This is a genomic window from Streptococcus mitis ATCC 6249 (genome assembly GCF_000146585.1).
In the GTDB taxonomy this organism is placed as follows: domain Bacteria; phylum Bacillota; class Bacilli; order Lactobacillales; family Streptococcaceae; genus Streptococcus; species Streptococcus mitis_AZ.
The window spans coordinates 1,661,457-1,717,533 of record NZ_GL397179.1 but is presented as its reverse complement, the minus strand read 5'-3'; the positions used below and the strand labels follow the sequence as shown (position 1 = coordinate 1,717,533).

Here is a 56,077-nt window from a genome sequence, read left to right as displayed (position 1 = left end):
GGAACGCCAGGCAAAGAGCTTCCGCAAGAAGTAAAATCCTTGCTTCCAGCAGACCAAACAGACTTGAAAGACGGTAGTCAAGCGACTCCGACACAACCAAGTCAAACAGAAGTGAAGACGGCAGAAGGTACATGGAGCTTCAAGTCTTATGACAAGGCATCAGAAACCATCAATGGAGCGGATGCTCACTTCGTCGGTACTTGGGAATTCACCCCAGCTCCAACTTACAAGGCAACACACGAGTTTGTTAGTGGAACGCCAGGTAAAGAGCTTCCAAAAGAAGTAAAAGACTTGCTTCCAGCAGACCAAACAGACTTGAAAGACGGTAGTCAAGCGACTCCGACACAACCAAGTCAAACAGAAGTGAAGACGGCAGAAGGTACATGGAGCTTCAAGTCTTATGACAAGGCATCAGAAACCATCAATGGATCGGATGCTCACTTCGTCGGTACTTGGGAATTCACCCCAGCCCCAACTTACAAGGCGACTCACGAGTTTGTCAGCGGAACTCCAGGAAAAGAGCTTCCACAAGAAGTGAAAACCTTGCTTCCAGCAGACCAAACAGACTTGAAAGACGGTAGTCAAGCGACTCCGACACAACCAAGCCAAACAGAAGTGAAGACGGCAGAAGGTACCTGGAGCTTCAAGTCCTACGACAAGACTTCAGAAACTATCAATGGAGCGGATGCCCACTTCGTCGGTACTTGGGAATTCACCCCAGCTCCAACAGTGACTCATAAAGCAGTTCACGAGTTTGTCAGCGGAACTCCAGGAAAAGAACTTCCGCAAGAAGTGAAAACCTTGCTTCCGTCAGACCAAACAGACTTGAAAGACGGTAGTCAAGCGACTCCAACTCAACCAAGTCAAACAGAAGTGAAGACGTCAGAAGGCACATGGAGCTTCAAGTCATATGATAAGACATCGGAAACAATTAATGGATCAGATGTTAAGTTTGTAGGCACATGGGAATTCACCCCAGCGCCAACAGTGACTCATAAAGCAGTTCACGAGTTTGTCAGCGGAACTCCAGGAAAAGAACTTCCAAAAGAAGTAAAAGACTTGCTTCCAGCAGACCAAACAGACTTGAAAGACGGTAGCCACGTAACGCCAACGCAACCAAGTCAAACGGAAGTGAAGACGTCAGAAGGCACTTGGAGCTTCAAGTCATATGATAAGACATCGGAAACAATTAATGGATCAGATGTTAAGTTTGTAGGAACCTGGAAATTTACAGCAAGCCCGGTTCCAACAGTGACTCATAAAGCAGTTCACGAGTTTGTCAGCGGAACGCCAGGCAAAGAACTTCCACAAGAAGTGAAAACCTTGCTTCCAGAAGACCAAACAGACTTGAAGGACGGCAGCCACGTAACGCCAACGCAACCAAGTCAAACGGAAGTGAAGACGTCAGAAGGTACCTGGAGCTTCAAGTCCTACGACAAGACATCGGAAACAATTAATGGATCAGATGTTAAGTTTGTAGGCACATGGGAATTCACCCCAGCGCCAACAGTGACTCATAAAGCAGTTCACGAGTTTGTCAGCGGAACCCCTGGTAAAGAACTTCCACAAGAAGTGAAATCCATGCTTCCGGCAGACCAAACAAACTTGAAAGATGGCAGTCAAGCGACTCCGACTCAACCAAGTCAAACAGAAGTGAAGACAACAGAAGGTACCTGGAGCTTTAAGTCCTACGATAAGACTTCTGAAACAATTAATGGATCAGATGTTAAGTTTGTAGGCACATGGGAATTCACCCCAGCGCCAACTTACAAGGCAACACATGAGTTTGTCAGTGGAACCCCTGGTAAAGAACTTCCGCAAGAAGTGAAAGCCTTGCTTCCGGCAGACCAAACAAACTTGAAAGATGGTAGTCAAGCGACTCCGACTCAACCAAGTCAAACAGAAGTGAAGACTGCAGAAGGCACCTGGAGTTTTAAGTCCTATGACAAAGCATCAGAAACCATCAATGGAGCGGATGCCCACTTCGTCGGTACTTGGGAATTTACCCCGGCACCAATTAACAATTCTGGAAATAATAGCCAACCAGAAGAAGGAAGTAGTCAAACTAAGACCTTGTTACCAAACACAGGCTCTGCAGTATCTGGTCTTCTTTCAATCATCGGTCTTGTCTTTGCAAGCCTAGCAGCTTTTGTCCTTCGCAAGAAAGACTAAGTTACTCTTAGTAAATGAGAGATTAACTGCTTAATTCCGTAGTATAAGAAGAGAGAACGAGAAATCGTCCTCTCTTTTTCTTGCGTTTTATATCGAGGTGTGATATAGTTTATATAACGAAGCGCGATGTATCGAACTAAATAGGAGGTGTGGTTAAATGGAATTAACAGATAAGATTAGGCGTGTTTACCTTCCCATGACTGAAACAGGATTTTATATCTTGTTCTGTCTACAAAAGGAACGTCATGGTTATAGTATTACACAAAAGGTCAAGGAGATGACAGATTCGCAAGTTTCGATTAGTCCTGGAACTATGTATGGGACCTTGTCAAAGATGGAAAAGGATGGCTTGATTTTCTTTGTCCGAGAAGAGGAAAAACGTAAAATTTATCAGATAACAGATTTGGGACGCAAAGTCTTAGATATTGAATTGAAACGTATTGAGCGGCTCTACAGAAACAGTCGGGAGGAAGGATGATGGGAAAGAAGGTTATTTATAGAATTGCTACCATTGCGGATTATGATAGAGAGGCTTTATATCTTAGAAAAATGCATGCTGAGGGGTGGAAGCTCAAGGAAGTAACCTACTCTATCTTGTTGTTTGCAGTTAAGTATACCTTTGAAAAGTGCCAACCGGAGCAGGTGTCTTATCAGTTAGACTTTTATCCAATGAAAAAATCAGAGAGAGCCTCCTATTTGCAACTGTTTAAAGACTGTGGATGGGAGCATATTACAGACTTTAATGGTTTTTCCTACTTTAGAAAAGCACATTTTGAAATTGAATCGGATGCCGAGTTTGAAATTTATAATGACGCGGCCGGGAAGTTAGCTGTGGTCAAACGGATTTTAACGAGGCGGATGCTTCCTATTTTGCTTCTCTTTTTAGCTTTACTACCGGTTTTCCCAAAGTTTGTCAGTGGAGCTAGTTCTTTCAGTTGGGAAGTATTTTTGATTTTCATAATAGATTGTGTTTTATTAATTATTTTTGCGATTCAGATTTCTTATATTTTTTGGAGATTGTTTCAAAAGTGGAAGGAATTATCTGATAAATGAAACAATGCCTGTTTTCTAATTTGGAGGTGAGACAATGAATAGTGAAGTACAATTTCGGATTTTTACAATAGTTGATTTGGACAAGGAAGAAGAATATTTACATGAGATGCACTTAAAAGGTTGGAGATATAGAACTAATCGTTTTGGTTTTTTCTATTTTGAACAATGCCAACCAGATGATGTCATCTATCATATCTATGATTCTAGATTTCTTAAAAAGTATAAGCATGAATTACAAGATTTTAGAAATAGCGGTTGGGAATTGATAGAAACAGGTTTTTGTTCAATTCTTCGTAAACCAGCTTCTGATATACTTTCAGAGGAGAAAGTCTATATGAGTAAGGGTCTTAGATGGGAAGTTATGCGGTCTAGACTTCGTTCCTGTATATCCGCTTTCTCTGGTGGTCTTGTTGTTTGCATGAGTTTGTATCGAGAAAACTTGTCTCAGTCTTTCTTTATTATTTTCTTTTTATACGCTTGCTTAATCTCTTATCTAATCTATGGTTTTTTCAGACTTAAAAGGAAATACCAAGTAGAAGAAAAATAAGTTTCTAGGTCTTCAGACTGATTTTTAGCACTCTTGATAAAAGAGTGCTAATTTTTTAAGTTTTTGTCTTGACATTCTCTTCTAAGGGTGTATAATAGAATCATGAGTTAGCACTTGGGTACATAGAGTGCTAATCGATTGGACAGAGAGGAGTGATGAGATGGTTACAGAGCGTCAGCAGGATATTTTAAATCTGATTATTGACATCTTTACCAAAACGCACGAACCTGTCGGATCCAAGGCGCTACAAGAGTCTATCAATTCTAGTAGTGCTACCATTCGTAATGACATGGCAGCTCTAGAGAAGCAGGGTTTGCTTGAGAAGGCTCATACCTCAAGCGGTCGGATGCCAAGTGTCGCGGGATTTCAGTACTATGTGAAACACTCGCTTGCTTTTGACAGACTGGCTGAAAATGAGGTATACGAGATTGTCAAAGCCTTTGATCAGGAGTTCTTCAAACTGGAGGATATTCTGCAAGAGGCTGCTAATCTACTGACAGACCTGAGTGGCTGTACGGTAGTAGCACTGGATGTTGAGCCGAGCAGACAACGGTTGACAGCCTTTGATATCGTTGTTTTGGGACAACATACAGCCTTGGCAGTATTTACCCTAGACGAGTCCCGAACGGTTACCAGTCAATTTCTGATTCCAAGGAACTTCTTGCAGGAAGATTTAAATCGCCTCAAGACCTTGATTCAGGAACGTTTCCTCACTCATACCGTTCTGGATATTCACTACAAGATTCGGACGGAGATTCCGCAGATTATCCAGCGTTACTTCACAACAACGGACAATGTCATGGATCTCTTTGAACATATCTTTAAAGAAATGTTCAACGAAAACATTGTAGTATCTGGCAAGGTCAATCTCTTAAATTTTGCCAATCTAGCAGCCTATCAGTTCTTTGACCAACCACAGAAGGTGGCCTTGGAAATTCGTGAAGGTCTGCATGAAGATCAGATGCAAAACGTCCGTATTGCGGACAGTCAAGAGTCTTGTCTGGCAGACCTAGCAGTGATTAGCAGTAAATTCCTCATTCCTTATCGGGGTTTTGGAATTCTAGCGATTATCGGTCCGGTCAATCTGGATTACCAGCAATTGGTCAACCAAGTCAATGTGGTCAATCGTGTTTTGACCATGAAGTTGACAGATTTTTATCGCTATCTCAGTAGCAATCATTATGAAGTACATTAAGATTGAAATCATTAAAGGAGGCGAAAATGGCCCAAGATAAAAAAAACGAAGAAATGAAAGAAGAGGAAGTTGTGGAAACAACTGAAGAAACAACTCCTGAGAAGTCTGAGTTGGACTTGGCAAATGAACGTGCAGATGAGTTCGAAAACAAATACCTTCGCGCTCATGCAGAAATGCAAAATATTCAACGCCGTGCCAATGAAGAACGTCAAAACTTGCAACGTTATCGTAGCCAGGACTTGGCGAAAGCAATCTTACCATCACTTGACAACCTTGAGCGTGCACTCGCAGTTGAAGGTTTGACAGACGATGTCAAAAAAGGACTAGAGATGGTGCAAGAAAGCTTGATTCACGCTTTGAAAGAAGAAGGAATCGAAGAAATCGCAGCTGACGGTGAATTTGACCATAACTATCACATGGCCATCCAAACTCTCCCAGCAGACGATGAACACCCAGCAGACACTATAGCACAAGTCTTCCAAAAAGGCTACAAACTCCATGACCGCATCCTACGCCCAGCCATGGTAGTAGTGTATAACTAGGCTAGAGAACTTAAAAACTTGTCCGAAACGACAATAAACTATGAAGAAAGATAAAAAGCAAGCCGGAGGCTTGCAAGGAAGATATTGCCCGCCGTGGTGAAAGTTTCAGTAGCGTGTGCTACTGAAACAGGGGATTTTTGAGACAATTGGCTCAAAAATAAGTGATGAAATCCCGAAGGGAGTTGCTCACGTCCCCACCACTTAAGGGAAATATCAAAAAAAGAAGAAAAAACAACAAGGAGAAAAACACATGTCTAAAATTATCGGTATTGACTTAGGTACAACAAACTCAGCAGTTGCAGTTCTTGAAGGAACTGAAAGCAAAATCATCGCAAACCCAGAAGGAAACCGCACAACTCCATCTGTAGTATCATTCAAAAACGGAGAAATCATCGTTGGTGATGCTGCAAAACGTCAAGCAGTTACAAACCCAGATACAGTTATCTCTATCAAATCTAAGATGGGAACTTCTGAAAAAGTTTCTGCAAATGGAAAAGAATACACTCCACAAGAAATCTCAGCTATGATCCTTCAATACTTGAAAGGTTATGCTGAAGAGTACCTTGGTGAAAAAGTAACCAAAGCAGTTATCACAGTCCCAGCTTACTTCAACGACGCTCAACGTCAAGCAACTAAAGACGCTGGTAAAATCGCTGGTCTTGAAGTAGAACGTATCGTCAACGAACCAACTGCAGCAGCTCTTGCATACGGTTTGGACAAGACTGACAAAGAAGAAAAAATCTTGGTATTCGACCTTGGTGGTGGTACCTTCGACGTCTCTATCCTTGAACTCGGTGACGGTGTCTTCGATGTATTGTCAACTGCAGGGGACAACAAACTCGGTGGTGACGACTTTGACCAAAAGATTATCGACCACTTGGTAGCAGAATTCAAGAAAGAAAATGGTATCGACTTGTCAAACGATAAGATGGCAATGCAACGTTTGAAAGATGCAGCTGAAAAAGCTAAGAAAGACCTTTCTGGTGTAACTTCAACTCAAATCAGCTTGCCATTTATCACTGCTGGTGAGGCTGGACCTCTTCACTTGGAAATGACTTTGACTCGTGCGAAATTTGACGATTTGACTCGTGACCTTGTAGAACGTACAAAAGTTCCAGTTCGTCAAGCCCTTTCAGATGCAGGTTTGAGCTTGTCAGAAATCGACGAAGTTATCCTTGTTGGTGGTTCAACTCGTATCCCAGCCGTTGTAGAAGCTGTGAAAGCTGAAACTGGTAAAGAACCAAACAAATCAGTAAACCCTGATGAAGTAGTTGCCATGGGTGCTGCTATCCAAGGTGGTGTGATTACTGGTGATGTGAAAGACGTTGTCCTTCTTGACGTAACACCATTGTCACTTGGTATCGAAACAATGGGTGGAGTATTTACAAAACTTATCGATCGCAACACTACGATTCCAACATCTAAATCACAAGTCTTCTCAACTGCAGCAGACAACCAACCAGCCGTTGATATCCACGTTCTTCAAGGGGAACGCCCAATGGCAGCAGATAACAAGACTCTTGGACGTTTCCAATTGACAGATATCCCTGCTGCACCTCGTGGTATCCCACAAATCGAAGTAACATTTGACATCGATAAGAACGGTATCGTATCTGTTAAGGCCAAAGATCTTGGAACTCAAAAAGAACAAACAATTGTAATCCAATCAAACTCAGGTTTGACAGACGAAGAAATCGACCGCATGATGAAAGATGCAGAAGCAAATGCTGAAGCAGATAAGAAACGTAAAGAAGAAGTCGATCTTCGTAACGAAGTAGACCAAGCAATCTTTGCAACTGAAAAGACAATCAAAGAAACTGAAGGCAAAGGCTTCGATGCAGAACGTGATGCTGCCCAAGCTGCCCTTGATGAGCTTAAGAAAGCCCAAGAAGACAACAACTTGGACGAAATGAAAGCAAAACTTGAAGCTTTGAACGAAAAAGCTCAAGGCCTTGCTGTTAAACTCTACGAACAAGCCGCCGCAGCCCAACAAGCTCAAGCAGGAGCAGAAGGCGCACAAGCAACAGGAAACGCAGGCGATGACGTCGTAGACGGAGAGTTTACTGAAAAGTAAGATGCAAAGCTCATTAAAACCTCACAGTGAAAATAGGAAATCTGACGCAGAAACTTTAGTTTCTAGGAAGATTTGCACCTAAAGGTAGCCATATCTGTAGTTCGCTAAAGCGAAAACAGCTACGTCTCTTTTTCACCAAGAGGTTAGGGCGTGCTCAATTCGGTAAGATGTTGAGGCGTTAAGAAAACGAAAGAAAAATAGGAAGCCATCGCCTTGTGCGATGCACAAAAGATGGCTTATCTTTTTTCCGAAGTTTTTAGCCGAAACTCAGTTAAGCCTAACTCGTTAAGAATGACGAATTACTAAGGTTCATTGTCTAAATGTAATAATGATAGGAAGAAATCCAGAGGTTGCAGCCCAGCCTCTGTTTTTCGGTAAAAAGGGACTGAATCTCATTTATTTGGCTTTTGTCCCATCAATATAAAAGAAAGGAACTGAACCCGACCTAAATCGTGGTTTGATTCACAATATCAATAGAAAGGAACAAAGGTGTTCGCAACTGAACACGGGCTACGGACTGTGCCAAAAAGATAGTTTTTTCTAGGACGCACGCGTCCGTCGTTAAAACTCCTATTTTGGCTGTGTCCGTTTGACGCCCTTTGTATCTTGAATTATGAACAATACTGAATTTTATGATCGTCTGGGGGTGTCAAAAAACGCTTCGGCAGACGAGATCAAAAAGGCTTATCGTAAGCTTTCGAAAAAATATCACCCAGATATCAACAAGGAACCTGGAGCTGAGGAAAAGTACAAGGAAGTTCAAGAAGCTTATGAGACTTTAAGTGATGAACAGAAACGTGCTGCTTACGACCAATATGGTGCAGCGGGAGCCAACGGTGGCTTTGGTGGTGCAGGCGGTTTTGGTGGTTTCGACGGAGCAGGTGGTTTCGGTGGATTTGAAGATATCTTCTCAAGTTTTTTCGGCGGAGGTGGCGCTTCACGCAATCCTAACGCTCCTCGCCAAGGTGATGATCTCCAGTACCGAGTGAATTTGACCTTCGAAGAAGCCATCTTTGGTACTGAAAAAGAAGTCAAATACAATCGTGAATCAAGCTGTCGTACTTGTAACGGATCTGGAGCTAAGCCAGGAACAAGTCCAGTCACCTGTGGACGCTGTCATGGTGCTGGTGTTATTAACGTCGATACGCAGACTCCTCTTGGTATGATGCGTCGCCAAGTAACCTGTGATGTCTGTCATGGTCGCGGAAAAGAAATCAAGGATCCATGTACAACTTGTCATGGAACAGGTCATGAAAAACAAGCCCACAGTGTCCATGTGAAAATTCCAGCAGGTGTCGAAACTGGTCAACAAATTCGTCTAGCTGGTCAAGGTGAAGCTGGATTTAACGGTGGTCCTTATGGAGACTTGTATGTAGTAGTTTCTGTAGAAGCAAGCGATAAATTTGAGCGTGAAGGAACAACTATTTTCTACAAGTTAAATCTCAATATTGTCCAAGCAACTCTTGGAGATACTGTGGAAATTCCAACAGTGCATGGAGATGTTGAATTGGTCATCCCAGAAGGAACTCAGACTGGCAAGAAATTCCGCCTACGGGGCAAGGGAGCACCGAGCCTTCGTGGCGGTGCTGTTGGTGACCAATACGTAACCGTTAATGTCGTGACTCCAACAGGTTTGAACGACCGTCAAAAAGCAGCCTTGAAAGAATTCGCAGCTGCAGGTGACTTGAAAGTCAATCCAAAGAAAAAAGGCTTCTTTGACCATATTAAAGATGCCTTTGAAGGAGAATAAAGCAAAAAGAGCCGATTGGCTCTTTTTACTTATCCTCAAATTCCTGTGTTTCTTTTATCACAGCCATTCTGGTTTGAAAATCTTTTTCTAAAACTTTGAATTTATAGGTCAAATCTTTTTGGTATTCCTTGATAAGGGCTTTTTGTTGGTCGATGATTTGTAGGCTGTTTTGGATGATATCTAAATCATCCTTGATAGCTTCGACACGGTCAGTTGTATCTAGCACTTCATCCTGAATGGCTTGGCGATTTTTTACGACAAAATAACTTCCAGCTGCAGCTCCTGCAAATAGCAATAGATTGGATAGTTTCATGGCATCTCCTTAAGCGTTTTTAATGGTTTCAGCGACTTGGGCAAGTTTGTCAAAGTCAGGTTCGTGGGCGATAAAGTCAATCTTGAGGTCATCTTCTGCACCGTAGCGAGGTACGAGATGAACGTGAGTATGAAAGACTGTTTGACCAGCAACTTCCTCACAGTTGGCGATGATATTCATGCCGACAGCCTTGGTAGCCTTCATAACTTTTTGAGCCACTGTTGGCACTTGGGCAAAGAGTTGGCTGGCACTTGTGGCATCCATCTCCAAAAGATTGCGATAATGTTCTTTTGGTACGACTAGGGTGTGTCCAGGCGTTACTTGAGAGATATCAAGAAAGGCAAGAACCTGCTCATCCTCGTATACTTTTGAAGCAGGAATCTCCCCTGCGATGATCTTACAAAAAATGCAATCTGACATAAAATCTACCTCTACTGTATTGAATTTTGATATAATATAGCTACATTATACCAGATTCGGAGAAAATATGTTAGAAATTAAAAACCTGACAGGAGGCTATATTCACGTTCCTGTCTTGAAAGATGTGTCCTTTACAGTTGAAAGTGGGCAGTTGGTCGGTTTGATTGGTCTCAATGGTGCTGGGAAATCAACGACAATCAATGAGATTATTGGTCTCTTGACACCTTACAGTGGGGAAATCAAGATTAATGGTTTGACCCTGCGAGAAGATGCGACTAGCTACCGCAAGCAGATTGGATATATCCCAGAGACCCCTAGCTTGTACGAGGAATTGACGCTCAGAGAGCATATTGAGACGGTTGCCATGGCTTATGGTATCAATCAGAAAGTGGCTTTTGAGCGAGTAGAACCGCTTTTAAAAATGTTCCGTTTGGATCAGAAGTTAGATTGGTTCCCTGTTCATTTTTCAAAAGGGATGAAGCAGAAGGTCATGATTATCTGTGCCTTTGTCGTAGATCCGAGTCTTTTCATCGTTGATGAGCCTTTCCTTGGGCTCGATCCCTTGGCGATTTCAGACTTGATTCAGCTTTTGGATGTGGAAAAGCAAAAAGGCAAGTCCATCCTCATGAGTACCCACGTGCTGGACTCGGCGGAGAAGATGTGTGACGCCTTTGTTATTCTCCACAAGGGAGAGGTGCGGGCTCAGGGGAACCTCCAGCAACTCCGCGAGGCTTTTGATATGCCCGAGGCTAGCTTGAATGATATTTACTTGGCTCTGACCAAAGAGGGGGACCTATGAAAGACTTGTTTTTAAGGAGAAAGCAGGCTTTTCGTAAGGAGTGTGTCGGTTATCTGCGTTATGTTCTCAATGACCACTTTGTCTTATTCCTGCTGGTTCTCATCGGTTTTTTAGCCTACCAGTACAGTCAACTCTTGCAAGATTTTCCTGAAAATCATTGGCCCATCCTCTTGTTTTTGGGAATTGTATCTGCCTTGCTTTTGGCTTGGGGAGGAATCGCGACCTACATGGAAGGACCTGACAAACTCTTTCTCTTGGTCAGTGAAGAGGAGCTCAAGTCATACCTCAAAGGGCAGACGGTGCGTTCATTGGTTTTCTGGACAATTGTGCAAACCCTCTTTTTACTCTTGTTTGCGCCATTGTTTTTAGCCATGGGCTATGGCTTGCCAGTCTTTCTCGTCTATGTGCTTTTTTTAGGAGTTGGGAAATACCTAGTCTTTCGCCACAAAGCAAGCAAATTTTTCACTGAAACTGGACTGGACTGGGACTATGTGATTGCCCAAGAAAGCAAGCGCAAGCAAATCTTGCTTCGTTTCTTTGCTCTCTTTACTCAGGTCAAGGGCGTTTCAAATAGTGTCAAACGTCGCGCTTATCTGGATTTTATCCTAAAAGCGGTTCAAAAGGTGCCTGGGAAGATTTGGCAAAATCTCTATCTACGTTCTTACTTGCGAAATGGAGAACTCTTTGCCCTCAGTCTCCGCCTCCTCTTCCTATCCTTGTTAGCTGTGATCTTTATTGAGCAAGCTTGGATCGCGACAGCGGTAGTAGTTTTATTTAACTATCTCCTGCTCTTTCAGTTACTGGCCCTCTATCATGCCTTTGACTACCAGTACTTGACTCAGCTCTTTCCACTAGAAAAAGGGGAGAAAGAGAAGGGACTACAGGAAGTTATCCGAGGATTGACAGGTTTTGTTTTATTAGTTCAACTGATAGTTGGTTTGATTACCCTCCAAGAAAAACTAGCCCTTCTAGCCCTGCTTGGAGCTGGACTGGTTTTACAAGTCTTGTATTTGCCTTATCAGGTAAAACGTCAGATGCAGGATTAATCTTACTTATAGGACACTAAAAAAGAAGTTGAGTTCTGTCTCAGCTTCTTTTATTTTCTACAAGATAATAGTTGGTCCGTAGAGACTTAGCTTGGTTTTGACTTGGTCAAAGTGGAAACGGTCATAGGTCCGCCAAGCGGCGCGAGTAGGAGCATCTGGATTGAGAGCGCTAAGACCCAGGAGAAGACTGGAAGTCTGGTAAAATTTTTCCAGTTCAATCAAGAATCGATTATCCACTGTCTCAGTTTTAGAGAGAAAGTCAAGGATATTGTTCAGTTGCTCCTGAAAGCGAACGTCATCAGCTGTTGCCTGTTTGCATGCTTGATAGGCTTTGTTTAACTCAGTAATCAAAGTCTGAGCTGTTTTGATAGGGTCTGTATCCGTCATGAGAATTCCTCCTTTGTGATGGTTCTAAAGTTGTTTCAAGTGATTGTCTTTCTATAATCATAGCTTATCACTTTTAACTCTTTTTCTACTTTCAAATCTTTAATTGTCATTGAAATTTCCTGAATGGTAACTGCAGGATTTTATGATAAAATAATTGTAAGGTTATCATAGCTATTTTGCGAATGATTCGACACTTTAGGAATTTTTGAGAACCGTTTAGGATTTGGTGAAAAATAGTTTCTAGACTTATGCTATCCTCTTTTTAGGAGGTTTTATCCATGAACTACATTATCATCCAAAAAGAGAAAGAAATTTTCAAATTAAACATAAAGGATATCTACTATATCCAAACGCATCCAAGTAAAGCCCATACCGTGCAGATTGTTACAGAAAACGCTAGCTTTGATCTATTTCAAAATTTAAGCAATCTTGAGAAACAATATGGGGAAACCTTGACGAGATGTCATCGAAATTGTCTGGTCAACCTTGAACGAGTAAAATCCATGGATATCCAATCAAAGACCCTCTTTCTTGGAGAAGAAGGTCGATATGCTGTTCAGTATGCCAGACATCGCTATAGAGACATTCGCCAAAAATGGTTGAAACAAGGAGAGTAAGAAGATGAGAATATTTGTTTTAGAAGATGACTTTTCCCAACAAGCTAGAATTGAAACGACGATTGAGAAACTTTTGAAAAAACAGAGTATCATTCCTAGTTCTTTTGAAGTCTTTGGGAAACCAGACCAACTGCTGGCAGAGGTGCATGAGAAGGGGGCGCATCAGCTATTCTTTTTGGACATTGAGATTCGAAACGAAGAGATGAAGGGGCTAGAGGTGGCTAGAAAGATTCGGGATCGAGATCCTTATGCCCTGATTGTCTTTGTGACAACTCACTCAGAGTTTATGCCCCTGTCCTTTCGCTACCAAGTGTCAGCTTTGGACTACATTGATAAGGCTTTGTCGGCAGAGGAGTTTGAATCTCGTATCGAGACAGCTCTTCTCTATGCCGATAGTCAAGACAGCAAAAGCCTGGCGGAAGATTGTTTTTACTTTAAATCAAAATTTGCTCAATTCCAGTATCCTTTTAAAGAGATTTACTATCTCGAAACGTCTCCTAGAGCCCATCGTGTCATTCTCTATACCAAGACGGACAGGCTGGAGTTTACAGCGAGTTTAGAGGAGGTTCTCAAACAGGAACCCCGTCTCTTGCAGTGCCACCGCTCTTTTCTCATCAATCCTGCCAATGTGGTTCATTTGGATAAGAAAGAAAAACTCCTTTTCTTTCCCAATGGTGGAAGCTGTCTAATCGCGCGTTATAAGATCAGGGAAGTGTCTGAGGCTATCAATAACTTACACTGAGTGAGGTGATGGAATGGAATTAGTTTGGAAGATAGTATATGCGTTTTTGATATCTGGATTGGAATTGTTTATATTTTTTAAGGTGGATGGAATTGTTCTAACTCTGGAGAGAGTTTTTAAGGCCTTTCTTTTTAAGATACTTTTGGCAGTTGTTTTTGTAATGATTAGCTATATAGTAGGAAATGCTTACCTATCTTATTTTGTGGAACCCTTGTACGGCATAGGTTTATCTTTCTTATTGTTAAGAGGGCTTCCAAAAAAACTCCTTATCTTTTATGGTCTCTTTCCAATGATATTGGTGAATCTCTTTTATAGAGGAGTCTCCTATTTTGTGCTTCCATTTTTGGGACAAGGGCAAGTATATGATGGCTACTCATTTACTGGGTTATGTATAATAATTTTCAATTTCTTCATTTCTCTAGCTTTTTTGAAATGGTTGGGCTATGATTTCACTAAGTTGAGAAAGGAGATTCTCGATAAAGATTTTCAAAAGTCCCTTACTAAGATTAACTGGGTAATGGGAGCTTACTATCTAGTGATACAAAATCTGTCTTACTTTGAATATGAACAAGGTATCCAATCAACGACTGTTCGTCATCTGATCCTAGTGTTTTACTTGCTCTTTTTTATGGGGGTTATCAAGAAATTAGATACCTATTTGAAGGACAAACTTCATGAGAGACTGAACCAAGAGCAGGACTTGCGATACAGAGATATGGAACGTTATAGTCGGCATATAGAGGAACTTTACAAGGAAGTTCGGAGCTTTCGTCATGATTATACCAACCTCTTGACCAGTTTACGTCTGGGGATTGAAGAGGAGGATATGGAGCAGATAAAAGAGGTCTACGACTCGGTCTTAAAGGATTCTAGTCAGAAATTGCAGGACAATAAATATGACCTGGGCCGATTGGTGAATATTCGAGACCGTGCCCTCAAAAGTCTCTTAGCAGGAAAATTTATAAAAGCCAGAGAAAGGGATATTGTCTTTAATGTCGAAGTTCCTGAGGAGATTCAAGTCGAGGGGATGAGCCTGCTTGATTTTCTAACCATTGTGTCTATCCTTTGTGACAATGCTATTGAAGCTAGTGCAGAGGCCAGTCAACCTCATGTTTCAATCGCCTTTTTTAAAAATGGGGCACAGGAGACCTTTATCATTGAAAACTCTATCAAAGAAGAGGGCATAGATATTTCTGAAATCTACTCTTTTGGAGTTAGTTCTAAAGGGGAGGACCGAGGTGTTGGTCTCTATACCGTCATGAAGATTGTAGAAAGTTATCCCAATACCAGTCTCAATACCACCTGTCACCACCAAGTCTTTCGTCAGGTGCTTACTATGATACTTATAGAATGATGAAAAAATAAGACCGAGAGTGCTTGTTACTCGGTCTTATTTTTTATAGCTGTATTGGATGATGAAGTCCTTTCGTATTGTTATACTTAATTATATTAAGGGTGTATAAGATATCTTCCCACCATCCTCCACCTGTAATCTGGTTGAGTTCAGTAGTTGTTAGTTCTTGAAATGAAGTTAGGTTTTGATTCTTATCCATGTTATGATTCTCCTTTTTGATAAGATAATAAATAGTTATAGAGTGTTATCTGAAAATTAATCAGAATGGGTTAGAATTTTATCTTTGAAATAATCAAAATATGTTTTCTTTGCAGTTACACTAGTGACGCGACCTTGTAAGCCGTATTGGATGAGTTTACTATCCTCATTAGATAGTTTTACAAGAGCGGTTAATTTAAAGAGATTTCCTTGCTCTGTTCTGGTAGGGGTTTGATCAATGCTCTGAAGTTGGCCGATGATGGTAATGCCGTGATTTCCAATCTTCTCAAGCTTTAATCTTACAGTTTGTCCTTTATCTAGTAAGGGGAGATAGTCAGATGATACGTAGTAAGTGATTAGTACTTCTCTTGTATCTGTGATGACAGGAAATATTTGAGCAATTTCTGTACCAGTTGGAATTCTATTTTTACCTTCGAATTCGCTGTTCAGATGAACGATACCTTTACTTGGAGCGGTTAAGGTATTGTTTTCCAAGCGCTGTGTCGCTTGATCTAGTTGTACTTTTAATTCTGTTAATTGATTCTCCACGGTTAGTTGTTGCTGAGAAGCTGTCTGTAAAAACTGAGTGCGGAGTACTTCAATTTTAGTTGCTAAACTATTATCATAAGTTGCTACACTTCCGATACCAGCTTGCTGAATTTTGAGGCTTGCGATAGATGATTCAAGATTTGCAATACTTTGATTGATTTGAGATAAAAATGGCTCATCTGCAGTTTCTTGTGTTTGTTCTTGAGAGGCTACAAGATAACGATTCAAAATTGACTGGTGTGGATTGCCAGTCGGTAAGCGCGCTCTTTTGTTTATGATAGCATCTCTCAGCTCTTGATATTCTCCAATTTGTTGTTGCATTTTTGTAATTTCTTGTTCGATAGCTGATGAACTGCTATTGGCAAGGTTGGCTTGATTTGCAACCTCAGTGTTAGTCTTTGAGATACCTAGTTCAATATCATGAGCTTGTTTAGTAAAATTCATAAAGGTATTATAGTAGCCAAACTCATCCTCACCAGAAAAAAGATCGGTATTTTTTTCTAAGCTTTGTTTCAAAATTCCAAGTCCTTCTTTTTGCTTCTCAAGTCTTTGTAATTGAGTTTCTAAGGCAGTTTTCTGACTTTCTTCCATTGTTTCAGAGTATTTGATGAGTAAGTCACCTTTTTCAACTACTTGATTTGCCACTAAATGATTAGCTAAGATAGTATTATCACTGGTTGACTGAATGGATGCAATGACACTTGTAGGAGTGACTTCTCCTTGCGATGTAACAGTAATCTCTTTTGTAGCAACAAGGGAGAAAATCACGATGAAAGTAAACAGTAATGAAAGTGGTATGATCAATACTGTCGCATAATTATGGTAACGTCTCTGATAAAACTCGACGCTTCTAAAAAGATTAGGATTCATAACATTCTCCTTATTTGTTGAATAGATGATGGTAGAAGCCCTGCGCCTTCATTAACTCTTGATGACTACCAACTTCAATGATTTTCCCTTGGTCAAGAACAATGACACGGTTAGTCCGCTCGGCTATACTGAGACGATGGGCTACAAAGAGAATGGTTTTATCAGTTAGGGACATAAGATTATCTATAACCTTTTTCTCAGTCAAAACATCGAGAGCACTAGTAGCTTCATCTAGTATTAAAACAGGAGATTTAGTTAAAAGAGCACGAGCGAGAGCAATTCGTTGCTTCTGTCCTCCTGACAGCCCTGCTCCATCAGAAAGTTGAGTTTGATAGCCCATAGGCATTCTTTCAATATCTTGACGGATTTCAGCTAATTCGCAAGCTTTTAGAATATCTTCTTGGCTAATCATACTATTACCGCCCAAGGTTAAGTTTTCCAAGATAGAGCCATTAAAGATATAGGCTTGTTGGGGCAAGTAATTAATATGACGTCGCAAGATTTTTTTATCAATATTTTTAATATCCTGATGATTGATGGTAATCTGTCCTTTGTAAGGGTCAAAGAAGTTGACAATCATTTTGGCTAGAGTTGTTTTACCAGAACCACTAACTCCAACTAGGCTAACCTTATCACCCTCTTTAATCGTTAGATTGATATCTGTTAAGGTATCTCGCCCAAAACCATACTTATAAGAAAGGTCATCAAATTCAATATCGCCCATCAAAAAATTTGAATGAACAGGATTTTCTTGAACTTGAAATTCAGATTCGACTAAGTAGACCTCGTTCAAGCGGTTATTAGCAACCTTCGCAGATTGGAGTTTAGTTTGTAGGTTGATAATATTTTCCATAGGAGTTGTAAAGTAAGAAAGAAGTGTATTAAAGGTAATCAGCTGACCGATAGAAATCTTACTCGACATGACTAATTGAGCACCAAACCATAGGATAAAGATATTAAGAACTAACTTTGTTCCTTGCTTTAAATTAGTTTGTAAAATAGAATATTTAGTAAGTTTAAAGGATTTTTCCAAATAATCGACAAATTCACTGTCAATATTTTGGTAGCGATTTTCTTCACTTGTGAGTGACTTGATGGTTTCGATCCCGTTGATATCTTCGATAATGGCAGAACTAACCATAGAATTACTTTGCATGACATCATGGTTCATTTTTTCAAAAGGCTTCATAAAAGAAAAGATGATAAATATGTAAATAGGGATGGAAATAAGAGAAAGAAGAAAGAGGTTAGGATTTTGTGCTAGTAAGACGCTCCCTACAAGGATCAGAATGGAAACATCAAGAAGAAGAGAGAGAATGGTAGAAGCTAAGGCATCTATAATAGAGTTGGCATCTGTGAAGCGTGAAATGATTTCTCCTGTACGACGTGTCGCAAAGAAAGACATAGGAAGTTCAAAGATATGGCGAATATAGGCCAAAATTACATCAATGCTTAATCTCTGACTCAGAACAGTTAGGAGATAATCTCTGGAGAAGCTCATGGCTTGTTGGAGGATATAGGTGATAATTAGACCAATTGAGATAATTCCTAAAGTTGATTTCATCTGATTTGGAATGTACTCATCCAAGATTCCTTGGAGATAATAAGAACCACCGATATTGATAATAGTGACTAATAAGCTTGAAAGAACAATGTAAGCAATGAGAGATTTTTGTTTGAAAATCAGAGGGAGGAAGCTCAGTAGACCATTCTTTTTATCTTTATGGGGTTGATAGCTGGGTTTGGGAGCTAGAAAAATAGCTACTCCAGTCCATTCAGAGAAAAAGCGTTCTTTTGACATTTTTGTGATTTTTACAGAAGGGTCAGGATCACCAACAATCAGATAGTCTTTCTTTGTTTGATAGACAACATAGTAATGTTGGAGTTTCCCTTCTTTGTTAACGTGAACGATAAATGGATAGGGGACATCGCTCATATCAAAGAGCATTTTATCTGCTTGAACAGGCCTTGTTTCAAAGCCCATTTCATCAGCGGCTTTTACAATGCCAAGAGCAGTCGTCCCTTCTTTATTGGTCTTTGCAAGTTCTCTCAAGTGAGCTAGAGAAAAATCTGAACCATAGAATTTAGCAATCGAGGCTAAGGCAGCGACACCACAGTCTCTAGCATCTATTTGAGGAACAAATGTACGTTTATAAGAAGTCATTGGCAATTCCCTTCATATAATATGATGAGTTTATTATGCCATAATAATAAGTTCATATTTTGTGAAATCTTGAATTGTCATTGAAACTTCCTGAATGGTAAAAAATGATTAGAAATTATCTTTTTTTAAAAAATTTAGCGGTAGTTTCAAATGAAAAGCTAATTCAAGACGATTCGATGACAATTCAAGATTTGGATGAAAAATTTTAAAAAACAGTGATATACTAAACTTGTCAAGGTTGCAACAAGACAAAAATTAAAAATAAAAAAGGAGTATTTGTCATGAATCTAAAAATGATGGAACAATTTGAGATTATGGATACTGAGATGCTTGCGAGTAAAGTAGGAGGAAAAACAATATATTACGGTAATGGTTTATATTGTGATAACTCTAAAGGTTGCTGGGTAAACTGGCCTGAAGCTATAAATAAAATTCTTACTAATTCTATTGTTAATGGATTTTCAGGTGGGAATGCAGGTTGGAATTCGGGTGGACCTCTATAATGAGAGGGTTAAAGTGGTTTTCTGGTGGGGTTGAAAGACGCCGTGAAGCTATCATCATATTAGAAGAACTTATTCAAAATATAAAATGTGATTCTCAACTCCTCCCTTTGAAAGATATATTGATTTCTTACGAATGTGAATTAAAGAAAGGAAGTATATCGATTCCTTATACCCTGAGTCGAATGAACATTGAAATTTCAAATGTATTAATTGAAAATGCACTACATTTATCTGAAATTCAGTCTAATCAGATAAAAAAATTAAGAGAATTATCTAATATTAGATATGGATACTAGGATATAGTATAGGTGATATGTTAATTATAGTTTATGTATTTCTAATATTTTTATTGTGACTCTGAATTTGAGTGAAAAAAATTAAAACAGTGTTATACTAAACTTGTCATGGTTGCAACAGGACAAAAAACTTCATTAAAAAGGTGGGTGTTTTCGAAATACTTACCTTTTTAATGAAGTTTTTGCAATTCAAGATGTTTTGATGACCATTTAAGATTTAGATGAATTTGTAATTTTAAATAAGGTAAGATAAAGATAACAAATGTAAAGGAGTATTCTTATGAAGAAACAAAAGATAAAATCGCTATTACTTGTACCACTTGTATTTGCATCTATTACTACAGGTGCTGTATATGCAGAAGAACAGACTACTTCATCTATCCAGGCTAATGATAGTTCTGTTGTGGCACCAGATTTGCAATCGGCTAAGGAAAATGTGGAGCATAAACCTGCTGTTGTAACCCCAGAAGAGTATGAGAAGAATGTTGCGGACTTTAAAAAGATAGATATTGAAGCTGTTCGTCAATCTTTTACCGGGGACCAATTGGAACATACTATATATTTTGGTAGAAAAACATGCTCTCATTGTCGTCAATTTTCTCCTGAATTGAAAGAATTTAATAACCTGATTGAAAAGAAGTTAGAGTATTATGATTTGGATGGTAAAGATTTTGACGGGGAAGCGAGAGAGTTTCTATTTAAAAAAGTCGGTATTCCAGGAACACCAACAATTTTGTATTTAAGAAATGGACATCCGATATCTGGATGGGTTGGTGGCGGAGCAACTGCACAACAGGTGTATGATTATATGTACTCGAGAAACTCACCTAAACAAACGGAGACAGTGGCATCTTCTGAGGATACAGTAACTGGAAGTGCCCGGGATGATAAAACAGGAGAGGTGAAGAATTCAAAGGAAAATTTGACTAATAACAGTGATAACAGAGAGCCATTGAAGGATAATATTCCTCCTTCTGACACTATAACTGTTCAGTCTGAAGATTTGGTAATGATAGATAAGAAGAAGCGAGGGGAGTCATCTCAGACGATTTCTGAAAATACTGAGAAGTTACAAACTCCTTTATCCAAGGTTGAGGGGAATGATTCTCCCTCCAAAACCAGTCATTTGAGTAAACAATTACTACCTAATACAGGAGTGGAAGAAAGTTACCAACTGATTCGGCTAGCTGTCGCGTTTTTTATGGCTTCTATAATGATTAAAGTGAAACAAAAAATTCATAAATAAAAATAGATGGTAAACAGGTGCAATGATATTATTTGTTTGTAATAACATATGACTAGAATTTTCCTATAGACAAGAGTGAAAGGGCAAGTATGTTTTTAATGCTTGCTTTTTAAATTTTTTAACAATTCAAGACGTTTCGATGACAATTCAAGATTTGGATGAAAAAAATTAATAAACGATGATATACTAAACTTGTCAAAGTTGCAACAGGACAAAAAATTAAAAATAAAAAAAGGAGTATTTGTCATGAATACAAAAATGATGGAACAATTTGAAATTATGGATACTGAAATGCTTGCTTGTATAGAGGGTGGGGATGTATCTGGTATTTATAGAGGGTATGCTTATCAGGACAGTCCATTTGGTCCTTACCCTTCTATATTAAAAAATTCAGGTCCTTTCCCAGTAAGTGGGTACTGCCCGCGTGGTTATCGTGACCTTGGTTATATAGGAGCAGGTTTTCATTTATGTGGAATATAGGCTGAAATATAAGAAATGAGGAAGAATTTCTATGAAAAAGTATCAGCTTCTATTCAAAACAAGTGCAATTTTATCCTACCTATTTTTCGTATTTGGTCTTTCTCAGCTGACGCTTATCGTCCAAAACTATTGGCAATTTTCTTCTCAGATAGGCAATTTATTCTGGATTCAAAATATCTTGAGTTTACTTTTTATTGGAGTCATGATTGTGGTTCTTGTTAAGACAGGCCATGGTTATCTCTTCCGCATTCCAAGAAAAAAATGGCTTTGGTATTCGATTTTGACAGTATTAGTGGTAGTGTTCCAGATCTCTTTTAACGTTCAGACAGCTAAACATGTTCAGTCAACTGCGGAAGGTTGGGCTGTATTGATTGGTTATAGTGGGACTAACTTTGCAGAGCTAGGTATTTATATAGCCCTGTTCTTTCTGGTTCCACTGATGGAAGAGTTAATCTATAGAGGATTACTGCAACATGCTTTCTTTAAGCATTCGCGATTTGGTCTTGATTTGCTTCTTCCTTCTATTTTATTTGCTCTCCCTCATTTTTCAAGCCTGCCTAGTCTGTTAGATATCTTCGTCTTTGCAACAGTTGGAATCATCTTTGCTGGTTTGACCCGCTATACCAAGAGCATTTATCCATCCTATGCGGTGCATGTTATCAATAATATCGTAGCGACATTACCATTTTTGCTGACTTTTTTACACAGGATATTTAGCTAAAAATAGTAGATTAAAAATAATTATCGATTATAAGAAGTGAATAATAGAATTTAATATTATTCACTTCTTATTAGTTGATTGGGAAGATTGTGCTCTTTGAGTAATTCAAGACATTTCGATGACAATTCAAGATTTGGATGAAAAAAATTAATAAACAGTGATATACTAAACTTGTCAAAGTTGCAACAGGAAAAAAATTAAAAATAAAAAGGAGTATTCATCATGAATACAAAAATGATGTCACAGTTAGAGGTTATGGATACTGAAATGCTGGCTAGCATTGAGGGAGGAACTGATTGGGGAACAGTAGGAAAAGGAGCTGTCTATGGAGCAGGTATCGGAGTTGCTATGTGTACGGTAGGAGGACTCCTTACTGGTGGTTCCGCATGGGCTATGACTGCTGGCTGTGCTTGGGCTGGAGCTAAACTTGGTGGTGCTTTTACTGCAATTGCTGATAATATTTGGCCATAGAAGGGAGTAGAAATTATGTTTGATTACAAAATAGTAGACAATCAAGAATTAAGTAATATTTATGGAGGTGGATTGGGAGGAGATGTAGTTGTAGGAGCCTTGTCGGGTGCATTTCAGGCAGGACAATCTTGTATTGCTGGAGGCCCTCAAGCTTACTTGATTTGCGCAACAGGGGGCGCTATAGTAGGTGGCATTATAGCTTTTGGATTGAGACCCCCAAAATAGTTTAAAAAAGGAATGGGTGTTAATATGTTAAATGGGACTATGATTCAGCTTATACTCATTGCAATTTGTTGTGTGTACATTATTTTTAACACCAAGGCTGATAAAAACCCAAAGAGAGGATATCGTACAGCTTTGTACCTTTTCGTTATGGCTGGTATTATATCCTATATTATGAATTATCTGAATTGGTTAGATTTTTTCTTACTGATAACTCCGATAATGTGTCTATTTAAATTTGAAGATAAATGGAGTTAGCAACATTTGACACTTCAATAGGTTATTAACTATCCTTTGGCTCATTGTCAACTGTAGTGAGTTGAAGAAAAGCTAAGATCGAGAAAGGACTAATTTCGTCCTTTCTTTTTTGAGTACGACGGGCATGACGTTTATTTGATGTGTAAGTCCTCCGTGTGCACCCGCTACCGGTGAATTCAATAGCGATTCTCAAGCCTGACTATCGTGAGGTAGCGGGGAGAAGAAGGCATAGCGAAATCGTGGCTTAAAGAACAGTAGTAAGACACGTTTAGAGGATAAAGTGGCTTCACACTCTAAAGCACAAATAGGTATACCTAATCCATATATTTAAATCACGAGAGTGTACGAGAAAAGATGTACGACTTATCTATTGATGTGAGGTTCTGATGAGAGCTGAAAGCATGGTAACAACGAATCATGAGAAGTTAGTCAATCCTATAGTAGTCAGGAAAATTCTATATTGGAAGTGGAGCGAAAGGTGAACAATTGAAAGTAGAATTGTCTGTTTTGATTATTTGTTTGATAGGATGGTAGTATGAAAATATAAATGGTGACTATTCAGATCTATTTAATTTGTGCAGCTGGTGGGGGCGGCAGTTTCGGTTTTATGGCCACATTAGAGGATTTGATTGGTATATAGAGTTATTAATCCAGGTATTTCTTTGAGTTTATACTCTCTATGCTGTATAGGAATACATCATGTATAAACACTTATTTTTCCTAGATTCAAAAACCTTAGACTGGTTGACACCCTATATTCTAGTCTTGGCTTCTGATATCATTGCCTTTAATGTTTTTGTGTTAACCTTTGTATCTGCGGCGGTCTTTTCTTCCCTGAATCCCATGTTAGCTTTTATGGCTATATTCTTAGGAGCTGGTTATGTTATCGGATTTTGGTTACTAAAATGGTTTGTTTTGGAAAGACTAGAGCTAAAGGATGACTTGTAGGAAAGTTTGTTTGTTGAGGAGGATAGCTTTATGGCCATTTTCAATAAGTGTCATGCCTTATTTTTGGGATTTTTACTATTTGCAATCCTTGGTGCAGCGAGTTATTCCATTAATCAAGGGGATTATTTTCAACACCAGTACACATTCATTATTATAAAAAGTTTCTTGCTTTTCCTTAGTTTTGGATATGCGAGATGGTTTGATATGATTTCTCTTGGGATTTTAAGCAAGAAACAACTCTTGCTGTTCATTGGAATCTTTCTTCTCACGGTGCTGGTAAATATAGGCTATCATGCTTTTTTCTCAGTTGCTTCTGGTGCCTCGGCTCAACACCTTGAGGAAACGAGTAAAGGACTTCCGCTTTCCTTTATTGTAAGTGTTACAGTTTTGGGACCAATCCAAGAGGAACTCATGTTCAGAGGACTTCTTCAGGGGGCTATATTTGAAAATTCTTGGTTAGGGCTTGTACTGACTTCCTCTCTCTTTTCTTTCATGCATGAACCTTATGATGTGCCTTCGTTTTTCTATTATCTACTTGGGAGCTTGTTGCTGGGCTTTGCTTACAAAAAGAGCCAAAATTTGTGGGTTTCTACTCTAGTCCACATGTCTTACAACAGTTTGCCACTTTTAACTTATTTCTAAAAATCATGAAAAGGTAAGCAGACGATGATGCTTGCTTTTTTTAGCTATAATGATAGCCTGAGCCAATTGAGATGCTTTTCTTTGAGAATCAGGTGTGGAGCGGTTGACGAATAGACAAAAAACTAGTAGAATAGTAAGGAAACTTTATACGGAGGAAAGAAATGGACTTGGGTGATAATGAGCTAACGCTGACCCCGATACCAGGGAAGAGCGGCAAGGCTTATATGGGAAGCTACCCTGATGGGAAGCGCGTCTTTGTAAAAATGAACACCTCTCCAATCCTACCTGGCCTAGCCAGAGAACAAATCGCTCCTCAATTACTATGGACTCGTCGTTTAGCGGATGGTCGTGATATGTGTGCCCAAGAATGGTTGACTGGCAAAATCTTGACTCCCTACGATATGAATCGCAAACAAATCATTACAATCTTGAACCGTCTCCACCGCTCGCGTCCCTTGATGAAGCAGTTGAGTCGTTTGGGATATACCATGGAAAAACCAGTTGATTTGTTGCGTTCTTGGCAACAAGAAGTACCAGAAATCTTGCAACAGAATCACTACTTAAATAGTGTGATTGCTGAACTAGGTAAGACGGTTCCAGGCTTTAGGGAAGATCATGCAACGATTGTGCATGGAGACCTTCGCCATAGTAATTGGATTGAGACTGAGAGTGGGCTTGTTTATCTAGTGGATTGGGATTCGGTTCGTCTGACGGATCGTATGTTTGATGTGGCGCATCTGCTATGCCACTACATTCCAGATCATCAGTGGCGTCAATGGTTGAGAGACTACGGCTATAAGTACAATCAGACGGTGTTAGATAAATTGTATTGGTATGGTCAGTATTCTTACTTGAACCAGATTGCCAAATACTGTGAAAACCAAGATTTAGACAATGTAAACCGGGAGATTTATGCCTTGCGTGTCTTCCGTGACAAGTATGGAAAGAAAAGATGAGAGTTAGAAATCGTAAAGGGGCGACAGAGTTACTAGAGGCTAATCCCCAGTATGTGGTCCTCAATCCCTTAGAGGCTAAAGGGAAATGGCGAGACTTGTTTGGAAATGATCATCCGATTCATGTTGAGGTTGGAAGTGGAAAAGGAGCCTTCGTATCAGGAATGGCCAAACAAAACCCTGACATCAATTACATCGGGATTGACATCCAAAAGTCGGTATTAAGTTATGCCTTGGACAAGGTATTAGAAGTTGGAGTTCCTAATATCAAGTTGTTGTGGGTAGATGGTTCGGATTTGACGGACTACTTTGAAGACGGTGAGATTGATCGTCTCTACCTAAACTTTTCAGATCCTTGGCCTAAAAAACGTCATGAAAAACGCCGTCTGACCTACAAGAGTTTCTTGGACACCTTCAAGCGCATCTTGCCTGAGAATGGTGAAATCCATTTCAAGACAGACAATCGTGGCTTGTTTGAGTACAGCTTGGTGAGTTTTTCTCAGTATGGGATGAAACTGAACGGAGTTTGGTTGGACTTACATGCCAGTGATTTTGAAGGCAATGTCATGACAGAATATGAGCAAAAATTCTCCAACAAGGGTCAAGTAATCTACCGAGTTGAGGCAGAATTTTAAGAAATAGCTTAAAAACCAGCCGTTTGAGTGCTTATACTTTACATAAATTGACAAACGTGCTATACTGATAGTAAGAATATGAGAAAGAGAGGCGGGGAAATATCTTCGCCTCTTGCTTATGAGGAGGTGGACGCAATCGCAACAATCGTAGAATTAGTTAGAGAAGTTGTAGAACCTGTCATCCAAGCGCCTTTCGAGCTTGTGGATATCGAGTATGGAAAGATTGGCAGTGACATGATTCTCAGTATTTTTGTAGACAAACCTGAAGGAATTACCTTGAACGACACGGCAGACCTGACAGAAATTATCAGTCCTGTCCTAGACACTATCAAGCCCGATCCCTTCCCAGAACAATATTTCCTAGAAATCACCAGTCCAGGCTTGGAACGTCCCTTGAAAACCAAGGATGCCGTCGCTGGAGCTGTTGGGAAATACATCCATGTCGGGCTCTATCAAGCCATCGATAAGCAAAAGGTTTTTGAAGGAACCTTGTTGTCCTTTGAAGAGGAGGAGTTGACTGTGGAGTATATGGACAAGACGCGTAAGAAAACCGTCCAAATTCCATACAGTTTAGTATCAAAAGCACGTTTAGCAGTAAAATTATAGAAAAGAAAGGATAGCTTTTGAGGATTCAAAAGTGAAGAAAACATGAGTAAAGAAATGCTAGAGGCCTTCCGCATTTTGGAAGAAGACAAGGGAATCAAAAAAGAAGACATCATCGACGCAGTAGTAGAGTCGCTTCGTTCCGCTTATCGCAGACGTTATGGTCAATCTGATAGCGTAGCCATCGACTTTAACGAAAAAACAGGTGACTTTACAGTTTATACTGTCCGTGAAGTTGTAGATGAAGTATTTGATAGCCGTTTGGAAATCAGTTTAAAAGATGCTCTTGCCATTAATTCAGCCTATGAGCTTGGTGACAAAATCAAATTTGAAGAAGCACCAGCTGAGTTTGGTCGTGTAGCAGCCCAATCTGCTAAACAAACCATCATGGAAAAAATGCGTAAGCAAACGCGTGCCATCACTTACAATACTTATAAAGAACATGAACAAGAAATCATGTCTGGTACAGTAGAACGTTTTGACAACCGTTTCATCTATGTTAACTTAGGTAGTATCGAAGCTCAATTGTCCAAACAAGACCAAATCCCTGGAGAGGTGTTTGCTTCCCATGACCGTATTGAGGTTTACGTTTATAAAGTTGAAGACAACCCTCGTGGTGTCAACGTCTTTGTTAGCCGTAGCCATCCAGAAATGATCAAACGCTTGATGGAGCAAGAAATTCCAGAAGTTTACGATGGAACTGTTGAAATCATGAGCGTAGCCCGCGAAGCTGGTGACCGTACGAAAGTTGCCGTTCGTAGCCACAATCCAAACGTGGACGCTATCGGGACAATCGTTGGACGTGGTGGTGCCAACATCAAGAAAATCACCAGCAAATTCCACCCTGCTCGTTACGATGCCAAGAGCGATCGCATGATTCCTGTCGAAGAAAACATTGACGTTATCGAGTGGGTAGCGGATCCAGCTGAGTTTATCTACAATGCCATTGCACCTGCAGAGGTTGACCAAGTTATCTTTGATGAAAATGACAGCAAACGTGCCTTGGTCGTTGTACCTGATAACAAGCTTTCTCTTGCCATCGGTCGTCGTGGACAAAACGTTCGCTTGGCAGCTCACTTGACGGGTTACCGTATCGATATCAAGTCTGCCAGTGAGTTTGAAGCTATGGAAGAAGCAGGTCAAGTTGATTACGCAGTTGCAGATGAATTGATCGAAGAATAAAAGCTGCTAGAGGAGGGAAAGATGAAAACAAGAAAAATCCCTTTGCGCAAGTCTGTTGTATCTAACGAAGTGATTGACAAGCGTGATTTGCTCCGCATTGTCAAGAACAAAGAAGGAGAGATCTTTATCGATCCGACAGGCAAGGCCAATGGCCGTGGCGCTTATATCAAGCTAGACAATGCAGAAGCCCTAGAGGCCAAAAAGAAGAAAGTCTTTAACCGCAGCTTTAACATGGAAGTTGAAGAAAGCTTTTATGACGAGTTGATCGCTTATGTGGATCACAAAGTGAAAAGAAGAGAGTTAGGACTTGAATAAGCAAAAGATAAGCAATCTCTTGGGTCTTGCTCAACGAGCAGGCAGGATCATATCGGGTGAGGAATTAGTGGTCAAGGCCATCCAAGACCAGAAAGCCAAGCTAGTCTTTCTAGCCCATGATGCTGGTCCCAATCTAACCAAGAAGATTCAAGATAAAAGTGACTATTATCAAGTAGAAGTTATAACCGTGTTTTCAACACTGGAATTAAGCATAGCAGTCGGGAAATCGAGAAAGGTTTTGGCTGTGACAGATGCTGGATTTACAAAGAAAATGAGGTCTCTTATGGAATAGAAGAGGAGGACATGATTTGTCTAAGAAAAGATTGTACGAAATCGCAAAAGAACTTGGAAAAGAAAGTAAAGAAGTTGTAGCGCGTGCAAAAGAGTTGGGCTTGGATGTAAAAAGCCACTCATCGAGCGTGGAAGCTGCTGCTGCTGAGCAAATCGCAGCTAGCTTTAAACCTGCACCTGCTCCTAAGGCAGAAGCAAAACCTGTAGCAGCAAAAGCAAGTGTAGAAAAGAAAGTTGAAAAGTCTGCATCAGCTAAACCAGTTGTCGCTAAGGAAGAAAGCAAACCAGCTACACCTGTAGCTCCTAAGGAAGAAAAAGTAGTGGCTGCAAGACCACAAAGTCGAAACTTCAAGGCGGAGCGTGAGGCGCGTGCCAAAGAGCAGGCAGAGCGACGCAAACAAAACAAGGGCAACAACCGTGACCAACAACAAAACGGCAACCGTCAGAAAAACGACGGCCGTAATGGTGGCAAACCTGGTCAAGGAAACCGCGACAATCGCCGTTTTAACGACCAAGGGAAGAAACCACAAGGTCAAGGAAATCGTGGCAATGATCGCCGTCAGCAACAAGACTTCCAGCCAAAACCAGCTGGGCCACGTGTTGACTTTAAAGCCCGTGCAGCAGCTCTAAAAGCAGAGCAAAATGCAGAGTACGCACGCTCAAGCGAGGAGCGCTTCAAACAATCGCAAGCTGCCAAAGAAGCCTTGGCTCAAGCTAATAAACGCAAGGAACCTGAGGAAATCTTTGAGGAAGCTGCTAAGTTAGCTGAACAAACGCAGCCAGCCGTAGCAGTAGCTCCTGTAGCTAAAGAAGCGCCAGTGGATACACGTCGTAAAAAACAAGCTCGACCAGACAAAGAACGTGACGATTATGATCACGAAGAAGATGGTCCTAGAAAACAACAAAAGAATCGAAGTAGTCAGAATCAAGTGAGAAATCAAAGAAATAGTAACTGGAATAACAACAAAAAGAATAAAAAAGGCAACAAGCAAAATAACCGCAATCAGGCACCAAAACCTGTTACAGAACGTAAGTTCCACGAATTGCCAACAGAATTTGAATATACAGATGGTATGACTGTTGCGGAAATCGCAAAACGTATCAAGCGTGAGCCAGCTGAAATCGTTAAGAAACTCTTTATGATGGGTGTTATGGCCACACAAAACCAATCTTTGGATGGTGACACCATTGAACTCCTATTGGTAGATTATGGTATCGAAGCCAAACAAAAGGTTGAAGTGGACAATGCGGACATCGAACGTTTCTTCGTCGAAGATGGTTATCTCAATGAAGATGAATTGGTTGAGCGTCCACCAGTTGTGACTATCATGGGGCACGTTGACCATGGTAAAACAACCCTTCTAGATACCCTTCGTAACTCTCGTGTTGCAACAGGAGAAGCAGGTGGTATCACTCAGCATATCGGTGCCTACCAAATCGTTGAAAATGGCAAGAAGATTACCTTCCTTGATACACCAGGACACGCGGCCTTTACATCGATGCGTGCGCGTGGTGCATCTGTTACCGATATTACTATCTTGGTTGTAGCGGCCGACGATGGGGTTATGCCTCAGACTATCGAAGCCATCAACCACTCAAAAGCAGCCAACGTTCCAATCATCGTAGCTATCAACAAGATTGATAAACCAGGTGCCAACCCAGAACGCGTTATCGGTGAATTGGCAGAGCATGGGGTTATGTCAACAGCTTGGGGTGGTGATTCTGAATTTGTTGAAATCTCAGCTAAATTCAACCAAAATATCGATGAACTCTTGGAAACAGTCCTTCTTGTGGCTGAAATCCAAGAACTCAAGGCAGATCCAACAGTGCGTGCTATCGGTACGGTTATCGAAGCTCGTTTGGATAAAGGAAAAGGTGCGGTCGCAACTCTTCTTGTGCAACAAGGTACTCTGAATGTGCAAGACCCTATCGTTGTCGGAAATACCTTCGGTCGTGTCCGTGCCATGACCAATGACCTTGGTCGTCGTGTCAAGGTGGCAGGACCATCAACACCAGTTTCTATCACAGGTTTGAACGAAGCACCAATGGCGGGTGACCATTTTGCCGTTTACGAAGATGAAAAATCTGCGCGTGCAGCAGGTGAAGAACGTGCCAAACGTGCCCTTATGAAACAACGTCAAGCTACCCAACGTGTCAGCCTTGAAAACCTCTTCGATACGCTTAAAGCGGGTGAACTCAAGTCTGTTAACGTTATCATCAAGGCCGACGTACAAGGTTCTGTTGAAGCCCTTTCTGCCTCACTTCAAAAGATCGATGTAGAAGGTGTAAAAGTTACCATCGTTCACTCAGCAGTCGGTGCTATCAACGAATCTGACGTGACTCTTGCGGAAGCTTCAAATGCCTTTATCATCGGTTTCAACGTCCGCCCTACGCCACAAGCTCGTCAACAAGCAGATGCTGACGATGTCGAAATCCGTCTCCACAGCATTATCTATAAGGTTATCGAAGAGATGGAAGAAGCCATGAAAGGGATGTTGGATCCTGAATTTGAAGAAAAAATCATCGGTGAAGCTCTTATCCGTGAAACCTTTAAGGTGTCTAAAGTGGGAACTATCGGTGGATTTATGGTTATCAACGGTAAGGTTACCCGTGATTCTAAAGTTCGTGTAATCCGTGACGGTGTTGTTATCTATGACGGTGAACTCGCAAGCTTGAAACACTACAAAGACGACGTGAAAGAAGTTACGAACGGTCGTGAAGGTGGATTGATGATTGAGGGCTACAATGATATCAAGATGGATGATGTGATTGAGGCTTATATCATGGAAGAAATTAAGAGATAAGATTTTTGCTCCTTTCTTAGGTGGTGAGGGACGCAAGCAAACCAATGGTTTCATTACTTATTTTTGAGCCTAGTGTCTCAAAAATCCCCTGTGATGGGACTGATAAATCAGTTCCATCACTTTCACCACAGCGAAAGAAGCGGATGAGTTCAAATTGCACTTCGTTTCAATTTGAGCTGAAAATCAATAAATTTAAAAATAGCTAGGTCTGCTGGCCTAGCTTTTGGTTCAAAGTAGAGAAAGGAATATCATGGCAAATCATTTCCGTACGGATCGTGTGGGCATGGAAATCAAGCGTGAAGTCAATGAGATTTTGCAAAAGAAGGTCCGTGATCCGCGTGTCCAAGGTGTGACCATCACAGATGTTCAGATGCTGGGAGATTTGTCTGTTGCCAAGGTTTACTACACCATTTTGAGTAACCTTGCTTCGGATAACCAAAAAGTTCAAATCGGGCTTGAGAAAGCAACTGGTACCATCAAACGTGAACTTGGTCGCAATTTGAAATTGTACAAAATCCCAGATTTGACCTTCGTCAAAGACGAATCCATCGAATATGGAAACAAGATTGACGAGATGTTACGCAATCTGGATAAGAACTAATACTCTTCGAAAATCAAATTCAAACCATGTCAGCGTCGCCATACCGTAGGTATGGTTACTGACTTCGTCAGTTCTATCCACAACCTCAAAACACTGTTTTGAGCAACCTGCGGCTAGCTTCCTAGTTTGCTCTTTGATTTTCATTGAGTATAAGAAAGAGGGGCAACCCTCTTTTTTGTTGCCAGAGTATGATCATTGCTATTTGACGATATATCTATCTGATAAAAATCAGTTTAAAAAATTTGTAAATTTCAAATAGTATGATATGATAAAGCTTGATATAAATGAAAAACGGAGAGACATATGGCTAAACAAGATATAGCTATGCAAGTGCTGCAACAAGTGGTAAAATTACCCGTAGTCAAAGTTGATCGAGAGAAATTTTTAGTAGAAAAGTTTTCAAAGGAATTAGACCGTAAGGATATTGCAACCTTATTAGAACAAGGGCCGACTTCTTTGTTGCCTCAGGAAAGCTTGGACCGAGTGGCAAAGGCCTGTATTAAGGACAATGTCCTGTTAGCCAGTGGAACATCGGTTTTGGCAGGTTTACCTGGAGGGATTCTCATGACGATCACTATCCCGACAGACGTAGCTCAGTTTTATGGTTTTTCATTGAAATTAGCTCAAGAACTAGGGTATATTTACGGATTTGATGATCTCTGGGCATCGCGCAATGAGTTAAGCGAGGAAGCTAAAAACACGCTTTTACTGTATCTCGGTGTGATGCTGGGAGTAAATGGTGCAGGTGCCCTACTTCGATCAGGCGGTGTGACAGTAGCCAAACAAGTCATAAAAGTAGTGAACAAGAAAGCTTTGACAAAGACCCTCTGGTATCCTATTTTAGAAAAAGTTTTGAAAATTTTTGGTGTTAATCTGACAAAAGGAGGCTTAGCTAAAGGGATGGGGAAAGTGATTCCTATCTTAGGCGGAGTCATTTCTGGCGGCTTAACCTTTGCGACCATGAAGCCGATGGGAGAAAGATTGCAACAGGAATTGTCCAAGCTAGTCAACTACAATGAAGTGCAATATCAAAGAGACGTTGATACTATCCGAAAAGAGGTCGAAATCATCGAAGGAGAGTAACATGGGTCTCATAAAAATGTTAGTTAAAACTTACGGGAATTACTTTTTTACGATGCAGGGTTTAAAAGTGATGAAAACAATGAAAAAAGATGACAATCTTGTTGTTGGTCTAGGGAAGTTATTTCTTGTAGATAAGTTAATGGATACGGCTCACTGGCTCGCAAAACCAGATGATAAGGAATAACTTGAAATGAAAGAAACTAGCAGGAACTCCGCTGCTAGTTTTTTAATCTCTTCCCATATGGTATAATATAAGCAGTAAAATCATTTTAGAACATACATGGAGGTCGTCATGGACAATATCATCGATGTGTCAATTCCCGTTGCAGAAGTGGTGGACAAGCATCCAGAAGTCTTGGAAATTCTAGTAGAGCTCGGTTTTAAACCACTTGCCAATCCCTTGATGCGCAATACTGTTGGGCGCAAGGTATCGCTCAAACAGGGCTCTAAGCTTGAAGGAACTCCTATGGACAAGATTGTCCGCACACTGGAAGCGAATGGCTACGAAGTGATTGGATTAGACTAATGGCAGATGAACGGATTCATGTCCTACGGGATATTTTGTTAGAATTGCATAATGGCGCCTCTCCTGAATCAGTTCAGGAGCGCTTTGATGCGACCTTTACAGGTGTTTCAGCTATCGAGATTTCTCTCATGGAGCACGAGCTGATGAACTCAGACTCAGGTGTCACCTTTGAAGATGTCATGGAACTCTGTGATGTTCATGCTAATCTTTTTAAAAATGCTGTTAAGGGTGTCGAAGTAGAGGATACCGAGCATCCTGGCCACCCAGTTCGAATCTTCAAGGATGAAAATCTGGCTCTCCGTGCTGCCTTGATTCGCATTCGGAGATTGTTAGATACCTATGAGTCTATGGAAGACGAGGAAATGCTTGCGGAGATGCGTAAGGGTTTGGTCCGTCAAATGGGGCTTTTGGGCCAATTTGATATTCACTATCAGCGCAAGGAAGAGCTCTTTTTCCCCATCATGGAGCGCTATGGACACGATTCACCTCCTAAAGTTATGTGGGGGGTGGATGACCAGATCAGAGAACTCTTTCAGACAGCTCTAGCGACGGCTAAGGAACTACCAGAAGTGTCGATTAGTAGTGTAAAAGAAGATTTCGAAGCTTTTGCGACAGAGTTTGAAAGTATGATTTTCAAGGAGGAGTCTATCCTCCTCATGATTCTCCTTGAGTCTTTCACTCAGGATGACTGGCTTCAGATTGCGGAGGAGAGCGATGCCTACGGCTATGCCATCATTCGTCCGTCCGAGAAATGGGTGCCAGAACGTCAGAGTTTTGTTGAGGAAAAGAGTGCAGAGGAGCCCGTGCAGCTAGACACGGCTGAAGGCCAAGTGCAGCAAGTTATCGATACACCAGAAGGTCAGTTCACCATTACCTTTACCCCTAAGGAGAAGGAAGAAGTGTTGGACCGCCATAGTCAACAGGCTTTTGGCAATGGCTATCTCTCGGTCGAGCAGGCCAACCTCATCCTCAACCACCTTCCCATGGAGATTACCTTTGTCAATAAAGACGATATTTTCCAGTATTACAATGATAATGCGCCAGCTGATGAGATGATTTTCAAACGGACGCCGTCCCAAGTCGGACGCAATGTTGAACTCTGCCATCCGCCAAAATATTTGGAGAAAGTCAAAGCTATCATGCAAGGTCTTCGTGAAGGAGTCAAGGACAAGTATGAAATGTGGTTCAATTCTGAGTCGCGAGGCAAGTTTGTCCACATCACCTACGCTGCAGTACACGATGAGAACGGGGAATTTCAAGGCGTGCTAGAGTATGTTCAGGACATTCAGCCCTACCGTGAGATTGATACGGACTACTTCCGTGGATTAGAATAAGGAGAATCAATGAGTTACGAACAAGAATTTATGAAGGAATTTGAGGCCTGGGTCAATACCCAGATCATGATCAACGACATGGCGCACAAGGAAAGTCAGAAGGTTTACGAAGAAGACCAAGACGAGCGTGCCAAAGATGCCATGATTCGCTACGAAAGCCGCTTGGATGCCTACCAGTTCTTGCTGGGTAAGTTTGAAAATTTCAAGGCAGGCAAGGGATTCCATGATCTGCCAGAGGGCTTGTTTGGTGAGCGAAACTATTAAAATTCAGATACTTTCTTGATTTTTTCCCAAAATCTTGATAGAATATCTTTATTAAATCCTTGTCAGAGCAGGGATTTTTTATTGAAAGGATTTTATCATGTCAAAGAAACTCCAACGTAAAAAACAATTGCGAAATAGCCTTCGTCGCTCAGGTGCATTTTCAAGTACGGTGACCAAAGTTGTCGAAGAGACCAAGAAAGTTGTGAAACACGCAGAAAAGTCTGCCAGCGAAGCAGGAAAAGTTGTCTCTAAAAAAGTGGAACAAGCAGTAGAAGCGACTAAGGAACAAGCTCAAAAAGTAGCCAATTCTGTAGAAGATTTCGCAGCTACTTTGGGTGGTCTCTCAGTAGATCGCGCGAAGACTTTCTATGATGAAGGCATCAAGTCAGCTTCTGACTTCAAAAACTGGACTGAAAAAGAACTCCTTGCCTTGAAGGGAATCGGTCCAGCTACGATTAAGAAATTAAAAGAACACGGAATCAGCTTCAAGTAATCTTTCTTGAGCCTTGCATTTCCGTGAAAAACTTGTTACAATAAAGCCATTAGAGGTGTTTTGAATCCCACATTTTACAGAAAGTGGCGGTGCTGAGAAGTCCACAAATGTGTCAGAACTGGTTGCTGATGTTTAAAATGAAATAAAAGTGTCTTTGTATATCCTTCAAAGACAAGAGTTGCGGGCTTTGCCCGAAATTGGGTGGTACCGCGGATAACACATTCGTCCCTGTCATTTAGATGGCAGGGGCATTTTTTTATGGGAAGCGAGGGTTGAAGATGGAGCAAGCACAATTACCAGAACGATTAGAAACCGAACGGCTAGTGTTACGAGTCCGTACAGTGGATGATGCAGTGGATATCTTTGACTATGCCAGTAGGCCAGAAGTCTCTTATCCAGCAGGCTTTCCGCCCGTCAAGACCTTGGAAGATGAGATTTATTATCTAGAGCATATTCTGCCCGAGCGTAATGAAAAGAACAATCTCCCAGCGGGCTATGGAATTGTCGTCAAAGGGACGGATAAAATCGTTGGCTCTGTTGATTTCAATCATCGCCATGAAGATGATGTGCTGGAGATTGGCTATATCTTGCATCCAGACTATTGGGGCTTAGGATATGTGCCAGAAGCAGCGCGTACCTTGATTGACCTAGGCTTTCAAGAATTGGGTCTTCACAAGATTGAGATGACTTGCTTTGGCTACAATGTCCAAAGTCAACGAGTCACTGAGAAACTTGGCTTTACCTTAGAAGCTCGAATCCGAGACCGCAAAGATGCTCAGGGAAATCGCTGTGACAGTCTGATATATGGCTTGCTGAGGAGTGAGTGGGAGTGTTTAAACTGTTAGTTGAACTATTCGAGAAAATCGAACAGTTGGGATGTATTGAAGAATTTCGAAAGGGAGGTGAGAAGATTGGAAACAAGCCAGATTATTACTCTAATTAGTGGGGCTGGTCTAGGGGCTATCTTGAGTGCGATTCTAGTTTTTGCTAATAATAGTAAAAGAAATCAACTTGATTATATTACTAAAGAACGCTCTGAATGGAGAAAAAGCATAAAGTTGATAATTGTTGATTTGCTAAATGGAGAAAATAGGGAGTCTGCAGTAAATAGTCTTAGAACACAAATCAATCCATATGGCTATTGTAGAAATATTAAATATACTAATGAGTATTACATGAAAGATGGACATATTTGGGATCTTTTAAATGATTTTGATTACTCAGAAGAAAAATCGCAAAAACTCATTCAGTATCTAAGGTTACTCTTGAAATATGATTGGGAACGTTCAAAAAATGAGGTTAGAATTAATAATAATTTCTTATGGAATTTTTTAAGATGGGGATTGATAATTCTAAACTTAATAATGTTATTTTGGGCGGGAAATGTGAATAATGAAGTAAATATGTATTTATCATTATTTTCAGTTATTCTTTTATTTTTGCAACCGTCCCTAATAAAATTGCTATCTAAACTCAATTCTGATTCGCCTAAAGAAAAAACTATTTTAATACTAACCTTCTTAGTAGGGTTTGTATCGCCTTATCTTTATTCACTTTATTTAACAATCATTTTATTAAATTTTTATAATCTGATTAAAGTGAATTTGCTAGTAGACATTCTGCCAGTAATCTTAGTGTTAGTTATAATTTCTTCAGAAATTTTTTTCCTTTATCAAATTTTTGATATAGATCATAAATATATTTCTCAAATAAAAAAGATAGAAAAAAATAGGACTGATTTAGAGTTAAAATATTACGAAATTTACAATTTAAATTATAGATTGAAACAAAAATTATGGGATATAAAGTATAATATAACAAAAGAAGATGTTAATAAACTAAAAAAAGAACAGATAAAAATACGCAAGAAACTAAATAAGAAATTAAAATAGAAGCTATTTAGGAAACTAATAATTAAGGAGCACACACATGTCTAAAGAACTTTCACCTAAATACAATCCAGCCGAGGTTGAGGCTGGTCGTTACCAAAAATGGCTTGATGCCGATGTTTTCAAGCCTTCAGGAGATCAAAAAGCTAAGCCTTATTCAATCGTGATTCCACCACCAAACGTGACTGGTAAACTTCACCTTGGTCACGCTTGGGATACAACTTTACAGGATATCATCATCCGTCAAAAACGTATGCAAGGTTTTGATACGCTTTGGCTTCCAGGGATGGATCATGCTGGGATTGCCACTCAAGCTAAAGTTGAGGAGCGCTTGCGTGGTGAAGGCATTTCCCGCTATGACCTCGGTCGTGAGTCTTTCTTGACGAAAGTCTGGGAATGGAAAGACGAGTATGCCACTACCATCAAGGAACAATGGGGCAAGATGGGTCTCTCTGTAGACTACTCTCGCGAGCGTTTCACCCTTGACGAAGGCTTGTCAAAAGCTGTTCGCAAGGTTTTTGTCGAACTTTACAAGAAAGGCTGGATCTACCGTGGTGAGTTTATCATCAACTGGGACCCAGCAGCTCGCACAGCCCTTTCTGATATCGAGGTCATTCATAAGGATGTCGAAGGTGCCTTCTACCACATGAACTACATGCTGGAAGATGGCTCACGCGCCCTTGAAGTTGCGACAACTCGTCCTGAGACCATGTTTGGGGACGTTGCGGTTGCGGTCAATCCAGAAGACCCGCGCTACAAGGACTTGATTGGTAAAAATGTTATCCTTCCTATCGCTAATAAATTGATTCCAATCGTTGGAGATGAACACGCAGATCCTGAGTTTGGTACTGGTGTCGTGAAAATCACTCCTGCCCACGATCCAAACGACTTCTTGGTCGGTCAACGTCACAACTTGCCACAAGTCAACGTCATGAACGATGACGGAACTATGAACGACTTGGCCTTCGAATTTGCAGGCATGGACCGTTTTGAAGCTCGTAAGGCAGTCGTTGCTAAGTTGGAAGAAATCGGCGCCCTCGTTAAAATCGAAAAACGTGTCCACAGCGTTGGTCACTCAGAGCGTACAGGTGTGGTGGTTGAGCCACGCTTGTCTACTCAATGGTTTGTCAAGATGGACCAATTGGCTAAGAATGCCATTGCAAACCAAGACACAGAGGACAAGGTAGAATTCTACCCACCTCGTTTCAACGATACCTTCCTTCAATGGATGGAAAATGTCCATGACTGGGTAATCTCTCGTCAGCTCTGGTGGGGTCACCAAATCCCTGCTTGGTACAATGCTGAGGGTGAAATGTACGTCGGTGAGGAAGCTCCAGAAGGTGACGGTTGGACTCAGGACGAAGACGTCTTGGATACCTGGTTCAGTTCGGCCCTTTGGCCATTTTCAACCATGGGCTGGCCTGATGTCGACTCAGAAGACTTCAAACGTTACTTCCCAACTTCAACCTTGGTAACAGGTTACGATATCATCTTCTTCTGGGTGTCTCGTATGATCTTCCAATCTCTGGAATTCACTGGCCGTCAGCCATTCCAAAACGTGCTTATCCACGGTCTCATCCGTGACGAGCAAGGACGCAAGATGTCGAAATCTCTCGGTAACGGGATTGACCCAATGGATGTCATCGAGAAATACGGTGCCGATGCCCTTCGTTGGTTCCTTTCAAACGGTTCTGCACCAGGGCAAGACGTCCGCTTCTCTTATGAGAAAATGGATGCTTCTTGGAACTTCATTAACAAGATCTGGAACATCTCTCGCTACATCCTCATGAACAATGAGGGTTTGACCCTTGACCAAGCAACTGCCAATGTGGAAAAAGTTGTTAACAAGGAAGCCGGAAACGTTACTGACCGCTGGATTCTCCACAACCTCAATGAAACGATCGGCAAAGTCACTGAAAACTTTGATAAGTTTGAGTTTGGTGTAGCTGGCCACATCCTCTACAACTTCATCTGGGATGAGTTTGCGGACTGGTACGTTGAGTTGACCAAGGAAGTTCTTTATAGCGATAACGAAGAAGAGAAAGTCATCACACGTTCTGTTCTCCTTTACACTTTGGACAAGATCCTTCGTCTCCTCCACCCAATCATGCCATTTGTGACAGAAGAAATCTTTGGACAAATCTCAGAAGGTTCTATCGTTACAGCAGCATACCCAACTGTCAACCCAGCCTTTGAAGACCTTGCGGCCCACACAGGTGTCGAAAGCCTCAAAGACTTGATTCGTGCCGTTCGGAATGCGCGTGCCGAAGTAAACGTTGCACCAAGCAAGCCAATCACCATTCTTGTTAAGACAAGCGATAGCGGCTTGGAAACCTTCTTTAACAGTAATGTCAACTACATCAAACGCTTCACAAATCCAGAACACTTGGAAATCGCATCAACCATCCCTGCACCTGAGCTCGCTATGTCAAGTGTCATCACAGGAGCAGAAATCTACTTGCCACTGGCAGACCTCCTCAATGTCGAAGAAGAACTGGCTCGTCTCGACAAGGAACTAGCTAAATGGCAAAAAGAACTGGATATGGTCGGCAAGAAGCTCTCTAACGAACGCTTCGTAGCCAATGCCAAACCAGAAGTCGTCCAAAAAGAACGCGACAAACAAGCCGACTACCAAGCCAAGTACGATGCGACCGTCGCACGTATTGATGAGATGAAGAAGTTGGTGAAATAAGGTTTTAATAATTATGAAAACGTTAGCAAATGCTAACGTTTTTTGCTATAATGAAGTAAAACTTGGTTATTAGAGGGTAATGTGTATGATAGATAAATTGGTAAATATTTCTAAAAAGTCATTTCATAATTTCTCGTTTGATGAAAACTTGCGTAAATGTAATATTTTTTTTGGAACAAATGGGAGTGGTAAATCGTCATTATCAAACTGGATTTCAGAAAATCATGAGTCAGTAAAAAGATTTGATACGGATTATGTATTAGATAATGTTTATACAGTTGATTCACTATCTGGAATCAAACTATTAGTTGGTGCTAATAGAATTGGTATTGAAGAAGCAATTGAAAATATCAAGAATGCAAACCTCTATTTAGTTCAGTATAATCAGAACATAGATAAGCAGATTGAAGATTATAAAAATGAAGTATTTGAATTTATGGCTTATAATCTTTCTGAAGCTCGTGAACTTTTTAGAATGACCCGACAAATTAATCAGAAGCGAAATGCAAAGATAAATCCAATTGATGCTCTAAAAGCATGGGAAAATGATATTATTGATGCAGATTTTTCAAAAATAAGTTCTAGTGATTCAATTGAGTTGGAATTAACCAATCTAAAAAAAGAAAAAAGTGAAATTACGTTTGATACGAGTAGAAAAATAGATATTATTCTTACTGAAATTCAAAATATATTCACACAGAAAATAATTAAGCCAGATTTTCAAATTACAAAAAATTTATCTGAATGGTTGAAGGAAGGGTTACATTTACATAATGATGGTATAAACCAATGTAAGTTTTGTGGTAATCATTTTGATTATGAAAAAGTTCATGATAGCATTCAAGAAAAAATACAATCTCAATATTCTAAAGCAGTTGAAAGTTTAGAAAGAAATAAAATATTACTTGAAGGAATAAAAAATGACTTGTTTAGTCAACCTGAGCATATCATTGATGATAGGTTTGAGATTTTGAACTCAAATATATCAGAAATTATCAATAACATAGATGAAAAAATTGAAAATCCTTCTTTAGTTTTACCGTATACATTTGAAATTGAAGAAAATTATAACAAAGTAATTTGTAATATAAAGGCGGAGATAGGTAATCTTGATAAAGAGATATTTAAACAAGAGGCTCTATTAGATGAAATTGAAAATGTTGCAAAGTCTTGGGTCGCTCAAAAAATATTAGAGCGATATCCTATTGATGAAGTTAGTGAACAACTCCAAAAGTATGAGGAACAACAAAGAGCTAATGAACGATATATTGAAGAGAATAAACAGTGGATTCAGGAAGTTGAGCCAGCAGGGAATTTACAGCCATTTGCAGACTTACTCAATGATGAATTTAGAGTTATTGGGATGAATATAAAATGTCAAATTGATGGAAATCATTATTTGTTAAAGCATAGAACTGACCCTTCAATAATTATTAGTACGAAAGATTTAAGTGAAGGGGAGAGGCGTTTATTAGGTTTTTTACATTTTTATTATGATTTATATTTAGATCCTGGAAAAAGTTTAAAAAATAATGTTGAATACGTTATTTTTGATGACCCTATTACTAGCCTAGACTCAGATAATAGGTATTTTTTGACAGAGTTGATAAATAAAATAATAAAAAAATTGACATCAATGAATGCTCAGGTATTTATTTTAACTCATTCTTCAATTGATTTTCATAATTTTGGCTTTGGTTTCAATAATAACTCACTTTTAAAAGCATTAATCTATAAAGATGAGCATGGAAACAGTAATATTCGAAAAGTTGAACCTCATGAGAGTAAAAATTTTAGTGATTACTACAGAGCTAATTTCAAAACAATATATGATTTTGCTAAAACAAGTAATAGTAAACTTAGCACAGTTGACAATTGTGTGAGATTTGCAAATATGGGAAGACTGATTTTAGAATCACATGCAAGAAGTAATTATAGGTTAGAGTATGCAACCTCATCTGCAATAACTCAATTAATGAAATTTTATAATATTTCAGAAGAGAAAGAAGAGGAATTTCAAGGAATGTTAGATGTGATAAATAGCCTATCACATGGTTTATCGTTTTATGACATAGATATAAATCAGATTTCCCCTCGTGAAATTAGAGATGCTATTAGAAAACTCATATCAATTATGTTTAGTTATGACAAAAATCATGTAATTGCAATGATTGGATTAGCTGATGATAGTAAAACTTTAGCAGAGATTGAATCTTGGTAACTATTCTATATTTCTTTGGTCCTAGATTTGGAACTTTTGAACCCGGCACTAAAAAACTATCTCTACCGAAAGAGGAAAGAACTTTTAAATTACGTTTCTTATCTTCTGGTGATGTTATCAATGCCTATATAAATCAAGAAGCTGGTAAGGCGATTCAATCGACTGATAAGCAAGAAATTCTTGGGGATTGGATTTTACGTGGTGTTTTCCAGTTAAAAGAACGAGAAGTCTTAACAGGTCAACGACTCAATGAACTGGAAATCAACGGAATTCGATTGACCAAGTTTAAAAATGGGGAAATAGGCATTGAATTCATCTGGATTGACACCAAAACCCCACCTCACGATGCTATCGGCTGGGTAGCAAAGAAATAAAAAGTCCTGTCACTTTCTCCCATTTAACCTTTGACTATTCTGCAAAATTATCGTACAATAAAGAGTACATGATAAAATGAGGTCAGAGTCTGTTCGCTCTGGCGATAGTAGTAAAAATGAGGAGAAACGCTTTGGAATTAGAAGTATTTGCTGGGCAAGAAAAAAGTGAACTATCTATGATCGAGGTAGCGCGTGCTATCTTGGAACTTCGTGGTCGCGATCATGAGATGCATTTTAGCGATCTTGTAAACGAAATTCAAAACTACCTTGGAACATCAAACAGCGATATCCGCGAAGCTTTGCCTTTGTTCTACACAGAGTTGAACTTTGACGGTAGCTTCATCTCTCTTGGAGACAACAAATGGGGTCTTCGTTCATGGTATGGTGTGGACGAAATCGACGAAGAAATCATCGCTCTTGAAGAAAGTGACGACGATGAAGTAGCACCAAAAGCTAAGAAACAACGTGTCAATGCCTTCATGGATGGTGATTCAGATGCTATTGACTACAATGCCGATGATCCAGAAGACGAGGACGCATACGAAGCAGATCCAGCTCTTTCATACGATGATGAAAATCCAGATGATGAGAAGAATGAAGTGGAAGCTTACGATGCAGAAATCAACGAAATCGCTCCTGATGACTTGGGCGAAGACGTGGATCTTAACGAAGAAGACGACGAGTTCTCAGACGATGATGCTGAAACGAGTGAAGAAGAGTAAAAGACTTCACAGAGGAGATCGCCTGATCTCCTTTTTTGTTGCTTGGGCAAAGTAGTTGAGTGATACATCCGTTTGGATGTAGATCTTTAGTTGGTTTTCTGAAAGCGATCTTCTTATTTTCAGGTTTTACCGATTCGGATTGACAAATGTTCTGCTTTGAGGTATTATATTGTTCGGGCACCTCTTTTAGAGGTCGGGGCTCCCTAGTTACTAGGGAGCTATTTTTGTTTTTTCAGGAAGTTTTTCTTGAAAAGTCGTTATTCATAAGGGTCTTGTTTTCTATGTCCCCTCGTAGTTAACAAGACCTTGAGCATTTTAGAAAGAGGAATCTATGTCTACGAAATATATTTTTGTAACTGGTGGTGTGGTATCGTCTATTGGGAAAGGGATTGTCGCAGCAAGTCTAGGCCGTCTCTTGAAAAATCGTGGTTTAAAAGTAACCATTCAAAAGTTTGACCCTTATATCAACATCGATCCGGGAACCATGAGTCCTTACCAGCACGGGGAAGTCTTTGTGACTGATGATGGAGCTGAAACAGATTTGGACTTGGGTCACTATGAACGTTTCATCGATATCAACCTCAACAAATATTCCAACGTGACAACTGGTAAAATCTACAGTGAAGTTCTTCGTAAGGAACGCCGTGGCGAGTACCTTGGGGCAACTGTTCAAGTCATTCCTCATATCACAGATGCTTTGAAAGAAAAAATCAAGCGTGCTGCTCTAACGACCGACTCTGATGTCATTATCACAGAGGTTGGTGGAACCGTTGGAGATATCGAGTCCTTGCCATTTCTAGAGGCTCTTCGTCAGATGAAGGCAGATGTGGGTGCAGATAATGTCATGTACATCCATACAACCTTGCTTCCATATCTCAAGGCTGCTGGTGAGATGAAGACCAAGCCAACTCAGCATTCAGTAAAAGAATTGCGCGGTTTGGGAATCCAGCCAAATATGTTGGTCATTCGTACAGAAAAACCAGCTGGTCAAGGAATTAAAAATAAACTAGCTCAGTTCTGTGACGTGGCTCCAGAAGCTGTTATCGAGTCTTTGGATGTCGAACACCTTTACCAAATTCCATTGAACTTGCAGGCACAAGGTATGGACCAGATTGTCTGTGACCACTTGAAATTAGATGCACCAGCAGCGGATATGACAGAGTGGTCAGCTATGGTGGATAAGGTCATGAACCTCAAGAAACAGGTCAAAATTTCCCTCGTTGGTAAGTATGTGGAGTTGCAAGATGCCTACATCTCAGTGGTCGAAGCCTTGAAACACTCTGGATATGCTAACGACGCAGAAGTGAAGATCAATTGGATTAATGCCAATGATGTGACAGCAGAGAATGTAGCAGAAATCTTGTCTGATGCAGATGGAATCATCGTACCAGGTGGTTTTGGTCAACGTGGTACTGAAGGGAAAATCCAAGCCATTCGCTATGCGCGTGAAAATGATGTTCCAATGTTGGGTGTCTGCTTGGGAATGCAGTTGACTTGTATCGAGTTTGCTCGTCACGTTTTAGGGCTTGAAGGTGCTAATTCTGCAGAGCTTGCACCAGAAACAAAATACCCTATCATTGATATCATGCGTGATCAGATTGACGTTGAGGATATGGGTGGAACCCTTCGTTTGGGACTTTATCCATCTAAGTTGAAACGTGGCTCTAAGGCAGCAGCTGCATATCACAATCAAGAAGTGGTGCAACGCCGTCACCGTCACCGCTATGAGTTTAACAACGCCTTCCGTGAGCAGTTTGAGGCAGCAGGATTTGTCTTCTCAGGAGTTTCTCCAGATAATCGTTTGGTAGAAATTGTCGAAATTCCTGAAAATAAATTCTTTGTAGCTTGTCAGTATCACCCTGAACTTTCCAGCCGTCCAAACCGTCCAGAAGAACTCTACACTGCCTTTGTTACTGCAGCAGTTGAAAATAGTAACTAGTTATCTTCTAATCTCTGAGAATAATCTCAGAGGTTTTTTGCTTGCATATTTAGGATAAGATTTGCAAAAAAAATAGATAGTGATATAATTAACATAATAAATCCTAAGGAGGAACTACAATGAAAAAAATCACACTATTTGGTTTGTCTCTAGCAGGTCTAGCTTTACTGACTTTTCCTCATTCAGGGCAGGCATTTGAGCTTAAAGAAGAATGGGTTATTAAGTGTGGAGTGCAGTATCAAGATGGCAAGATTCTTCGTTTTAACAATGGTCATGAAGTGGATATTAAAGTCTTGGATTTGCCAAAAACCGAGAAAATCGAGTGGACGGTTAGTCTCAATGGTCAAGATCAGACTGTCAATTTCCTAGGTCAAGAAAAGGACAAGTCTATGATTGGTGTAGAGGGGCGTTACCTGAATTTCTATGTTCCATATGGCTATAGAGGAGATATCAAGTTAGAAGCCAAGAGTGGAAATGAAGTAAAGACCTGGTCAACGAAAGTGGTTGACGATGTACATCATGAAGGTGGAAAGAGAGGCTACTACCGTATTAACGAATCAAATGATCAATACACTTACCTTGATGCTAAATGGGACTATCAAACCAAGACTTACACTGCCACCTTACCAGAGACTGTCAATGGTCAAAAACTCTTTGCTTGGGCAGACTATGATAATGGTGAGTTGAAGCTTGAAAAACTAAGAACTATCAGTCATAAATATGATAATGGAGGATCTTTCAAAGAACTTTATCCGATTGTAAAAGCAGAAGGATGGCTAAAATCAAACCAAAACTGGTACTATCAAAAACAAGGTCAATTAGTGCAGAGCGATTGGGTTTATGATAAGGGAACTTGGTACTTTATGAATGATAAAGGAGTCATGTTCAATCAAACTTGGCTTTATCAAGGTAGCAACTGGTATGCCTTTAAATCATCAGGAGCTATGATTGCTAGTGATTGGCTTTATGATCAAGGTAAGTGGTACTATTTATCAACTTCAGGAGCTATGAAAGCAAGCACTTGGGTTTATGACAAGGGAGAATGGTATTATGTAAGTTCTTCTGGTGCCATGCTAGCGAATGATTGGGTCAAAGATAATGGCAAGTGGTATTATCTAGCTTCATCAGGTAAGATGCTTCGCAATACCTACACACCTGATGGTTACTACGTTGGCAACTCAGGCGCCTGGCAATAAGAATCAGAAGTTCACTTTCCTCACCGAGGGAGGTGATTTTCCTTGCTCCTATACGGCTTCCCTATTTGTCCTAGAGCCCTTTTTGTGTTACAATGAATGGTATGAAAGCTAAGAAATTATGGATGACTGGCTTGACTGTGGCTGGTCTAAGTGCCCTCGTTTTGGGTGCCAAAAAAGCAGCAGATAACCACAAACTGATGAAGACTCAAGAAGAGTTGACCGCTATCGTGCGCGAACTTTTCTCAGATATGGGTGAGATTGCGACTCTCTATGTTCAAGTCTACGAAAGTAGTCTAGAGCGACTTGTCGGAGGAGTCATTTTCGAGGATGGTCGTCATTACACCTTTGTCTATGAAAATGAAGATCTGGTCTATGAGGAGGAAGTCTTATGATACAACCTACAAGTTTAGAAGAATTGGCATCTTTAGTAGAAAAAGATGGCAAGAAAGTCTTCCTTTTTGTGGCAGACTGGTGTGGCGATTGTCGTTATATCTATCCTGCCTTGCCAGAGATTGAGGAGACCAATCCAGAGTTCACCTTTGTTCGAGTGGACCGGGACCAGTATCTGGATCTGGCCAAACTCTGGGATGTTTACGGGATTCCTAGCCTTGTTGTTCTAGAAAAGGACAAGGAAATCGGCCGATTTGTCAATCGTGACCGTAAAAGCAAGCAACAAATTAATGACTTTTTAGCAGGACTGAAATAGGAGAAAAAGGAAACAATGATTTTTACATATAATAAAGAGCATGTCGGCGATGTCCTTATGATCATCGTGAAAAACAGCGGAGATGCCAAGTTGGACGTGGAGCGCAAAGGCAAGGTAGCCCGTGTTTTCCTCAAAGAAAATGGAGAAACAGTAGCTTGGAATATTTTCGAAGTTTCAAGTTTGTTTGAAATTGCAGAGCGCGGTCAAGTCTTTTTATCAGATGAGCAAGTGGAACGTTTGAACCAAGAATTGCAGACGGAAGGCTTTGCAGAAGAGATTGTCAATGACAAAGAACCTAAGTTTGTCGTCGGTGAGATTGTTGAGATGGTAGCTCACCCAGATAGCGATCACCTTAACATCTGCCAAGTTGCAGTCGCAAGTGACAAGACAGTGAAAATCGTTGCAGGGGCTCCTAATGCGCGTGTTGGGTTGAAAACTATTGTCGCTCTTCCTGGAGCAATGATGCCAAAAGGCAATCTCATTTTCCCAGGCGAACTTCGTGGCGAAAAGAGTTTTGGAATGATGTGCAGCCCTCGTGAATTGCATCTGCCAAACGCTCCGCAAAAACGTGGGGTTATTGAATTATCAGAAGACCAAGTTGTTGGAACTCCATTTGACCCAGCCAAACACTGGACTGCCTAGGAAGTTGTCAGTATCTGTCTCGCTAGTATAGAAGGAAATAAGATGGCAAAAAATGTTGTGATTACAGGGGCGACCTCAGGAATCGGTGAAGCGATTGCGCGTGCTTATCTGAATCAGGGTGAGAATGTCGTCCTAACTGGGCGACGGACAGACAGACTAGAAGCCCTCAAGTCAGAGTTTGCAGAAACGTTTCCAAATCAAACAGTTTGGACCTTTTCACTAGATGTGACGGATATGACCATGGTGAAGTCTGTCTGTTCCGATATTCTAGAAACGATAGGTCAGATTGATATCTTGGTCAATAACGCTGGACTAGCTCTTGGCTTGGCTCCCTATCAAGACTATGAGGAGTTGGATATGCTGACCATGTTGGATACCAATGTCAAAGGTTTGATGGCAGTCACTAGTTCCTTCTTGCCTTCCATGGTTGCAGCAAATCAAGGTCATATCATCAATATGGGCTCCACTGCAGGAATCTACGCTTACGCTGGTGCAGCAGTTTATTCAGCCACCAAGGCTGCTGTCAAGACTTTTTCAGATGGGCTTCGGATTGATACGATTGCAACGGACATCAAGGTGACAACCATTCAACCGGGGATTGTTGAAACAGATTTTTCTACAGTACGTTTTCATGGTGACAAAGAGCGAGCTGCTACCGTCTATCAGGGAATTGAGGCCTTGCAAGCTCAGGATATTGCAGATACAGTGGTCTATGTGACCAGTCAGCCCCGTCGTGTGCAGATTACAGATATGACCATTATGGCCAATCAACAGGCGACTGGATTTATGGTTCATAAAAAGTAAAAAATTTTCCTCGAAAGTTACAAATTTCTGTAACTTTTTTTGATTTCCTGCGAATAGATAAGTAGGAGGATGAAAAATGTATAATAAAGTTATCATGATTGGGCGCTTGACGTCTACACCAGAATTGCACAAAACCAACAATGACAAGTCAGTAGCGCGTGCAACGATTGCTGTGAACCGTCGTTACAAAGACCAAAATGGGGAACGTGAAGCCGACTTTGTCAATCTGGTTCTTTGGGGGAAATTGGCTGAAACCTTGGCAAGCTACGCAACCAAAGGTAGTCTCATTTCCGTTGATGGGGAGTTGCGTACCCGTCGCTTTGAGAAAAATGGTCAGACCAACTATGTGACCGAAGTTCTCGTGACAGGATTCCAACTCTTGGAAAGTCGTGCCCAACGTGCCATGCGTGAAAATAACGCAGGTCAGGATTTGGCGGATTTGGTTTTGGAAGAGGAGGAATTGCCATTTTAAGCATAGAAAAGCCTGAGTCAATCTTAGGCTTTTTTATCTTGAGAAAGTCAGACTTTTTTCTTGACTATTTCTGACCAAGTGATACAATAGAACTATGATTTAGCACTCAGATATAAAGAGTGCTAATAATATGTATTTCATCATGGAGGAAAGCAAATGTTGAAACCATTAGGAGACCGTGTGGTCTTGAAAGTCGAAGAAAAAGAACAAACTGTTGGAGGTTTTGTCCTCGCAGGCTCAGCCCAAGAAAAAACCAAAACAGCCCAAGTTATAGCTACAGGACAAGGTGTTCGTACCTTGAATGGTGACTTGGTTGCTCCAAGCGTTAAGGCTGGAGACCGTGTCTTAGTTGAAGCACATGCAGGTCTTGATGTCAAAGATGGAGATGAAAAGTATATCATCGTTGGTGAAGCTAACATCTTGGCAATCATTGAAGAATAGAAGGAGAAAGTAAGTATGTCAAAAGAAATTAAATTTTCATCTGATGCTCGTTCAGCTATGGTTCGTGGCGTTGATATTCTAGCAGATACTGTTAAAGTAACTTTGGGACCTAAAGGTCGTAACGTTGTGTTGGAAAAATCATTCGGTTCACCGCTCATCACCAACGACGGGGTGACTATTGCCAAAGAAATCGAGTTGGAAGACCATTTTGAAAATATGGGTGCCAAGTTGGTATCAGAAGTCGCTTCAAAAACCAATGATATCGCAGGTGACGGAACGACAACTGCAACAGTCTTAACTCAAGCCATCGTACGTGAAGGAATCAAAAACGTTACTGCTGGTGCCAATCCAATCGGTATCCGTCGGGGGATTGAAGCAGCGGTTGCCGCAGCTGTAGAAGCCTTGAAAAACAATGCCATCCCTGTTGCAAATAAAGAAGCCATCGCTCAGGTTGCCGCTGTATCTTCTCGTTCTGAAAAAGTCGGTGAATACATCTCTGAAGCTATGGAAAAAGTGGGCAAGGACGGAGTCATCACTATCGAAGAGTCACGCGGTATGGAAACAGAACTTGAAGTCGTAGAAGGAATGCAGTTTGACCGCGGTTACCTTTCACAGTACATGGTGACAGATAGCGAAAAGATGGTGGCTGACCTTGAAAATCCATACATCTTGATTACCGACAAGAAGATTTCCAATATCCAAGAAATCTTGCCGCTTCTAGAAAGCATTCTCCAAAGCAATCGTCCGCTCTTGATTATTGCAGATGATGTGGATGGCGAAGCTCTTCCGACTCTTGTATTGAACAAGATTCGTGGAACCTTCAATGTCGTAGCTGTTAAAGCACCTGGCTTTGGTGACCGTCGTAAGGCTATGTTAGAAGACATCGCTATCTTGACAGGCGGAACAGTCATCACAGAAGATCTTGGTCTTGAGTTGAAAGACGCTACTATTGAGGCGCTTGGTCAAGCTGCTAGAGTGACTGTGGACAAAGATAGCACGGTTATCGTAGAAGGTGCTGGAAATCCTGAAGCTATTTCTCACCGTGTTGCAGTTATCAAGTCTCAAATTGAAACTACAACTTCTGAATTCGACCGTGAAAAACTCCAAGAACGCTTGGCTAAATTGTCAGGTGGTGTCGCAGTGATCAAGGTCGGAGCTGCAACTGAAACTGAGTTGAAAGAAATGAAACTCCGCATCGAAGATGCCCTTAACGCTACTCGTGCAGCCGTTGAAGAAGGAATCGTTGCAGGTGGTGGAACTGCTCTTGCCAATGTCATTCCAGCCGTAGCTGCCTTGGAATTGGCAGGTGATGAAGCAACAGGACGCAATATTGTTCTCCGTGCCTTGGAAGAACCTGTTCGTCAAATCGCCCACAATGCAGGATTCGAAGGGTCTATCGTTATCGATCGTTTGAAAAATGCTGAGCTTGGTACAGGATTCAACGCAGCAACTGGCGAGTGGGTTAATATGATTGAAGAGGGGATTATCGACCCAGTTAAGGTTAGCCGTTCTGCCCTTCAAAATGCAGCATCTGTAGCCAGCTTGATTTTGACTACAGAAGCAGTCGTAGCCAATAAACCAGAACCAGTATCCCCAGCTCCAGCCATGGATCCAAGCATGATGGGCGGGATGATGTAAGCTTTCTATACTAAGCAATTCATAAGAAACACAAAAGGAGGGAATGTCTATCTCTCCTTTTTATGATATTCACTTCTAAATAGATTTGAGCTCTCCTAACTTATATGATAAAATAAGACTAGAAGAAGGAGAAGAACATGATCGATGTAGAAGAAATTCTGAGCAAGATGAATCCCAATCAGAAGATTAATTATGACCGTGTCATGCAGAAAATGGTTCAGGTTTGGGAGAAGAATGAGCAACGTCCAACTATTCTCATGCATGTTTGCTGTGCTCCTTGTAGTACCTACACTCTCGAGTATCTGACCAAGTACGCTGATGTGACCATCTATTTTGCCAATTCCAATATCCATCCCAAGGTAGAATACCACAAGCGGGCCTATGTCACCAAGAAATTTGTCAGTGATTTCAATGAGCGAACAGGAAATACGGTTCAGTACCTAGAAGCTCCCTATGAACCCAATGAATACCGGAAGTTAGTCAGAGGACTGGAAGAAGAACCCGAAGGTGGCGACCGTTGCAAGGTTTGTTTTGACTACCGTTTGGACAAAACAGCACAGGTAGCTATGGACTTGGGTTTTGACTACTTTGGTTCAGCCTTGACCATCAGTCCCCATAAGAATTCTCAAACCATCAACAGCATCGGAATTGATGTGCAAAAGATTTATACCACCCACTATCTTCCAAGTGATTTCAAGAAAAATCAAGGCTACAAGCGTTCAGTGGAGATGTGCGAGGAGTATGATATCTATCGTCAATGTTATTGTGGATGCGTCTATGCAGCTCAAGCTCAGAATATTGATCTTGTTCAGGTTAAAAAGGATGCCACGGCTTTCTTGTTGGATAAGGATGTTGAAAAAGACTACTCCCACATAAAGTTTACTGTCACTAAATTAGATATATAGCAATCAACCTAGCTGAAAAGCTGGGTTTTTCAAATAAAAAACCAGGGCTTTCACCCCGGTTTGACAACTTTACCGATTCTTTAGTTCTATGTAGCGTTTGTACCAAATGTTGACATAGGCCTCTGAGAAAGGACCGCGTCCATTGTTAATCCAATCAACAAGGATTTTAACATGCTCTTTCAAAATATAGTCTAAATCATCAGAATACTTCATTTTGCGTTTATGGCGCTCATACTCTTCAACGTCCAAGAGACGCTTTTCACCATCAGTGAAGACCTTGACATCCAAATCGTAATCAATGTATTTCAGGGCTTCCTCATCTAGATAGTAAGGGCTGGCCATATTGCAATAGTAGGAAATCCCATTATCGCGAATCATAGCAATGATATTAAACCAATATTTTTTGTGAAAGTAAACAATAGCCGGTTCTCGTGTCACCCAACGACGACCGTCACTTTCGGTAACAAGTGTGTGGTCGTTGACGCCGATAATGGCGTTCTCTGTTGTTTTTAGTACCATGGTGTCCCGCCAAGTACGGTGAAGACTCCCATCATGCTTATAACTTTGAATTGTAATAAAGTCGCCTTCTTTTGGAAGTTTCATAACTAACCAACTTTCTACAATTTATAAGTTTATTGTTTACTATTATATCATAAATCGGTCTAATTTTTTTGAATTTTACACGAAAATATTAAAGATATTCTCTGAGAGCGCTAGCTATATCCGAAAAATCATAGCCTTTTCGAGCTAAAACTTGGGTTAAACGCTGTTTAAGTTCGTATCCTTCATACTTTCGAGCATACTTAGCATATTGTTTGTCTAGCTCTTTAAAAATGAGTTCTTGAGTCGTTTCTTGGTCGACTTGACTATCCAAGTCATCAAAGGCACTTTTAGCATCAGCATAGGAGAATCCCTTGTTCGTCAAGTTTTGGATAATCTTTTCCTGCAAAGCACGAGCAGGAAGCTTTCCGGTGTATTTTTTAAGCAGTTTCTCAGCTACACGTTGAGCAACTTCTGTATAGTCAAAATCCTTTAGAACACCTTCAATAGTTGATTTAGCAACTCCTTTTTGAGTTAGTTTTTGAGTTAGTAAATAGGGTCCTTTATCTCCAGAAAGTTGATTGGCATTTATGATGGAATAAGCATACTGACGGTCATTAATCCAGTTATCTTCTTTTAGATTAGCGATAACTTGACTAGCGATTGTATCTTCAATATCATACTTGTCCAGATACTCTCGCACTTCTTTTTCAGTACGGACCTTGAAGGATAGATGGTAGAGAGCAAGATTTTTACCATAAGAAAACTGGGAAAAATCCTGAATCTCGGTCAGTTCCTCTTTACTAATGACTTTATCTCGAGACAGCATGAAACGGACAATGGTATCTTCAGTGATATAAGAGGTTTGCTGATGATCTAGCTCCATCAGGTAGAGGCGTTTTTTCTTTTCAAGTTTTGTGATTTTCATGGTTTACCTTTTATCCAAATGCTTCAAAGGCAGCAACGAGTCGAAGTTTGTTTGTGTCGACCTCTTCTCTGCCGTAATAGTCAAGAAACAGTTCAGCGTATTTAGGGTTATCTAGGTTATAGTTTAGAGACCAAACTGCCCAAAAGAGATCGATATGACGATCACTAAAATCAGCCAAGCCCAGATCAATAAAGCAAGAGAAACGGCTAGCATCTTTTAGAATAAAGTTTGGTAGACAGGCATCACCGTGAATAAAGGCATCAGTCTTTAAAAGGTGTCCTTGTTCTTGGATGAGTTGGAAGGCCTCTTCGCGACTATTAATCTGAAATTGGGGTAGGAGGGCCTTGGCATAGAACTCGCCTTTTTCATAGTTTTTCAAAGCTCTGTCTTTATAGGTTTGTAAATGATTTTCTGATGGAAAATTGTGTGGGTGTAAGTTGTGAAGTTTTTTAAGTGCATGTGCCATGGTTCGGCAAATTGTTTCTGGCTGATCCAGAAAGGCAAGGGCATCTTTGCCAGGCGCTTCTTTTGTTAAAAGGTAGTCTTTATCTGTAGATAAGTAGTCGATAACTGGAGTTCCCAGTCCTTTAGTTTCAAACCACCTTGCAATGGCAGTTTCTCGCTCTAATCTTCTCTTTTGATCAATTTTCAAATAGTAACCTGAATCAAGATAGAGAACCGTTGCGCCTGAATGAGAAGAGCTGTCAGAAAGGGTTGCTCCCTCTATATAAGTTCGTAATTGCTCAGGAAAATCCAATGGGGAAAAATGAGATGTCTTTGTATTCATGGTTTTATTGTAACATATTCTTAACCATTGAGAAACTACGTGGTATAATAGACTTATGAATCTAAAAGTCAAACAAAAAATTCCATTAAAAATTAAGCGTATGGGCATCAATGGTGAGGGAATCGGTTTTTACCAGAAAACCCTCGTTTTTGTGCCAGGTGCTCTCAAGGGAGAAGATATCTATTGTCAGATTACTTCTATTAAACGTAACTTTGTGGAAGCAAAGTTACTCAAAGTTAATAAAAAGTCCAAATTCAGAGTAGTCCCAGCCTGTACCATTTATAACGAATGTGGCGGATGTCAAATTATGCATCTCCACTATGACAAACAGTTAGAGTTTAAAACAGATTTGCTCCACCAAGCCTTGAAAAAATTTGCTCCTGCAGGATATGAAAACTATGAAATCCGTCCAACTATCGGAATGTCAGAACCAAAATATTACAGAGCAAAACTGCAATTTCAAACACGAAAATTCAACAATCAGGTCAAGGCAGGCTTGTATGCACAAAACTCTCATTACCTTGTAGAGTTGAAAGACTGCTTGGTACAAGATAAGGAAACCCAAGTGATTGCGAATCGCATAGCTGAGCTTCTCACTTACCATCAAATTCCCATTACCGATGAGAGAAAAACGCTAGGTGTTCGCACCATCATGGTACGTCGGGCAAGAAAAACTGGACAAGTTCAGATCATCATCGTCACAAATCGCCAGCTTAATTTAAATCAACTAGTACAAGACCTCGTTAAGGATTTTCCAGAGGTTGTGACGGTTGCAGTCAATACAAATACAGCAAAAACAAGTGAAATCTATGGTGAAAAGACAGAAATTATCTGGGGCCAAGAGAGTATTCAAGAAGGAGTACTCGACTATGAGTTTTCTCTCTCCCCTCGAGCCTTCTATCAGCTCAATCCTGAGCAGACTGAAATTCTCTATAGTGAAGCGGTTAAGGCCCTAGATGTTAGTGAAGAAGATCATTTGATTGATGCCTATTGCGGTGTTGGTACGATTGGGTTCGCATTCGCGAAGAAGGTCAAGAGTCTCAGAGGGATGGATATTATCCCAGAAGCCATTGAAGATGCCAAGCGAAATGCTAAAAAAATGGGATTTGACAATACCCATTACGAAGCGGGAACAGCAGAAGAGATTATTCCACGCTGGTATCAAGAAGGCTACCGAGCGGATGCCCTGATAGTTGACCCTCCTCGTACAGGCTTAGATGATAAGCTATTGGATACCATCCTAACCTATGTTCCAGAAAAGATGGTCTATGTATCTTGTAATGTTTCAACCTTAGCACGAGATTTGGTTAAACTTGTGAAAGTATACGACCTCCACTACATTCAGTCAGTCGATATGTTTCCTCACACCGCACGGACAGAGGCGGTCGTGAAGTTGGTGAAACGAAAAAGCTTGTAAGTTCTTTCTAGGGGACTAAAATACTATAGAAGATAGTAATATTTAGGATAACCTCTTCAAAAAATTTATTATAAAAATCAAAAATAAATCTAACAAACCTA

61 protein-coding genes and 1 pseudogene are annotated in these 56,077 nt (G+C 40.5%); 53 read left to right on the top strand and 9 right to left on the bottom strand.

All coding sequences use genetic code 11. From position 1 onward, the window contains the following. The 8 genes from HMPREF8571_RS11370 to dnaJ all read left to right on the top strand — a co-directional run. Window positions 1-2,172, top strand: a 2,172-nt coding sequence (locus HMPREF8571_RS11370; RefSeq protein WP_000485196.1) for an SHIRT domain-containing protein, incomplete at its 5' end; no start/stop codon positions are given. Window positions 2,173-2,329: 157 nt separating this feature from the next. After that, window positions 2,330-2,650 (top strand): PadR family transcriptional regulator, encoded by a 321-nt coding sequence (locus HMPREF8571_RS10065; RefSeq protein ID WP_000423987.1) that lies wholly within the window; start codon window positions 2,330-2,332, stop codon window positions 2,648-2,650. Continuing rightward, on the top strand, window positions 2,650-3,225 hold the full coding sequence (locus HMPREF8571_RS11540) for a DUF2812 domain-containing protein (RefSeq protein ID WP_000516929.1): 576 nt from the start codon (window positions 2,650-2,652) through the stop codon (window positions 3,223-3,225). The genes HMPREF8571_RS10065 and HMPREF8571_RS11540 overlap by 1 nt, the downstream gene beginning before the upstream one ends. A gap of 34 nt (window positions 3,226-3,259) precedes the next feature. Then, window positions 3,260-3,772 (top strand): DUF2812 domain-containing protein, encoded by a 513-nt coding sequence (locus tag HMPREF8571_RS10055; RefSeq protein WP_001083803.1) that lies wholly within the window; start codon window positions 3,260-3,262, stop codon window positions 3,770-3,772. A 160-nt stretch (window positions 3,773-3,932) separates the two neighbouring features. Further along, window positions 3,933-4,967, top strand: a complete 1,035-nt coding sequence (hrcA, locus tag HMPREF8571_RS10050) for a heat-inducible transcriptional repressor HrcA (protein WP_000255747.1) — start codon at window positions 3,933-3,935, stop codon at window positions 4,965-4,967. Between the two features lie 26 nt (window positions 4,968-4,993). Then, on the top strand, window positions 4,994-5,509 hold the full coding sequence (grpE, locus tag HMPREF8571_RS10045) for a nucleotide exchange factor GrpE (protein ID WP_000046057.1): 516 nt from the start codon (window positions 4,994-4,996) through the stop codon (window positions 5,507-5,509). A 250-nt stretch (window positions 5,510-5,759) separates the two neighbouring features. After that, complete coding sequence (gene dnaK, locus HMPREF8571_RS10040) at window positions 5,760-7,583, top strand: molecular chaperone DnaK (RefSeq protein WP_000034681.1); 1,824 nt, start codon at window positions 5,760-5,762, stop codon at window positions 7,581-7,583. Window positions 7,584-8,196: 613 nt separating this feature from the next. After that, window positions 8,197-9,333 (top strand): molecular chaperone DnaJ, encoded by a 1,137-nt coding sequence (gene dnaJ / locus HMPREF8571_RS10035; protein WP_001066322.1) that lies wholly within the window; start codon window positions 8,197-8,199, stop codon window positions 9,331-9,333. 25 nt (window positions 9,334-9,358) lie between these two features. On the opposite strand, the gene HMPREF8571_RS10030 is transcribed toward dnaJ, so the two are convergent. Both HMPREF8571_RS10030 and HMPREF8571_RS10025 read right to left on the bottom strand, forming a co-directional pair. After that, the gene (locus HMPREF8571_RS10030; protein WP_000777739.1) at window positions 9,359-9,646 is read right to left on the bottom strand and encodes a hypothetical protein; all 288 of its coding nucleotides are present in this window, start codon (window positions 9,644-9,646) and stop codon (window positions 9,359-9,361) included. Window positions 9,647-9,655: 9 nt separating this feature from the next. After that, the gene (locus HMPREF8571_RS10025; RefSeq protein WP_001278325.1) at window positions 9,656-10,066 is read right to left on the bottom strand and encodes an HIT family protein; all 411 of its coding nucleotides are present in this window, start codon (window positions 10,064-10,066) and stop codon (window positions 9,656-9,658) included. 67 nt (window positions 10,067-10,133) lie between these two features. On the opposite strand from HMPREF8571_RS10025, the gene HMPREF8571_RS10020 reads away from it, so the two are divergent. Continuing rightward, the gene (locus HMPREF8571_RS10020; RefSeq protein ID WP_000889916.1) at window positions 10,134-10,865 is read left to right on the top strand and encodes an ABC transporter ATP-binding protein; all 732 of its coding nucleotides are present in this window, start codon (window positions 10,134-10,136) and stop codon (window positions 10,863-10,865) included. Continuing rightward, window positions 10,862-11,911, top strand: coding sequence for an ABC transporter permease (locus tag HMPREF8571_RS10015; RefSeq protein WP_000653802.1), 1,050 nt, complete (start codon window positions 10,862-10,864; stop codon window positions 11,909-11,911). The genes HMPREF8571_RS10020 and HMPREF8571_RS10015 overlap by 4 nt, the downstream gene beginning before the upstream one ends. A 57-nt stretch (window positions 11,912-11,968) precedes the next feature. Here HMPREF8571_RS10015 and HMPREF8571_RS10010 read toward each other — a convergent pair whose 3' ends face one another. Continuing rightward, on the bottom strand, window positions 11,969-12,298 hold the full coding sequence (locus tag HMPREF8571_RS10010) for a hypothetical protein (protein WP_000132589.1): 330 nt from the start codon (window positions 12,296-12,298) through the stop codon (window positions 11,969-11,971). 278 nt (window positions 12,299-12,576) lie between these two features. Between HMPREF8571_RS10010 and HMPREF8571_RS10005 the strand changes: the two genes are divergently transcribed. Genes HMPREF8571_RS10005 through HMPREF8571_RS09995 form a run of 3 tightly spaced genes read left to right on the top strand, consistent with a single transcriptional unit; the run spans window position 12,577 to window position 15,011 of the window. Next, on the top strand, window positions 12,577-12,915 hold the full coding sequence (locus HMPREF8571_RS10005; RefSeq protein WP_001106572.1) for a LytTR family DNA-binding domain-containing protein: 339 nt from the start codon (window positions 12,577-12,579) through the stop codon (window positions 12,913-12,915). Between the two features lie 4 nt (window positions 12,916-12,919). Continuing rightward, complete coding sequence (locus tag HMPREF8571_RS10000) at window positions 12,920-13,657, top strand: response regulator transcription factor (RefSeq protein WP_001219117.1); 738 nt, start codon at window positions 12,920-12,922, stop codon at window positions 13,655-13,657. A gap of 13 nt (window positions 13,658-13,670) precedes the next feature. Next, complete coding sequence (locus HMPREF8571_RS09995; RefSeq protein ID WP_000424626.1) at window positions 13,671-15,011, top strand: sensor histidine kinase; 1,341 nt, start codon at window positions 13,671-13,673, stop codon at window positions 15,009-15,011. Between the two features lie 43 nt (window positions 15,012-15,054). Here HMPREF8571_RS09995 and blpC read toward each other — a convergent pair whose 3' ends face one another. The 3 genes from blpC to blpA are packed head-to-tail and all read right to left on the bottom strand — an operon-like array spanning window position 15,055 to window position 18,792. Further along, a complete protein-coding gene (gene blpC / locus HMPREF8571_RS09990; protein ID WP_000360256.1) occupies window positions 15,055-15,210 on the bottom strand; it encodes a quorum-sensing system pheromone BlpC in 156 nt (51 codons plus the stop codon). A 56-nt stretch (window positions 15,211-15,266) separates the two neighbouring features. After that, a complete protein-coding gene (locus HMPREF8571_RS09985; protein WP_001069106.1) occupies window positions 15,267-16,628 on the bottom strand; it encodes a bacteriocin secretion accessory protein in 1,362 nt (453 codons plus the stop codon). A gap of 10 nt (window positions 16,629-16,638) precedes the next feature. Then, complete coding sequence (gene blpA, locus HMPREF8571_RS09980) at window positions 16,639-18,792, bottom strand: peptide cleavage/export ABC transporter BlpA (RefSeq protein WP_000205149.1); 2,154 nt, start codon at window positions 18,790-18,792, stop codon at window positions 16,639-16,641. A 281-nt stretch (window positions 18,793-19,073) separates the two neighbouring features. Here blpA and HMPREF8571_RS09975 point away from each other — a divergent pair, with 281 nt between their 5' ends. The 39 genes and pseudogenes from HMPREF8571_RS09975 to HMPREF8571_RS09780 all read left to right on the top strand — a co-directional run bounded on the left by HMPREF8571_RS09975 (window position 19,074) and on the right by HMPREF8571_RS09780 (window position 52,304). Continuing rightward, a complete protein-coding gene (locus HMPREF8571_RS09975) occupies window positions 19,074-19,295 on the top strand; it encodes a leucocin A/sakacin P family class II bacteriocin (protein ID WP_001049877.1) in 222 nt (73 codons plus the stop codon). Beyond that, window positions 19,295-19,591: a bacteriocin immunity protein gene (locus HMPREF8571_RS09970; RefSeq protein WP_001214680.1), complete on the top strand. Its 297-nt coding sequence runs from the start codon at window positions 19,295-19,297 to the stop codon at window positions 19,589-19,591. The genes HMPREF8571_RS09975 and HMPREF8571_RS09970 overlap by 1 nt, the downstream gene beginning before the upstream one ends. Window positions 19,592-19,871: 280 nt before the next feature. Beyond that, complete coding sequence (locus HMPREF8571_RS09965; protein ID WP_000744281.1) at window positions 19,872-20,837, top strand: thioredoxin domain-containing protein; 966 nt, start codon at window positions 19,872-19,874, stop codon at window positions 20,835-20,837. 246 nt (window positions 20,838-21,083) lie between these two features. Continuing rightward, window positions 21,084-21,317, top strand: coding sequence for a bacteriocin class II family protein (locus tag HMPREF8571_RS09960; protein ID WP_001093253.1), 234 nt, complete (start codon window positions 21,084-21,086; stop codon window positions 21,315-21,317). A 31-nt stretch (window positions 21,318-21,348) separates the two neighbouring features. Further along, window positions 21,349-22,038, top strand: coding sequence for a CPBP family intramembrane glutamic endopeptidase (locus HMPREF8571_RS09955; protein ID WP_000760542.1), 690 nt, complete (start codon window positions 21,349-21,351; stop codon window positions 22,036-22,038). Between the two features lie 222 nt (window positions 22,039-22,260). Then, window positions 22,261-22,509 (top strand): Blp family class II bacteriocin, encoded by a 249-nt coding sequence (locus tag HMPREF8571_RS09950; protein ID WP_001093276.1) that lies wholly within the window; start codon window positions 22,261-22,263, stop codon window positions 22,507-22,509. A gap of 15 nt (window positions 22,510-22,524) precedes the next feature. Then, the gene (locus HMPREF8571_RS09945; protein ID WP_000460866.1) at window positions 22,525-22,734 is read left to right on the top strand and encodes a hypothetical protein; all 210 of its coding nucleotides are present in this window, start codon (window positions 22,525-22,527) and stop codon (window positions 22,732-22,734) included. 954 nt (window positions 22,735-23,688) lie between these two features. Next, window positions 23,689-23,937, top strand: a complete 249-nt coding sequence (gene blpZ / locus HMPREF8571_RS09935; RefSeq protein ID WP_000276508.1) for an immunity protein BlpZ — start codon at window positions 23,689-23,691, stop codon at window positions 23,935-23,937. Between the two features lie 30 nt (window positions 23,938-23,967). Next, window positions 23,968-24,579 (top strand): CPBP family intramembrane glutamic endopeptidase, encoded by a 612-nt coding sequence (locus HMPREF8571_RS09930; protein ID WP_000974182.1) that lies wholly within the window; start codon window positions 23,968-23,970, stop codon window positions 24,577-24,579. A gap of 161 nt (window positions 24,580-24,740) precedes the next feature. After that, window positions 24,741-25,535, top strand: coding sequence for a cell cycle regulator CcrZ (ccrZ, locus tag HMPREF8571_RS09925; RefSeq protein ID WP_000363015.1), 795 nt, complete (start codon window positions 24,741-24,743; stop codon window positions 25,533-25,535). Beyond that, window positions 25,532-26,167, top strand: coding sequence for a tRNA (guanosine(46)-N7)-methyltransferase TrmB (gene trmB / locus HMPREF8571_RS09920; RefSeq protein ID WP_001266087.1), 636 nt, complete (start codon window positions 25,532-25,534; stop codon window positions 26,165-26,167). The genes ccrZ and trmB overlap by 4 nt, the downstream gene beginning before the upstream one ends. Window positions 26,168-26,293: 126 nt before the next feature. Beyond that, on the top strand, window positions 26,294-26,773 hold the full coding sequence (gene rimP / locus HMPREF8571_RS09915) for a ribosome maturation factor RimP (protein ID WP_000338694.1): 480 nt from the start codon (window positions 26,294-26,296) through the stop codon (window positions 26,771-26,773). A 42-nt stretch (window positions 26,774-26,815) separates the two neighbouring features. After that, complete coding sequence (gene nusA / locus HMPREF8571_RS09910; RefSeq protein WP_000032280.1) at window positions 26,816-27,952, top strand: transcription termination factor NusA; 1,137 nt, start codon at window positions 26,816-26,818, stop codon at window positions 27,950-27,952. A gap of 21 nt (window positions 27,953-27,973) precedes the next feature. Then, window positions 27,974-28,267 (top strand): RNase P modulator RnpM, encoded by a 294-nt coding sequence (rnpM, locus tag HMPREF8571_RS09905; RefSeq protein WP_000857555.1) that lies wholly within the window; start codon window positions 27,974-27,976, stop codon window positions 28,265-28,267. Further along, a complete protein-coding gene (locus tag HMPREF8571_RS09900) occupies window positions 28,260-28,559 on the top strand; it encodes a YlxQ-related RNA-binding protein (protein ID WP_001041396.1) in 300 nt (99 codons plus the stop codon). The genes rnpM and HMPREF8571_RS09900 overlap by 8 nt, the downstream gene beginning before the upstream one ends. Window positions 28,560-28,575: 16 nt before the next feature. Further along, window positions 28,576-31,362: a translation initiation factor IF-2 gene (infB, locus tag HMPREF8571_RS09895; RefSeq protein WP_000039175.1), complete on the top strand. Its 2,787-nt coding sequence runs from the start codon at window positions 28,576-28,578 to the stop codon at window positions 31,360-31,362. 250 nt (window positions 31,363-31,612) lie between these two features. Beyond that, window positions 31,613-31,963, top strand: a complete 351-nt coding sequence (gene rbfA, locus HMPREF8571_RS09890) for a 30S ribosome-binding factor RbfA (protein WP_001273603.1) — start codon at window positions 31,613-31,615, stop codon at window positions 31,961-31,963. Between the two features lie 303 nt (window positions 31,964-32,266). Further along, window positions 32,267-33,046: a hypothetical protein gene (locus HMPREF8571_RS09885; RefSeq protein WP_001118420.1), complete on the top strand. Its 780-nt coding sequence runs from the start codon at window positions 32,267-32,269 to the stop codon at window positions 33,044-33,046. 1 nt (window position 33,047) lies between these two features. Continuing rightward, window positions 33,048-33,230, top strand: coding sequence for a hypothetical protein (locus HMPREF8571_RS09880; protein WP_000522928.1), 183 nt, complete (start codon window positions 33,048-33,050; stop codon window positions 33,228-33,230). A gap of 108 nt (window positions 33,231-33,338) precedes the next feature. Then, on the top strand, window positions 33,339-33,572 hold the full coding sequence (locus HMPREF8571_RS09875) for a DUF1858 domain-containing protein (protein ID WP_000368739.1): 234 nt from the start codon (window positions 33,339-33,341) through the stop codon (window positions 33,570-33,572). Continuing rightward, window positions 33,572-34,906 carry a DUF438 domain-containing protein gene (locus tag HMPREF8571_RS09870; protein WP_000752905.1) on the top strand — a complete coding sequence of 445 codons (1,335 nt, stop codon included), beginning with the start codon at window positions 33,572-33,574 and terminating at the stop codon, window positions 34,904-34,906. The genes HMPREF8571_RS09875 and HMPREF8571_RS09870 overlap by 1 nt, the downstream gene beginning before the upstream one ends. 9 nt (window positions 34,907-34,915) lie before the next feature. Continuing rightward, on the top strand, window positions 34,916-35,170 hold the full coding sequence (locus HMPREF8571_RS09865) for a DUF1912 family protein (RefSeq protein ID WP_000119707.1): 255 nt from the start codon (window positions 34,916-34,918) through the stop codon (window positions 35,168-35,170). A gap of 97 nt (window positions 35,171-35,267) precedes the next feature. Next, complete coding sequence (locus HMPREF8571_RS09860) at window positions 35,268-35,663, top strand: helix-hairpin-helix domain-containing protein (RefSeq protein ID WP_000038700.1); 396 nt, start codon at window positions 35,268-35,270, stop codon at window positions 35,661-35,663. A 278-nt stretch (window positions 35,664-35,941) separates the two neighbouring features. Then, window positions 35,942-36,508, top strand: coding sequence for a GNAT family N-acetyltransferase (locus HMPREF8571_RS09855; RefSeq protein ID WP_000434140.1), 567 nt, complete (start codon window positions 35,942-35,944; stop codon window positions 36,506-36,508). A 66-nt stretch (window positions 36,509-36,574) separates the two neighbouring features. After that, window positions 36,575-37,555 (top strand): hypothetical protein, encoded by a 981-nt coding sequence (locus HMPREF8571_RS09850; RefSeq protein WP_025168473.1) that lies wholly within the window; start codon window positions 36,575-36,577, stop codon window positions 37,553-37,555. Between the two features lie 37 nt (window positions 37,556-37,592). Next, window positions 37,593-40,244 (top strand): valine--tRNA ligase, encoded by a 2,652-nt coding sequence (locus HMPREF8571_RS09845; protein ID WP_000032165.1) that lies wholly within the window; start codon window positions 37,593-37,595, stop codon window positions 40,242-40,244. 85 nt (window positions 40,245-40,329) lie between these two features. Next, complete coding sequence (locus tag HMPREF8571_RS09840) at window positions 40,330-42,465, top strand: AAA family ATPase (RefSeq protein ID WP_000565863.1); 2,136 nt, start codon at window positions 40,330-40,332, stop codon at window positions 42,463-42,465. An 11-nt stretch (window positions 42,466-42,476) separates the two neighbouring features. Next, window positions 42,477-42,839: pseudogene (locus HMPREF8571_RS11425) on the top strand (hypothetical protein); the annotation flags it as partial. A 131-nt stretch (window positions 42,840-42,970) separates the two neighbouring features. Next, entirely contained in the window at window positions 42,971-43,561 is a 591-nt protein-coding gene (rpoE, locus tag HMPREF8571_RS09830) for a DNA-directed RNA polymerase subunit delta (RefSeq protein WP_000418420.1), read from the top strand. Between the two features lie 331 nt (window positions 43,562-43,892). After that, the gene (locus tag HMPREF8571_RS09825) at window positions 43,893-45,500 is read left to right on the top strand and encodes a CTP synthase (protein ID WP_000105252.1); all 1,608 of its coding nucleotides are present in this window, start codon (window positions 43,893-43,895) and stop codon (window positions 45,498-45,500) included. 119 nt (window positions 45,501-45,619) lie between these two features. Further along, window positions 45,620-46,696, top strand: a complete 1,077-nt coding sequence (locus tag HMPREF8571_RS09820; protein WP_000724449.1) for an N-acetylmuramoyl-L-alanine amidase family protein — start codon at window positions 45,620-45,622, stop codon at window positions 46,694-46,696. A gap of 92 nt (window positions 46,697-46,788) precedes the next feature. Then, on the top strand, window positions 46,789-47,088 hold the full coding sequence (locus tag HMPREF8571_RS09815) for a DUF4651 domain-containing protein (RefSeq protein ID WP_004240444.1): 300 nt from the start codon (window positions 46,789-46,791) through the stop codon (window positions 47,086-47,088). Beyond that, window positions 47,085-47,402 carry a thioredoxin family protein gene (locus HMPREF8571_RS09810; protein WP_000615890.1) on the top strand — a complete coding sequence of 106 codons (318 nt, stop codon included), beginning with the start codon at window positions 47,085-47,087 and terminating at the stop codon, window positions 47,400-47,402. The genes HMPREF8571_RS09815 and HMPREF8571_RS09810 overlap by 4 nt, the downstream gene beginning before the upstream one ends. A gap of 15 nt (window positions 47,403-47,417) precedes the next feature. Beyond that, window positions 47,418-48,044 (top strand): YtpR family tRNA-binding protein, encoded by a 627-nt coding sequence (gene ytpR / locus HMPREF8571_RS09805; RefSeq protein WP_000578273.1) that lies wholly within the window; start codon window positions 47,418-47,420, stop codon window positions 48,042-48,044. Between the two features lie 42 nt (window positions 48,045-48,086). Then, a complete protein-coding gene (locus tag HMPREF8571_RS09800) occupies window positions 48,087-48,848 on the top strand; it encodes an SDR family NAD(P)-dependent oxidoreductase (protein WP_001107798.1) in 762 nt (253 codons plus the stop codon). Window positions 48,849-48,924: 76 nt separating this feature from the next. Beyond that, window positions 48,925-49,320, top strand: a complete 396-nt coding sequence (locus HMPREF8571_RS09795) for a single-stranded DNA-binding protein (RefSeq protein ID WP_000282462.1) — start codon at window positions 48,925-48,927, stop codon at window positions 49,318-49,320. Window positions 49,321-49,476: 156 nt separating this feature from the next. Further along, window positions 49,477-49,761, top strand: a complete 285-nt coding sequence (gene groES / locus HMPREF8571_RS09790) for a co-chaperone GroES (protein ID WP_000917336.1) — start codon at window positions 49,477-49,479, stop codon at window positions 49,759-49,761. Window positions 49,762-49,776: 15 nt separating this feature from the next. After that, window positions 49,777-51,399 carry a chaperonin GroEL gene (gene groL, locus HMPREF8571_RS09785; RefSeq protein ID WP_000031552.1) on the top strand — a complete coding sequence of 541 codons (1,623 nt, stop codon included), beginning with the start codon at window positions 49,777-49,779 and terminating at the stop codon, window positions 51,397-51,399. A 137-nt stretch (window positions 51,400-51,536) separates the two neighbouring features. Then, window positions 51,537-52,304, top strand: a complete 768-nt coding sequence (locus HMPREF8571_RS09780; RefSeq protein WP_000567578.1) for an epoxyqueuosine reductase QueH — start codon at window positions 51,537-51,539, stop codon at window positions 52,302-52,304. A gap of 69 nt (window positions 52,305-52,373) precedes the next feature. Here the strand turns inward: HMPREF8571_RS09780 and HMPREF8571_RS09775 are convergent, their stop codons facing one another. From HMPREF8571_RS09775 to HMPREF8571_RS09765, 3 genes are all read right to left on the bottom strand, one after another. Beyond that, the gene (locus HMPREF8571_RS09775) at window positions 52,374-52,907 is read right to left on the bottom strand and encodes a DUF402 domain-containing protein (protein WP_000775318.1); all 534 of its coding nucleotides are present in this window, start codon (window positions 52,905-52,907) and stop codon (window positions 52,374-52,376) included. Between the two features lie 88 nt (window positions 52,908-52,995). Then, a complete protein-coding gene (gene recX / locus HMPREF8571_RS09770) occupies window positions 52,996-53,772 on the bottom strand; it encodes a recombination regulator RecX (RefSeq protein WP_000705077.1) in 777 nt (258 codons plus the stop codon). A gap of 10 nt (window positions 53,773-53,782) precedes the next feature. Next, complete coding sequence (locus HMPREF8571_RS09765; RefSeq protein ID WP_001093505.1) at window positions 53,783-54,559, bottom strand: aminoglycoside 3'-phosphotransferase; 777 nt, start codon at window positions 54,557-54,559, stop codon at window positions 53,783-53,785. A gap of 55 nt (window positions 54,560-54,614) precedes the next feature. On the opposite strand from HMPREF8571_RS09765, the gene rlmD reads away from it, so the two are divergent. After that, on the top strand, window positions 54,615-55,976 hold the full coding sequence (gene rlmD, locus HMPREF8571_RS09760) for a 23S rRNA (uracil(1939)-C(5))-methyltransferase RlmD (protein ID WP_001050282.1): 1,362 nt from the start codon (window positions 54,615-54,617) through the stop codon (window positions 55,974-55,976). Window positions 55,977-56,077: the final 101 nt, after the last annotated feature.

Excerpts from the sequence above, each read along its gene's own strand:
- nusA (WP_000032280.1), top strand. The coding sequence starts at position 26,816 with ATGAGTAAAGAAATGCTAGAGGCCTTCCGCATTTTGGAAGAAGACAAG.
- ccrZ (WP_000363015.1), top strand. The coding sequence starts at position 24,741 with ATGGACTTGGGTGATAATGAGCTAACGCTGACCCCGATACCAGGGAAG.
- blpZ (WP_000276508.1), top strand. The coding sequence starts at position 23,689 with ATGTATAAACACTTATTTTTCCTAGATTCAAAAACCTTAGACTGGTTG.
- HMPREF8571_RS09965 (WP_000744281.1), top strand. The coding sequence starts at position 19,872 with ATGAAGAAACAAAAGATAAAATCGCTATTACTTGTACCACTTGTATTT.
- HMPREF8571_RS10015 (WP_000653802.1), top strand. The coding sequence starts at position 10,862 with ATGAAAGACTTGTTTTTAAGGAGAAAGCAGGCTTTTCGTAAGGAGTGT.
- dnaK (WP_000034681.1), top strand. The coding sequence starts at position 5,760 with ATGTCTAAAATTATCGGTATTGACTTAGGTACAACAAACTCAGCAGTT.
- HMPREF8571_RS09775 (WP_000775318.1), bottom strand. The coding sequence starts at position 52,907 with ATGAAACTTCCAAAAGAAGGCGACTTTATTACAATTCAAAGTTATAAG.
- HMPREF8571_RS10065 (WP_000423987.1), top strand. The coding sequence starts at position 2,330 with ATGGAATTAACAGATAAGATTAGGCGTGTTTACCTTCCCATGACTGAA.
- groL (WP_000031552.1), top strand. The coding sequence starts at position 49,777 with ATGTCAAAAGAAATTAAATTTTCATCTGATGCTCGTTCAGCTATGGTT.
- HMPREF8571_RS11540 (WP_000516929.1), top strand. The coding sequence starts at position 2,650 with ATGGGAAAGAAGGTTATTTATAGAATTGCTACCATTGCGGATTATGAT.
- HMPREF8571_RS09815 (WP_004240444.1), top strand. The coding sequence starts at position 46,789 with ATGAATGGTATGAAAGCTAAGAAATTATGGATGACTGGCTTGACTGTG.
- HMPREF8571_RS10055 (WP_001083803.1), top strand. The coding sequence starts at position 3,260 with ATGAATAGTGAAGTACAATTTCGGATTTTTACAATAGTTGATTTGGAC.
- HMPREF8571_RS10030 (WP_000777739.1), bottom strand. The coding sequence starts at position 9,646 with ATGAAACTATCCAATCTATTGCTATTTGCAGGAGCTGCAGCTGGAAGT.
- HMPREF8571_RS09975 (WP_001049877.1), top strand. The coding sequence starts at position 19,074 with ATGAATCTAAAAATGATGGAACAATTTGAGATTATGGATACTGAGATG.
- blpA (WP_000205149.1), bottom strand. The coding sequence starts at position 18,792 with ATGACTTCTTATAAACGTACATTTGTTCCTCAAATAGATGCTAGAGAC.
- HMPREF8571_RS09855 (WP_000434140.1), top strand. The coding sequence starts at position 35,942 with ATGGAGCAAGCACAATTACCAGAACGATTAGAAACCGAACGGCTAGTG.
- HMPREF8571_RS09840 (WP_000565863.1), top strand. The coding sequence starts at position 40,330 with ATGATAGATAAATTGGTAAATATTTCTAAAAAGTCATTTCATAATTTC.
- rbfA (WP_001273603.1), top strand. The coding sequence starts at position 31,613 with ATGGCAAATCATTTCCGTACGGATCGTGTGGGCATGGAAATCAAGCGT.
- groES (WP_000917336.1), top strand. The coding sequence starts at position 49,477 with ATGTTGAAACCATTAGGAGACCGTGTGGTCTTGAAAGTCGAAGAAAAA.
- rnpM (WP_000857555.1), top strand. The coding sequence starts at position 27,974 with ATGAAAACAAGAAAAATCCCTTTGCGCAAGTCTGTTGTATCTAACGAA.
- rlmD (WP_001050282.1), top strand. The coding sequence starts at position 54,615 with ATGAATCTAAAAGTCAAACAAAAAATTCCATTAAAAATTAAGCGTATG.
- dnaJ (WP_001066322.1), top strand. The coding sequence starts at position 8,197 with ATGAACAATACTGAATTTTATGATCGTCTGGGGGTGTCAAAAAACGCT.
- HMPREF8571_RS09880 (WP_000522928.1), top strand. The coding sequence starts at position 33,048 with ATGGGTCTCATAAAAATGTTAGTTAAAACTTACGGGAATTACTTTTTT.
- HMPREF8571_RS09825 (WP_000105252.1), top strand. The coding sequence starts at position 43,893 with ATGTCTACGAAATATATTTTTGTAACTGGTGGTGTGGTATCGTCTATT.
- HMPREF8571_RS09950 (WP_001093276.1), top strand. The coding sequence starts at position 22,261 with ATGAATACAAAAATGATGTCACAGTTAGAGGTTATGGATACTGAAATG.
- HMPREF8571_RS10010 (WP_000132589.1), bottom strand. The coding sequence starts at position 12,298 with ATGACGGATACAGACCCTATCAAAACAGCTCAGACTTTGATTACTGAG.
- HMPREF8571_RS10020 (WP_000889916.1), top strand. The coding sequence starts at position 10,134 with ATGTTAGAAATTAAAAACCTGACAGGAGGCTATATTCACGTTCCTGTC.
- HMPREF8571_RS09845 (WP_000032165.1), top strand. The coding sequence starts at position 37,593 with ATGTCTAAAGAACTTTCACCTAAATACAATCCAGCCGAGGTTGAGGCT.
- HMPREF8571_RS09985 (WP_001069106.1), bottom strand. The coding sequence starts at position 16,628 with ATGAATCCTAATCTTTTTAGAAGCGTCGAGTTTTATCAGAGACGTTAC.
- HMPREF8571_RS09780 (WP_000567578.1), top strand. The coding sequence starts at position 51,537 with ATGATCGATGTAGAAGAAATTCTGAGCAAGATGAATCCCAATCAGAAG.
- HMPREF8571_RS09810 (WP_000615890.1), top strand. The coding sequence starts at position 47,085 with ATGATACAACCTACAAGTTTAGAAGAATTGGCATCTTTAGTAGAAAAA.
- HMPREF8571_RS09885 (WP_001118420.1), top strand. The coding sequence starts at position 32,267 with ATGGCTAAACAAGATATAGCTATGCAAGTGCTGCAACAAGTGGTAAAA.
- HMPREF8571_RS09860 (WP_000038700.1), top strand. The coding sequence starts at position 35,268 with ATGTCAAAGAAACTCCAACGTAAAAAACAATTGCGAAATAGCCTTCGT.
- HMPREF8571_RS10025 (WP_001278325.1), bottom strand. The coding sequence starts at position 10,066 with ATGTCAGATTGCATTTTTTGTAAGATCATCGCAGGGGAGATTCCTGCT.
- HMPREF8571_RS09820 (WP_000724449.1), top strand. The coding sequence starts at position 45,620 with ATGAAAAAAATCACACTATTTGGTTTGTCTCTAGCAGGTCTAGCTTTA.
- HMPREF8571_RS09865 (WP_000119707.1), top strand. The coding sequence starts at position 34,916 with ATGAGTTACGAACAAGAATTTATGAAGGAATTTGAGGCCTGGGTCAAT.
- trmB (WP_001266087.1), top strand. The coding sequence starts at position 25,532 with ATGAGAGTTAGAAATCGTAAAGGGGCGACAGAGTTACTAGAGGCTAAT.
- HMPREF8571_RS09945 (WP_000460866.1), top strand. The coding sequence starts at position 22,525 with ATGTTTGATTACAAAATAGTAGACAATCAAGAATTAAGTAATATTTAT.
- HMPREF8571_RS10005 (WP_001106572.1), top strand. The coding sequence starts at position 12,577 with ATGAACTACATTATCATCCAAAAAGAGAAAGAAATTTTCAAATTAAAC.
- blpC (WP_000360256.1), bottom strand. The coding sequence starts at position 15,210 with ATGGATAAGAATCAAAACCTAACTTCATTTCAAGAACTAACAACTACT.
- HMPREF8571_RS09960 (WP_001093253.1), top strand. The coding sequence starts at position 21,084 with ATGAATACAAAAATGATGGAACAATTTGAAATTATGGATACTGAAATG.
- HMPREF8571_RS10000 (WP_001219117.1), top strand. The coding sequence starts at position 12,920 with ATGAGAATATTTGTTTTAGAAGATGACTTTTCCCAACAAGCTAGAATT.
- recX (WP_000705077.1), bottom strand. The coding sequence starts at position 53,772 with ATGAAAATCACAAAACTTGAAAAGAAAAAACGCCTCTACCTGATGGAG.
- HMPREF8571_RS09995 (WP_000424626.1), top strand. The coding sequence starts at position 13,671 with ATGGAATTAGTTTGGAAGATAGTATATGCGTTTTTGATATCTGGATTG.
- HMPREF8571_RS09870 (WP_000752905.1), top strand. The coding sequence starts at position 33,572 with ATGGCAGATGAACGGATTCATGTCCTACGGGATATTTTGTTAGAATTG.
- HMPREF8571_RS09955 (WP_000760542.1), top strand. The coding sequence starts at position 21,349 with ATGAAAAAGTATCAGCTTCTATTCAAAACAAGTGCAATTTTATCCTAC.
- HMPREF8571_RS09930 (WP_000974182.1), top strand. The coding sequence starts at position 23,968 with ATGGCCATTTTCAATAAGTGTCATGCCTTATTTTTGGGATTTTTACTA.
- HMPREF8571_RS09970 (WP_001214680.1), top strand. The coding sequence starts at position 19,295 with ATGAGAGGGTTAAAGTGGTTTTCTGGTGGGGTTGAAAGACGCCGTGAA.
- HMPREF8571_RS09765 (WP_001093505.1), bottom strand. The coding sequence starts at position 54,559 with ATGAATACAAAGACATCTCATTTTTCCCCATTGGATTTTCCTGAGCAA.
- hrcA (WP_000255747.1), top strand. The coding sequence starts at position 3,933 with ATGGTTACAGAGCGTCAGCAGGATATTTTAAATCTGATTATTGACATC.
- HMPREF8571_RS09795 (WP_000282462.1), top strand. The coding sequence starts at position 48,925 with ATGTATAATAAAGTTATCATGATTGGGCGCTTGACGTCTACACCAGAA.
- ytpR (WP_000578273.1), top strand. The coding sequence starts at position 47,418 with ATGATTTTTACATATAATAAAGAGCATGTCGGCGATGTCCTTATGATC.
- grpE (WP_000046057.1), top strand. The coding sequence starts at position 4,994 with ATGGCCCAAGATAAAAAAAACGAAGAAATGAAAGAAGAGGAAGTTGTG.
- HMPREF8571_RS09800 (WP_001107798.1), top strand. The coding sequence starts at position 48,087 with ATGGCAAAAAATGTTGTGATTACAGGGGCGACCTCAGGAATCGGTGAA.
- HMPREF8571_RS09875 (WP_000368739.1), top strand. The coding sequence starts at position 33,339 with ATGGACAATATCATCGATGTGTCAATTCCCGTTGCAGAAGTGGTGGAC.